The organism is Pseudalkalibacillus sp. JSM 102089 (genome assembly GCF_041366475.1).
GTDB classification, from domain to species: domain Bacteria; phylum Bacillota; class Bacilli; order Bacillales; family Guptibacillaceae; genus Guptibacillus; species Guptibacillus hwajinpoensis_B.
Genome location: NZ_JBEWYW010000002.1, coordinates 115,344 through 173,014 on the forward strand (window position 1 = coordinate 115,344; position 57,671 = coordinate 173,014).

The 57,671-nt window shown below is 41.7% G+C and carries 47 protein-coding genes, 1 pseudogene and 1 riboswitch (2 of these 49 cut by a window edge); of the genes and pseudogenes, 7 read left to right on the top strand and 41 right to left on the bottom strand.

All coding sequences use genetic code 11. The annotated features are described in order from the left end of the window. Positions 1–202: the end of a zinc ribbon domain-containing protein gene (locus ABVF21_RS05315; RefSeq protein WP_303534232.1), read on the top strand. It extends 1,358 nt beyond the left edge of the window; only the last 202 of its 1,560 coding nucleotides appear in the window; its start codon lies beyond the left edge, outside the window; it ends in the stop codon at positions 200–202. A 109-nt stretch (positions 203–311) separates the two neighbouring features. Here ABVF21_RS05315 and galE (ABVF21_RS05320) read toward each other — a convergent pair whose 3' ends face one another. The 11 genes from galE (ABVF21_RS05320) to ABVF21_RS05370 all read right to left on the bottom strand — a co-directional run bounded on the left by galE (ABVF21_RS05320) (position 312) and on the right by ABVF21_RS05370 (position 15,775). Beyond that, complete coding sequence (gene galE, locus ABVF21_RS05320) at positions 312–1,295, bottom strand: UDP-glucose 4-epimerase GalE (protein WP_371017637.1); 984 nt, start codon at positions 1,293–1,295, stop codon at positions 312–314. Positions 1,296–1,353: 58 nt separating this feature from the next. After that, a complete protein-coding gene (locus tag ABVF21_RS05325; RefSeq protein ID WP_371017638.1) occupies positions 1,354–3,366 on the bottom strand; it encodes a beta-galactosidase in 2,013 nt (670 codons plus the stop codon). A gap of 76 nt (positions 3,367–3,442) precedes the next feature. After that, the gene (gene galT / locus ABVF21_RS05330) at positions 3,443–4,975 is read right to left on the bottom strand and encodes a UDP-glucose--hexose-1-phosphate uridylyltransferase (RefSeq protein ID WP_371017639.1); all 1,533 of its coding nucleotides are present in this window, start codon (positions 4,973–4,975) and stop codon (positions 3,443–3,445) included. 25 nt (positions 4,976–5,000) lie between these two features. Next, positions 5,001–6,179: a galactokinase gene (locus tag ABVF21_RS05335; RefSeq protein ID WP_371017640.1), complete on the bottom strand. Its 1,179-nt coding sequence runs from the start codon at positions 6,177–6,179 to the stop codon at positions 5,001–5,003. A 19-nt stretch (positions 6,180–6,198) separates the two neighbouring features. Then, a complete protein-coding gene (locus tag ABVF21_RS05340; RefSeq protein WP_371017641.1) occupies positions 6,199–7,188 on the bottom strand; it encodes a LacI family DNA-binding transcriptional regulator in 990 nt (329 codons plus the stop codon). Positions 7,189–7,203: 15 nt separating this feature from the next. Beyond that, positions 7,204–9,408: an alpha-galactosidase gene (locus ABVF21_RS05345; RefSeq protein ID WP_371017642.1), complete on the bottom strand. Its 2,205-nt coding sequence runs from the start codon at positions 9,406–9,408 to the stop codon at positions 7,204–7,206. A gap of 13 nt (positions 9,409–9,421) precedes the next feature. After that, a complete protein-coding gene (locus ABVF21_RS05350) occupies positions 9,422–11,140 on the bottom strand; it encodes a glycoside hydrolase family 35 protein (protein WP_371017643.1) in 1,719 nt (572 codons plus the stop codon). Positions 11,141–11,152: 12 nt separating this feature from the next. Beyond that, a complete protein-coding gene (locus tag ABVF21_RS05355; protein WP_048312872.1) occupies positions 11,153–11,944 on the bottom strand; it encodes a carbohydrate ABC transporter permease in 792 nt (263 codons plus the stop codon). 107 nt (positions 11,945–12,051) lie between these two features. Next, the gene (locus ABVF21_RS05360; RefSeq protein WP_159785293.1) at positions 12,052–12,903 is read right to left on the bottom strand and encodes a carbohydrate ABC transporter permease; all 852 of its coding nucleotides are present in this window, start codon (positions 12,901–12,903) and stop codon (positions 12,052–12,054) included. Positions 12,904–12,964: 61 nt separating this feature from the next. Beyond that, positions 12,965–14,245 (bottom strand): ABC transporter substrate-binding protein, encoded by a 1,281-nt coding sequence (locus ABVF21_RS05365; protein ID WP_371017644.1) that lies wholly within the window; start codon positions 14,243–14,245, stop codon positions 12,965–12,967. Between the two features lie 237 nt (positions 14,246–14,482). After that, a complete protein-coding gene (locus ABVF21_RS05370; RefSeq protein WP_371017645.1) occupies positions 14,483–15,775 on the bottom strand; it encodes an ABC transporter substrate-binding protein in 1,293 nt (430 codons plus the stop codon). A 254-nt stretch (positions 15,776–16,029) separates the two neighbouring features. Here ABVF21_RS05370 and ABVF21_RS05375 point away from each other — a divergent pair, with 254 nt between their 5' ends. Together ABVF21_RS05375 and ABVF21_RS05380 are read left to right on the top strand one after the other, a co-directional pair. Then, positions 16,030–17,454, top strand: coding sequence for an MBOAT family O-acyltransferase (locus ABVF21_RS05375; protein WP_371017646.1), 1,425 nt, complete (start codon positions 16,030–16,032; stop codon positions 17,452–17,454). 21 nt (positions 17,455–17,475) lie between these two features. After that, the gene (locus ABVF21_RS05380) at positions 17,476–18,690 is read left to right on the top strand and encodes an alginate O-acetyltransferase AlgX-related protein (RefSeq protein ID WP_371017647.1); all 1,215 of its coding nucleotides are present in this window, start codon (positions 17,476–17,478) and stop codon (positions 18,688–18,690) included. 101 nt (positions 18,691–18,791) lie between these two features. Here ABVF21_RS05380 and ABVF21_RS05385 read toward each other — a convergent pair whose 3' ends face one another. From ABVF21_RS05385 to ABVF21_RS05425, 9 genes and pseudogenes are all read right to left on the bottom strand, one after another. Further along, positions 18,792–19,358, bottom strand: a complete 567-nt coding sequence (locus tag ABVF21_RS05385; RefSeq protein WP_303534265.1) for a class I SAM-dependent methyltransferase — start codon at positions 19,356–19,358, stop codon at positions 18,792–18,794. Between the two features lie 148 nt (positions 19,359–19,506). Further along, positions 19,507–20,535 (bottom strand): UDP-glucose 4-epimerase GalE, encoded by a 1,029-nt coding sequence (gene galE / locus ABVF21_RS05390; RefSeq protein WP_371017648.1) that lies wholly within the window; start codon positions 20,533–20,535, stop codon positions 19,507–19,509. 196 nt (positions 20,536–20,731) lie between these two features. Continuing rightward, positions 20,732–21,517, bottom strand: a pseudogene (tagH, locus tag ABVF21_RS05395) (teichoic acids export ABC transporter ATP-binding subunit TagH); the annotation flags it as partial. A gap of 15 nt (positions 21,518–21,532) precedes the next feature. Continuing rightward, the gene (locus ABVF21_RS05400) at positions 21,533–22,336 is read right to left on the bottom strand and encodes an ABC transporter permease (protein ID WP_303534270.1); all 804 of its coding nucleotides are present in this window, start codon (positions 22,334–22,336) and stop codon (positions 21,533–21,535) included. A gap of 2 nt (positions 22,337–22,338) precedes the next feature. Further along, positions 22,339–23,541, bottom strand: a complete 1,203-nt coding sequence (locus ABVF21_RS05405; protein ID WP_371017649.1) for a CDP-glycerol glycerophosphotransferase family protein — start codon at positions 23,539–23,541, stop codon at positions 22,339–22,341. Positions 23,542–23,668: 127 nt separating this feature from the next. Continuing rightward, positions 23,669–25,828 carry a bifunctional glycosyltransferase/CDP-glycerol:glycerophosphate glycerophosphotransferase gene (locus ABVF21_RS05410; RefSeq protein ID WP_371017650.1) on the bottom strand — a complete coding sequence of 720 codons (2,160 nt, stop codon included), beginning with the start codon at positions 25,826–25,828 and terminating at the stop codon, positions 23,669–23,671. 47 nt (positions 25,829–25,875) lie between these two features. Next, positions 25,876–26,271, bottom strand: a complete 396-nt coding sequence (tagD, locus tag ABVF21_RS05415) for a glycerol-3-phosphate cytidylyltransferase (RefSeq protein ID WP_194218652.1) — start codon at positions 26,269–26,271, stop codon at positions 25,876–25,878. Positions 26,272–26,399: 128 nt separating this feature from the next. After that, positions 26,400–27,173, bottom strand: coding sequence for a CDP-alcohol phosphatidyltransferase family protein (locus tag ABVF21_RS05420; RefSeq protein WP_303534275.1), 774 nt, complete (start codon positions 27,171–27,173; stop codon positions 26,400–26,402). Next, positions 27,133–28,188 (bottom strand): glycosyltransferase family 2 protein, encoded by a 1,056-nt coding sequence (locus tag ABVF21_RS05425; RefSeq protein WP_303534277.1) that lies wholly within the window; start codon positions 28,186–28,188, stop codon positions 27,133–27,135. The genes ABVF21_RS05420 and ABVF21_RS05425 overlap by 41 nt, the downstream gene beginning before the upstream one ends. An 852-nt stretch (positions 28,189–29,040) precedes the next feature. On the opposite strand from ABVF21_RS05425, the gene galU reads away from it, so the two are divergent. Further along, a complete protein-coding gene (galU, locus tag ABVF21_RS05430) occupies positions 29,041–29,931 on the top strand; it encodes a UTP--glucose-1-phosphate uridylyltransferase GalU (protein ID WP_303534280.1) in 891 nt (296 codons plus the stop codon). Between the two features lie 52 nt (positions 29,932–29,983). On the opposite strand, the gene ABVF21_RS05435 is transcribed toward galU, so the two are convergent. Next, complete coding sequence (locus ABVF21_RS05435) at positions 29,984–30,361, bottom strand: DUF4870 domain-containing protein (protein ID WP_371017651.1); 378 nt, start codon at positions 30,359–30,361, stop codon at positions 29,984–29,986. Between the two features lie 136 nt (positions 30,362–30,497). Between ABVF21_RS05435 and ABVF21_RS05440 the strand changes: the two genes are divergently transcribed. Together ABVF21_RS05440 and ABVF21_RS05445 are read left to right on the top strand one after the other, a co-directional pair. After that, a complete protein-coding gene (locus tag ABVF21_RS05440) occupies positions 30,498–32,471 on the top strand; it encodes a LuxR C-terminal-related transcriptional regulator (RefSeq protein WP_371017652.1) in 1,974 nt (657 codons plus the stop codon). 61 nt (positions 32,472–32,532) lie between these two features. Then, positions 32,533–33,099, top strand: coding sequence for a histidine phosphatase family protein (locus ABVF21_RS05445; protein WP_371017653.1), 567 nt, complete (start codon positions 32,533–32,535; stop codon positions 33,097–33,099). A gap of 104 nt (positions 33,100–33,203) precedes the next feature. Here the strand turns inward: ABVF21_RS05445 and ABVF21_RS05450 are convergent, their stop codons facing one another. From ABVF21_RS05450 to ABVF21_RS05480, 7 genes are all read right to left on the bottom strand, one after another. Further along, positions 33,204–33,704 (bottom strand): DUF6843 domain-containing protein, encoded by a 501-nt coding sequence (locus tag ABVF21_RS05450; RefSeq protein ID WP_371017654.1) that lies wholly within the window; start codon positions 33,702–33,704, stop codon positions 33,204–33,206. Between the two features lie 179 nt (positions 33,705–33,883). Then, a complete protein-coding gene (locus ABVF21_RS05455) occupies positions 33,884–35,278 on the bottom strand; it encodes an L-cystine transporter (protein WP_194218645.1) in 1,395 nt (464 codons plus the stop codon). Between the two features lie 529 nt (positions 35,279–35,807). After that, positions 35,808–36,902 (bottom strand): iron-containing alcohol dehydrogenase family protein, encoded by a 1,095-nt coding sequence (locus ABVF21_RS05460; RefSeq protein ID WP_303534294.1) that lies wholly within the window; start codon positions 36,900–36,902, stop codon positions 35,808–35,810. Positions 36,903–37,002: 100 nt separating this feature from the next. Next, positions 37,003–37,677, bottom strand: a complete 675-nt coding sequence (locus tag ABVF21_RS05465) for a methionine ABC transporter permease (protein ID WP_371017655.1) — start codon at positions 37,675–37,677, stop codon at positions 37,003–37,005. Beyond that, on the bottom strand, positions 37,667–38,701 hold the full coding sequence (locus tag ABVF21_RS05470; RefSeq protein ID WP_303534298.1) for a methionine ABC transporter ATP-binding protein: 1,035 nt from the start codon (positions 38,699–38,701) through the stop codon (positions 37,667–37,669). Before ABVF21_RS05470 ends, ABVF21_RS05465 begins: the two co-directional genes overlap by 11 nt. A 21-nt stretch (positions 38,702–38,722) precedes the next feature. Then, positions 38,723–39,529, bottom strand: coding sequence for a MetQ/NlpA family ABC transporter substrate-binding protein (locus tag ABVF21_RS05475; protein WP_303534300.1), 807 nt, complete (start codon positions 39,527–39,529; stop codon positions 38,723–38,725). Positions 39,530–39,699: 170 nt separating this feature from the next. Then, a riboswitch (SAM riboswitch) is annotated at positions 39,700–39,808 on the bottom strand. Between the two features lie 109 nt (positions 39,809–39,917). Then, on the bottom strand, positions 39,918–41,912 hold the full coding sequence (locus ABVF21_RS05480; protein WP_371017656.1) for a S9 family peptidase: 1,995 nt from the start codon (positions 41,910–41,912) through the stop codon (positions 39,918–39,920). A gap of 393 nt (positions 41,913–42,305) precedes the next feature. Here ABVF21_RS05480 and ABVF21_RS05485 point away from each other — a divergent pair, with 393 nt between their 5' ends. After that, a complete protein-coding gene (locus tag ABVF21_RS05485) occupies positions 42,306–42,455 on the top strand; it encodes a BH0509 family protein (RefSeq protein WP_159785356.1) in 150 nt (49 codons plus the stop codon). A 139-nt stretch (positions 42,456–42,594) separates the two neighbouring features. Here the strand turns inward: ABVF21_RS05485 and murQ (ABVF21_RS05490) are convergent, their stop codons facing one another. From murQ (ABVF21_RS05490) to ABVF21_RS05550, 13 genes are all read right to left on the bottom strand, one after another. Next, entirely contained in the window at positions 42,595–43,494 is a 900-nt protein-coding gene (murQ, locus tag ABVF21_RS05490) for an N-acetylmuramic acid 6-phosphate etherase (RefSeq protein WP_371017657.1), read from the bottom strand. Between the two features lie 12 nt (positions 43,495–43,506). Continuing rightward, positions 43,507–44,475 (bottom strand): N-acetylglucosamine kinase, encoded by a 969-nt coding sequence (locus tag ABVF21_RS05495; RefSeq protein WP_371017658.1) that lies wholly within the window; start codon positions 44,473–44,475, stop codon positions 43,507–43,509. Then, complete coding sequence (locus ABVF21_RS05500; RefSeq protein WP_226615406.1) at positions 44,462–45,286, bottom strand: carbohydrate ABC transporter permease; 825 nt, start codon at positions 45,284–45,286, stop codon at positions 44,462–44,464. Before ABVF21_RS05500 ends, ABVF21_RS05495 begins: the two co-directional genes overlap by 14 nt. Before the next feature lie 12 nt (positions 45,287–45,298). Further along, complete coding sequence (locus ABVF21_RS05505; RefSeq protein WP_226615407.1) at positions 45,299–46,249, bottom strand: carbohydrate ABC transporter permease; 951 nt, start codon at positions 46,247–46,249, stop codon at positions 45,299–45,301. Positions 46,250–46,264: 15 nt separating this feature from the next. Continuing rightward, positions 46,265–47,533, bottom strand: coding sequence for an ABC transporter substrate-binding protein (locus ABVF21_RS05510; RefSeq protein WP_371017946.1), 1,269 nt, complete (start codon positions 47,531–47,533; stop codon positions 46,265–46,267). Positions 47,534–47,558: 25 nt separating this feature from the next. Further along, positions 47,559–48,578, bottom strand: a complete 1,020-nt coding sequence (locus ABVF21_RS05515; RefSeq protein ID WP_371017659.1) for a serine hydrolase domain-containing protein — start codon at positions 48,576–48,578, stop codon at positions 47,559–47,561. Beyond that, complete coding sequence (locus ABVF21_RS05520) at positions 48,571–49,422, bottom strand: MurR/RpiR family transcriptional regulator (protein ID WP_283153521.1); 852 nt, start codon at positions 49,420–49,422, stop codon at positions 48,571–48,573. The genes ABVF21_RS05515 and ABVF21_RS05520 overlap by 8 nt, the downstream gene beginning before the upstream one ends. 72 nt (positions 49,423–49,494) lie before the next feature. Next, positions 49,495–50,400, bottom strand: a complete 906-nt coding sequence (murQ, locus tag ABVF21_RS05525) for an N-acetylmuramic acid 6-phosphate etherase (protein WP_371017660.1) — start codon at positions 50,398–50,400, stop codon at positions 49,495–49,497. 4 nt (positions 50,401–50,404) lie between these two features. Next, positions 50,405–51,472, bottom strand: coding sequence for a DUF871 domain-containing protein (locus ABVF21_RS05530; protein ID WP_371017661.1), 1,068 nt, complete (start codon positions 51,470–51,472; stop codon positions 50,405–50,407). A gap of 21 nt (positions 51,473–51,493) precedes the next feature. Next, positions 51,494–52,894 (bottom strand): PTS transporter subunit EIIC, encoded by a 1,401-nt coding sequence (locus ABVF21_RS05535; RefSeq protein ID WP_371017662.1) that lies wholly within the window; start codon positions 52,892–52,894, stop codon positions 51,494–51,496. 274 nt (positions 52,895–53,168) lie between these two features. Then, positions 53,169–54,431, bottom strand: coding sequence for an exo-beta-N-acetylmuramidase NamZ family protein (locus ABVF21_RS05540; protein ID WP_303534333.1), 1,263 nt, complete (start codon positions 54,429–54,431; stop codon positions 53,169–53,171). Positions 54,432–54,491: 60 nt separating this feature from the next. After that, the gene (locus tag ABVF21_RS05545; RefSeq protein WP_371017663.1) at positions 54,492–56,591 is read right to left on the bottom strand and encodes a glycoside hydrolase family 3 protein; all 2,100 of its coding nucleotides are present in this window, start codon (positions 56,589–56,591) and stop codon (positions 54,492–54,494) included. 17 nt (positions 56,592–56,608) lie between these two features. Further along, positions 56,609–57,671, bottom strand: the 3' portion of a protein-coding gene (locus ABVF21_RS05550; protein WP_371017664.1) for a serine hydrolase. Its footprint extends 614 nt past the window's final position; the window shows 1,063 of its 1,677 coding nt (coding positions 615–1,677); its start codon lies off the right edge, out of view; the stop codon is at positions 56,609–56,611.

Genomic DNA, 57,671 nt, shown 5'->3' on the forward strand with positions numbered 1-57,671 from the left:
TATGATGTCGTTATTAGCTGCAGGCTTGAATACAGGATTCACCTTTAATTTGGAGAGCTTCGCCGGAGAAATTAGCGACATTACAGAAGTCCCATTTCTTTTTATTGGATTCTCGGCAATTGCTACATTTTTTAAGTGTTTTATCTACTCAACTCTCCTATCCATATGTGGCGCTTATTGGAAGAGGTACCGAACACAATAAGTGAAAGGGACTTTCTTTCGTTTCTATTCAATCCTCTGAGAGTGGACATTTCCTTCTTTTTGTCTTTTTAGGGGGTCAGGCTCGCGCCTGACCCCCTTACATTTCTTCCTCACTCATATCCATTCGGATTGTTTTGATGCCAGCTCCAGGCATGAGATACAATCTGCGCGAGCTCTGGGTATACTGGCTTCCAGCCAAGTTCGCTCATTGCTTTTGACGAAGAGGCTATCAGTGTCGCTGGATCTCCGGCACGGCGTGGAGCTACTTCTGCTTCGATCTTTTTTTCTGTCACGCTTCGACACGTATCAATCACTTCTTTAACCGTAAACCCTTTTCCATTTCCAAGATTGTATACACCGCTCTCATTCGTTTCTTTCATCTTTTTCAAAGCAAGGTAGTGAGCCTGCGCAAGGTCAAGCACATGAATATAATCACGCACACACGTGCCATCCTTCGTATCATAATCATTACCGAAAATAGATACCTTTTCTCTTTGACCAAGTGCAGCTTGTAGAACGATTGGTATAAGATGAGACTCGGGTTGATGATCTTCCCCAATTCTTCCTTCTGGATCAGCACCAGCAGCATTAAAGTAACGAAGAGAGGTTGATTTAAGCCCATAAGCATCATCACACCAGTGAAGCATCTTCTCAATCGCTAGCTTAGTTTCGCCATATGGATTTGTTGGACTGGTAGCGTCACTCTCTTGAATCGGAGTACGTTCTGGATTCCCATAGGTGGCCGCTGTCGAGGAGAACACAATGTACTTTACATCGTGTTCAACTAACTTTGAAACAAGCGCCCGAGAACCCGCTACGTTATTTCGATAATATTCAAGCGGATTCGAAACACTTTCTCCAACTAGCGAGCTCGCAGCAAAGTGAATGACAGAATCGATCGAGTGATCGGCAAAAATTTGATCAATCACTTTCCCATCTGTTAAGTCCCCTTTATACAAAGGAACGTCAAGCACAGCTTGCTCGTGACCTTTTGTTAGATTATCCAGCACGACTACGTCTTCTTTTTGCTCACGCAAGTACATAACCGTATGGCTACCAATATAACCGGCTCCACCAGTAACTAAAATCGCCATGTTATTCCCTCCATTTAGTAAAACTTCGTCGAAATCTATCGTTATTTCCCGGAAAATACTAATTAAGCTTTAGTACAGACGATCCAAGCGGTTTAATAGACATTTCTCCACTAAATTCATCATGAGAAACGGCATCTACCCAGGTTCCTTTCGGCAATGTTAGCGACCCTTTTTCGTCCGTCGAATGATTCACAACACACAAGAATACCTCCCCGTCTTGTCCTGTACGCGTGACAGCTTCTACGTTTTCACTTGAAGCGATCGTTGTTACGTCTGTTTCTTGGAAAACTTCTGCATAAAGAGCATCCATTATTTCCTGCTGGAGTGCAGAGCCGATGTAATAGACCGTTCCTTTTCCATATGTGTTTTTTGTAATCGCCGCCGTTTTTTCGTAGAAGCAAGAGCGATATTCAGCAAGTACTTCCGCAGTTGTCGGTTCAACGAGATCACACCAGATGGAAGCAACGGAGCTCATGCCTTTCATTGCACCCTGAACGCCTTCAACCTCGTTGTTTTGTCCGAGCTGGAGTGATTCATATTCATTAATTTCCACTCCTGCAAGCTCACGTAGTGCGCCTGGCAACGTATCTTCTACAACAAAGTTATTCTGTTCCTTCACACCGGCGCGATAGGATAAGATCACCGTTCCACCTTGCTCAGCAAAACGTGAAATTTTGTCGTTTACAACTGGATCTGTAAGAAAATAAACCGGTACAACGAGTACTTTGTACCCATCTAGCTTGCTTTCTTTCGTCACAATGTCCGTCATGGCATTCATACGGTGCGCAGGACTATAGAAGCGGAGAAATTCTTGCTTGTATTCAAATGCATTGCTTTGCGGCTGAATGCCCCATGCCCAGGCGTTCTCGACATCATAATACACAGCCACTTCCGCCTGGTACTTAGACGCAATCCACTCATCCCCAAACACGCTAAGAGAATCGATTACTTCTTTCACTTCATTATATTTACGCTTTGGCTTACCATCATGATCGAGTACTCCATGGCAAAACTCTTCCGTCCCAAAGCGTGCCGCACGCCAGCGGAAATAAACAATTGCTTCCGCTCCACGAGCAATTGCCTGATACGTCCAAAGTTTAATATGACCTGGACGAGGTAAGTAACCGATGCGACTCCACCCTTGCGCTCCTGAAAGTTCTTCCATTACCCAGAAGCCTTTTCCACCCTTTGAAGAGCGACAAAGGTCGTGTTGATGTGCGATTGCAGCAGGCGCAATCGGTTCTGGTAAACCGCCCCATACCGGATAGTTATCAAATGAAATGAAGTCAAGATCCTTTGCCATATCCCATTGATTAATCGCTAAGTCCGTAAATACGAAGTTATGCGTAATCCACTGATCCGAGCGAATATGTTTACGAAGAATGTCAGTTTGAATCTTATTATAAGACGTATACGCATCCGCACAGAAACGATCAAAATCAAGAAGCAAGCTTGGATTATGTTCCTGTAATACTTTACGAGGCACAGGGATTTGTGACCACGCTGTATACGTTTGACTCCAAAAAACCGTACCCCAAGCTTCATTTAAGGCATCAAGCGTTTCGTATTTTTGCTGTAGCCAAATTTGGAATGCTTTTTGATCCACTTCTCCATAGCTTCGATCAGATTTTTCATGACCGTATTCATTGTCTACTTGCCAGCCAATAATTCCTTCGTGCTGACCATAGCGTTTCGCCATTTTCTCAACAATCTTTGCTGTCAATTCTTGATATACTTCACTGTTCACGGTATAGTGACGTCTCGCTCCAAATGAAATGACTGTTCCGTTAGGATCCACAGGTAAAATTTCTGGATACTTTTCAACCATCCACGCAGGCGGCGTGGCCGTTGGTGTCCCAAGAACAACCTCGATGCCGTTACTTGTCATTAGGTCGATCGCTTCATCATAAAGCGAGAAATCAAACGTTCCCTCCTCAGGCTCCATCAGCTGCCAGCCGAATTCAGCAATTCGAACGACATTCACACCGAGTTCTTTCATCAATCGTACATCTTCTGTCCAACGCTCTTTCGGCCACTGTTCCGGGTAATAATCAACACCTACATACATCATGTTAGCTCCTTTTACCGATCTATTTTTTTGAGTATTAAATCAATGAGAAAAGAAGCCCGCCAGAATCGGCAAGCTCTTATTGGTTTAAATGGTTGTTAAGCTCATGTGTAAAGCGGTCAAATGCTTCCTGACCTGAAGCCGTTCGTTTAAAAACGCCTGCATGGCTTAAAATATTGGAGAAGATCAACCCAACCTCATGACGCAATCGTCCCTGTACATTCGATGAATTCAGGTCTGAATACTTCTTAAGAAGAGAATCAGCCCATGTAACATGTTTCTGAATGCGATCATCTTGCTTAATACTTTCTAGCGGATTTTCATTTATAAGAGATTCACCAAGCAAGTGAAGCTCTTCTTGTAATCTACCAGGAAGCACAGCTAGCCCCATTACTTCAATTAAACCGATATTCTCTTTTTTTATATGATGCACTTCTGCATGGGGGTGAAAAAGTCCCATTGGATGCTGTTTCGTTGTACGATTGTTCCGGAGTACAAGATCAAGCTCATAGTGTTCGCCATTTCGACGAGCTATAGGTGTAATCGTGTTATGAGACTCATTACCTGTAACCGCGCGAACATCAACACTCTCATCACTATATCCCTTCCAGAATTGAAGAATCGCATCAGCCAGTTCGCCAAGTTCATCTCGATCGTTGCTTTGAAGTCGTAGCACAGACATCGGCCACTTCACAATGCCTGCCTTCACGTTCGGATAAGCTGATAGAACGACGTTTCGCTCCATCTCTGCTTTCGCCATCGGGAACTCATGCTTCCCTCCCTGGAAATGATCATGACTTAATATCGAACCGCCTACGATTGGTAGATCAGCATTCGAGCCGATAAAATAATGAGGAAACTTGCCAACAAACTCTAGTAGCCTGTCAAACGTACCTCGTGAAATTTTCATCGGCTCGTGTTCACCGTATAACACAATCGCATGTTCGTTGTAGTAAACGTATGGAGAGTACTGCAAATACCACTGTTTCTCTTCAAGGGTTATAGGGATCATCCTAAGATTTTGTCGCGCAGGATGATTTAATCGTCCCGCATACCCTTCGTTCTCTTTACAAAGCAGACACCTAGGATATCCGCTTGACTTCAACGTTTTGGCTGCCGCAATCGCTTTCGGATCTTTCTCTGGTTTAGAAAGGTTGATCGTGATTTTCATCTCACCATACTCTGTTTCAGTAAGCCAGTCTTCATTTTTTGCTATGCGATCGGTACGAATGTAGTGAACGTCTTTTGAATATTGATAAAAGTTAGCCGTTGCTGCTTCAGGGCCGGCATGTTCATAAGTCGCTTCAAACTTCTCAATCACTTCTGAAGGTCGCTCGGTTAAACATCCCATAATTTTTGTATCGAGCAAGTCACGATAAGTTACCGTATTTTCTATTAGTCGATCATGATCATATGCCCAATTCAGGATGCGATCTAAAATCGAAACAGGGCTATCTGGAATATTCGCAGGAACATCACTTGTATCGATCTCCTCAAGCTGAAGAACTTCTAGAATTTGATTGCGAACATATGATAAATCCCACTCACGAAAAAGATGTTTATTCAATCCGTATTGGAGGAGACGGTTAATCTCTTGATCGATGTTCGTCATGGTTTCTCTCCACTCCTCTCAAGAATTACAGTGCTTCCGAAAGCTGATTTATTTCTCTTGCTCCTGCACCTATTTCCACAACGTAAAATTCAGGTGTTAAGCCCGTTTTCTCTTTATATGTTTTCGCTACATTAGTTTGGAATGATGTTAAAAATTGATCCTCCACAATGCTGATCGTACAGCCACCAAACCCTGCCCCAGTCATCCGAGAGCCAATCACACCTTCTTCTGACCATGCAGCTTCTACTAAAGCATCAAGCTCAAAACCAGTTACTTCATAATCATCGCGCAAGGAAACGTGTGACTCATTCATTAACTGACCAAATGCTTCAATTTCTCCAGCCTTTAAACGTTTAGCCGCTTCAATCGTACGAACGTTTTCATACACTGCATGTTTCGCACGTTTCTGATCAATCGGATTTGTAATGTGGTGTTTATGCGCTTCAAACGAGTCAATTGTTAAATCACCAAGTGATTGAAACGAAACATGTTCTTGAAGCTCGGCGAGTGCCCGCTCACATTCAGAACGTCGCTCATTATATTTTGAATCAGCAAGTCCTCTTCGTTTATTCGTATTTGCAATAACGAGTGAAGCTTTTTCTAGAACTACCGGGCTGTAGCTATAAGCAAGCGTGTTGCAATCAAGAAGAACCGCTGCTTTTTCTTTCCCCATCCCAATGGCAAACTGATCCATGATGCCACAGTTTACGCCTACAAATTCATTTTCAGCACGCTGACTGATTTTCACCATTTCCACCATCTCAAGATGAAGGTGATTTAGTTCATTTAATAGAACAGCCGTCGCAAGTTCGATTGACGCTGAAGACGAAAGTCCCGCTCCATTCGGAATGTTTCCAAAGTAAAGGACATCAAATCCGCTAACGTCGTAACCTGACTCCTTAAAGATCGAAACAACGCCTTTCGGGTAATTCGCCCAATCATGTTCAGCATCATACGCAAGACTTGTTGAATCAACTGTCATCACACCTTGCGTTTTGAAGTTCAGCGAATAAAACCGAATAAGATTGTCTTTTCTTTTTCTAGCAACGGCATAGGTACCAATACTAAGCGAGCATGGAAAAACGTGTCCCCCATTATAATCCGTATGTTCGCCAATTAAATTGACGCGCCCTGGCGAGAAGAAGCTTCTTATCTCGCCACCTTCTCCATACACCTCTCGAAATGTTTCGTATAGGGTTTTCATTAATTTCACCCGGCCTCGTTTATTTACTGCTCTTCCGCAGCTTCAGTTTTGTCGACATCGTCACTTTTTTGGCTACTTTCCTTCTCAATAGACGCTCCATCAAAAGGCCAACAGCCGTTTCACCCATCAGTTCTGTGTACACTTTGACCGTACTCAAAGCAGGATAAACATACTTCGAAACGCTAATGTCATTCACTCCAATTAAGCTAACGCGATCAGGAACAGCTACGCCGTTCTCATGAAGAGCGCGGAGACATCCAATCGCCATTGTGTCATTCCCGACAAAGAAAGCAGTCGGTAGCTTCTCTCCAAGCTCTTCGATCGCACGATTCATAAGGGAATAACCATCATCTACCGTAAACGATCCTGTGTACACGTAAGATTCATGATCCTGATCACGTTCCGTCATATAGCGCTTGAACGTGATTTCGCGTTCATCAACAATTTCAGCACTAGCATCTCGAAATGTTTCTCTGCCACCAATGTAGCCAATTCTCTCATGACCTTTACTCGCAAAATAATCGAGCACTTTTTTTGTCGCCTTTTCAAAATCTACGACAACCGCGTCGTACTTTTCATTATCTGGATCATAGTCAACGAATACGATATTAGGAGTGACTTTATTTAATGAAGCTATTTCTTGACTACTAAACTTACCAACGGCAATCATGCCCTGAATGTTTTCCTTTTCTAGCTCATCATAGTTATCTTTAAAAATTTTCACAAGTTCAAGTCGGTCTTCCTGACAGCGTTGCTCAACCCCAAGTCGAATCGACATGTAATACAGGTCATTCAACTCTTCCTTTTCCGTATACCAGTGAATGATTGCGATTTTTGGTGTAAGTGACTTCTTTCCGCGCTTCTTACTGTAAGAGAGCTCTTCCGCCACTTCAAAAATCCGCTTTTTCGTATCATCTGAAACAGATAACGTTTCATCATAGTTGAGGACGCGTGAAACGGTCGATGTCGAACATTTCACTTTTTGTGCGATGTCCTTAATCGTTGCCATGGTCATCATCCTTTTTTATTCTGCTTTTAAATAAAACACTTTCGATTGAAAGTCACCACCGCGCTCAGCTTGCTCGCCATTCGCTCCATTGAACTCAACCGGAAGCGGAATGCCGTGCTGCATCAGTTCATCTCCGAAGTATGTCTCCCCATCGACGTTATAATGACGATCAGGAGCTAAACCTTTTAATTTCACAAACTGATTGGTGCGTGGATTCGGAGTGCTTGATGATTTATACCAGCCAACAAGAGCTTCATTTCGATTCGACGAAACGATCATCCAGGCCGTTTCATTGCTTTCAAACGGACTTTGTAAGCGAATGAAATCACCATCACGGACAAGATGTCGAAATGACTGGTATCGTTTAATTTGTTCTTTTACAATTTCTTTTTCTTCATCAGACAGGGTTGAAGGATCCAATTCATAACCAAAGGTTCCAAAATACGCGACATCTGCCCGCATTGACAGCGGAGTTGAACGAAGCGTTTGGTGGTTTGGAACGGCTGATACGTGAGAACCCATGCTATAGATAGGATAAGCGATAGAGGTACCATATTGGATTTTCAGTCGCTCCACCGCATCTGTATCATCACTCGCCCATGCTTGTGGGGCGTAGAAAAGGAGAGCCGGATCAAAACGACCACCGCCGCCCGCACACGATTCAAACAGTACATTTGGAAACTCTGATGTTAACCGTTCATAAAGATCATAGACACCGAGAATGTAGCGATGGAAAAACTCTCCCTGGTGCTCTAAACCTGCAGAGTAGGCCTCCGTAATGTTCCGATTCATATCCCATTTAATATAATCCAGCTTCGTCGACTCAATGATCGCTTTCATTCGTTCGAAAATATAATTCACTACTTCTGTACGTGTATAATCAAGCACTCGCTGATTGCGTCCAAGCGTAAAGTGCTCACCTGGAATTCCTACCGCCCATTCTGGATGCTCTCTGTAGAGTTCACTATCAGTACTAATCATTTCAGGCTCAAACCACAATCCAAATTGCAATCCCGTTTCCTTCACTTTTTCAGCTAGAGAGGCAATGCCATCTGGGAGTTTGTTAAGATCAACCGTCCAATCTCCTAGTGATGATCGGTCATTGTTTCTCTTACCAAACCAGCCATCATCAAGGACGAAAAGTTCAACACCAAGTTCTTTTGCCTCTTTCGCAAAATGAATAAGCTTCTCTTCATTAAAATCAAAGTAAGTAGCTTCCCAGTTATTAATTAAGACAGGGCGCTCTTTCTTTTTCCACTGTTCCCTAATCAACTGATTGCGGTAAAGATGATGGAACGTTTGGCTCATTCCGTTCAATCCTTGATCAGAGTAAACTATTATCGCTTCTGGTGATTGGAACGATTCACCAGGACGAAGATTCCACTTAAAACCAAGAGGATGAATACCAAGCTGGGCACGTGCCACGCCATAATGATCAACTTCCGTTTGCGCTAGAAAATTCCCGCTATACACGAACTGGAATCCAAACACTTCACCCGTATGTTCTGTTGCATCCATTGCTTTTAGTGCAAGAAATGGATTGTGATGATGAGAGCTTGCTCCACGAATACTCGAAACGGACTGAATGCCCTGCTCTAATTTCCTCGTTTTCATATGACGCTCACGGGCCCATGTTCCTGAGAGGTGCACCATTTCCATATCAGCATAAGGAAGATCAACTGACAGTGACATCATTCGATCAATAGATAGCTCGCTATCTGTGTTGTTAATAAGACGCGCGTTCCTCGCAATCACAGATTCATTTTCAAAAATCGTGTAGCTGAGATGAAGCTCAACCTTCTGATACTTATCCTCCAACACAATGAGTAACGTCTCCGCTTCTTGCGCATTCGCATAAGTGGCCGGCAAACCTTTCAAGCGAGGCTTCCCTTTCACTTGCTCATGTGATTTATAAACAAAGTTCGCTATAGGCTTTTGACCTGCTGACACCATAAAGGCAGGCTCTCGAAAATCTCCTTTTCCATAGGCCGGGTACTCCTGCCTAATCGTTTCAAGCGAAAAAGCCGCGTCGTTCTCATATGAATGACAGCTAGCCGGCGTTGGATTGTTCGTGTTCTGAAAATGACGATAATCACGATCAGGACGAAGCGCTTTTCCGAAATACAAATGACCGAGCTGACCATTTTTTAAAATATGAAAGATGTAACTGATCTTTCCATTCGTTAGATGAAACTGCTGTTGATTAACCAGAATGCTCATTGCCATCGATCCTTTATCCGAGTTTAGGTTCGTTCACTAGTGTTACGCTGCTTGCAGTATGTCCTTCTAATTCCAGAACGACAACTTCATTTGCACCTTCATTTAACAGTGGACCAGGCAAGTAAAGACGCTGCTGTGGTCCCATCGTTTGCCAGTAGCGACCAAGATTAAAGCCATTAATATAAACATTCCCTTTTGTAAACCCTTCCAAATCAACAAATGTATCATAGCATTGATCAGCTTGGAATATGCCTTTGAAATATTTCGGATAACGTTCTCCTAATGAATACGTCTTCGGTAAACGATCTCCTTCAATCTTGATCATTTCCCAGTCAAACCAATACTGGTTGTTTAGCCAGAGATTCTGCACAATCCCCTTCTGGTGAGATAGATGTTTTCCATAATTCACTCTTCCAAGGTTTTCAACAAGAACTTCAAAAACATTTACTTCATTCGGAAACGGGATCATAACCGATTTTGACTCATCATTTACTGAAACCGTCGCCTCATGTTTCCCATTGACGTAAAGAAAAGCTCGATCATGAATTGGCGTTGTATCAAGCTCAAACGTTCCAGTGTCGTTAATCGAAGTTCGATAAAGCGTGTAGCCGAAACTCTGATCAATCTTCTCCATGCTCCGTGGTGCAACGTGCTCTACCCTGGTTCCTACTTCTTGGAGAACATCGAAAAGGCTTGCGCTCTCCAATAGCTTCACTTCTCCATAGCTTTTCGTCTCAACTTTAGAAACGTCTTCAATGGAAACGTCTGCTACGCTTTTCAACACTTCCGCCATCGCGAGATACTTATCTGTCACGTCGCCCCATTCTGTTAAGAGCGAATCGTAGTCATAGCTAGTAATCGTCGGAGCATATTTTTCGTAATGATTCGCACCGTTATAGAAACCAAAGTTTGTTCCACCGTGGAACATGTAGAAATTCACAGATGCGCCCATATCCATTAACTTCCGGAACACTTCCGCTGCTTCCTTTGCGTCACGTGTATGATGCTCGCCGCTCCAGTGATCAAACCAGCCGATCCAGAATTCCGCGACCATTTTAGGTGAATCAGGTTTCATCGCTTCAAGTGCCGCAAAGGCTTCTTCTGGTCTGGAACCAAAATTTAGCGTCGTTACGACGTTATCCATTGAACCCTGTTTAATGAAATCTGGTCCGTCTGATGTGAAGTAAAACGTATCAATGCCATGTTTCTCGTACTGTTCTTTATGAAACTCAAGATAGTTCTGATCGTTGCCATATGCGCCATATTCATTTTCAATTTGAAAGGCAATCACCGGACCGCCGTTCTTTTGTAAGAAAGGCTTCAACCGTGGAAGAAGATCATTAAAGTATTCCTCTACATGTCTTAGAAAAGCAGGATGACTACAGCGAAGCGCCATGTCATCTTCTTTTAGTAGCCAAGAAGGAAGCCCTCCCATTTCCCACTCTGCACAAATATAAGGAGAAGGACGAAGAATAACATAAAGCCCAACGTCCTGTGCTTCAGCTATGAACCGCTCCACATCAGCCATTCCTTCAAAATGAAACTGACCCTTCTTCGGTTCATGAAAGTTCCATGGTATATATGTTTCTACCGTATTCAGTCCAAGTGCCTTCAGCTTCTGAAGGCGATCTTTCCAATACTCAGGGACAACTCTGAAGTAATGAAGGCCTCCAGAAAGAATTTGAAAAGGTTCGTCATTTAAGTAAAAGTGGTTCTTTCTCGCTTCCAGCATAACAGCCTCCTACTATTTCAAGGCGCTTCCGAGCATACCTGAAATAAATTGTTTTTGCAGTGTTAAGAAGAATGCAATGATCGGAACAGTCGCTAACGTAACGCCCATCATCACTTGACCATAGTCGATATAAGAGAGTCCCATTAAGCTAGATAGCGCAACAGGGAATGTGTACATATCGTTCGTATTCAATACAACGAGCGGCCACATAAAGTTGTTCCACTGCGTCATGAAAAGGAAGATCGAAGCAGCTGCTAAAGCTGGTCGCATTGATGGAATGACGATCGAGATAAAGATACGCGTTTCGCTTGCGCCATCAAGACGTGCTGACTCCATCAACTCTGTAGGGAATGCCAGGAAGTTCTGTCTTAATAAGAAAATCGCAAACGGGAAGCACAATTGCGGTGCAATAACCGCAAAGTATGTGTTTAATAGATTAAAATCAGACATCATTTGGAACAACGGAATCAGTGTTGCCTGGTAAGGAATCATCATGGAAAGCAAGAATGCAGTAAAGATGAACTTTTTCCCTTTGAAGTTGTACTTCGCTAGAACGTAGGCTGCGCTCGCACAAACTGCAAGGGCAATCACTACATAAAGTCCTGAGACGAAGAGAGAGTTAAACAGTACTCTGAAAATACCAATTGACTCATTTAGATTGGTTAAGTTCGTCATAAACTGATCGCCAGGTAAAAGCGTTGGCGGGTTCGTAAACATTTTACTAGAGTCGTTCGTAGCCCCGATAAACATCCAGTAGAACGGGAAGATCGAAACAACAAGGAAGATGCTTAGTAGCGTATACATCCAAACGGCTTTTAGCTTATTTTTCTTTTTCTTAGGTTTCTTTTGTTGCCTTTGAGCAAGGGTGAGTTTATTCGTCGACTGTTCAATTACCTCAAGGTTCTTAGCCATTAATCATCACCTGCTATCTTAAATTGGATAATGGAGAGAATACCAACCATCACAACAACCGCGTATGCAATTGCGGAAGCGTAGCCGAAATCAAAGTATTCAAATCCACTCTGGTAAATATAAAGTCCAAGGGTCATCGTTGAATCCGCCGGTCCACCGCCTGTTAAGTTGAATGGCTCATCGAAAAGCTGAAGCGTTCCGATTGTGGAAAGGATACCAGCAAAGAGAATAACCGGTTTAAGCTGAGGAACAGTAATATAGAAAAATTGCTTAAACTTATTCGCGCCATCAAGTGAAGCAGCTTCATATAAATCTTCTGGAATGTTTTGAAGGGCTGCAAGGAAAATAACCATGTTATACCCTGTCCATCTCCACGTCATGGCGATAATGATCGAAGCCTTTGCCCAAAACGGATCAGATAACCACGGAATCGCAGTAATCCCAATGTAGCTTAATGCCGTGTTAATAATTCCTTCTTCTTGAAGCATGATCGAAAATAATATCGAGTAAGCTACAAGCGATGTGACAGCCGGAAGAAAGAATGAGACGCGGAAAAATCCTTTTAGCTTTAACAACTGGTTGTTCAACACGTTGGCTAGTACCATTGCAAGAATGATCATAACTGGGACTTGAACAACAAAGATAATGAATGTGTTCTGCATCGCCGTCCAGAAAATATCATCGTTCCAGAGACGCGTATAATTTTTCAATCCTGCAAAAACGTATTCTCCACCAACTCGTTCCTGAAAACTGAGAACGAAGGAAGCGATAATCGGATAGACGGTAAATGCTAGGAAAAGCAGAATGGCCGGAGCTGCGAATAAATACGGAAAACGTTTCGCTCGATTCATGAATATCCCACCTTAAGATGACAGGGGTTGAAATGAATCAACCCCTGATGATTTCTTTAGCTTATTGAATACGGTTTTTCAAACGATCTTCTGATGCTTTTAATGCTTCTTCAATGCCTTTACCGTTCGCGATTTCAGATTGCGCTTTAACAGCTTCATCCTTCGCTACTGCATAGTCTCCTGTGTAGTTAACGGCTGGAATGCTATCCATTTCACCAGCAAGTAGACTCCAGATCGGCTGATTGTTAAAGAACTCAACTTCTTTTGTAAATGCCTCGTTATCATAAATCGTATTTAGTGAAGGGAATAAACCACCTTCCATTGCAGATAATTGAACATCTTCATCTGTTGAGAAAAATTCCATAAAGTCATACGCTAGGTCGCCATTGTCGCTTGCACTAGGAATCATGTAGTTACTTCCGCCCAAGTTAGATGCGCGATTGCCACCTTCTTCAAACGCCGGTAGCTCAATTAATCCCCATTTTCCTGAAGTATCCTTGCCCTGCTGGGTGATCGAACCGTACAGCCATGCACCCGATGGAGCTGTCGCAACATCTCCACTAGTCATAGCACTAATCCATGCGTCCCAACCTACTGTTTCTTTAACAAGTCCTTCTTCATTTAGATTCTTTTGTACTTCCATTGCCTTTTTTGACTCTTCTGAAGTGAGGGCTACATTTTTCTCATCGTCAAAATAGAATGTGCCTTGCTGATTGAGCATCATACGATAAAGACCATCATCACCGTTCAGATCAAGACCAATCATTGCTTTATCCGTTTTTTCTTTAATTGTTTTACCAGCTTCGATATAGTCATCCCACGTTTTAATATCTTCTGCATTTACGCCAGCTTCTTCAAAAATATCGGTGCGATAGAAGACTCCTGTTGGTCCACCGTCAAACGGGAAGCCGTACATTGCACCATCTTTTGAAACAAGCTCTGTTTTATACGATGGGAAGCTATCTTTCATTTCGTCAAACCCTTTATCGGAAACGTTTACAAAAGCGTCCGGGAAAGCACTCATATAACCTTGAACGCGATCATCTTCAACAAGGACGATATCCGGTAAACCTTTACCTCCTGCTTGAAGACCAGTTGTTAACTTCGAATAAACATCATCAGTACCCATTTCAACAACTTCTAGTTCAAAATCCGGATTTTCTTCTTTAAATTTCTCGGCTGCTTCTTCAAGCACCGGTACATTAATATTCCAAGCCCAGGCTGTTACTTTATTGCTATCGCTTGATCCTTCACTATCATCTCCACCATTCCCACACGCCGCAAGAAACAGACTTAAGACAAGCATCATACTTATACTAACTAGACCCGTTACCTTCTTCATCGACTACCCCTCCAATTAATTACTGAAAACTTTCAAAATTCGTAATGAAAGCGTCTACACTTATTAGAATAGTCGAAGAGGTAAACATAGTCAAGTAAACTTTTACTAAAAGTTTACTACTTTATTTACTTTCCAATTAATGGAGGTTGTTACAAAGAAGAAAGTGTCCATCTATGACGGACACTTTCTTCTTTTTGTCTTTATAGGGGGTCAGGTGCGTACCTGACCCCCGCACTATTATTGAATCCGATTCTTCAACCGATCTTCGGCTGCTTTATAAGCCTCTTCAATCGATTTCTGACCATTCATCACTTCGGATTGTGCTTTGATTGACTCATCACTTGCAAGCGCGTAATTACCTGTATAGTTCACAGAAGGAATATCATTCATCTCGCTTGCAAACAGCTCCCAGATTGACTGATTGCTAAAGAATTCCACATCCTTTGTGAATGCATCATTTTCATAAATCGTGTTCAGCGTAGGAAACAAACCATTGTCCATCGCCGTTAGCTGTACGTCATCACTAGTAGTAAAGAATTCCATGAAATCGTAAGCCAAACCCTGATTCTTGCTCGCGCTTGTAATCACATAGTTACTTCCACCAAGGTTCGCTGCACGGTTTCCATCTTCTTCAAACGCCGGGAGCTTAAATACTCCCCAGTTACCTTCTGTGTCTTTAGCTTGCTGAGTAATAGAACCGCTCAACCACGCGCCAGAAGGAGCCGTCGCAACATCACCTTGTGCCATTGCACTAATCCACGCGTCCCAACCCACTGTATCTTTAACTAGTCCAGCCTCTTTCATCATTTGTACTTTCTCCGCCGCCATTTTAGATTCTTCAGAAGTGAAGTTCACATTCTTCTCATCATCAAAATAGAATGTTCCTTGCTGCGTCATCATCATACGGTAAAGACCGTCATCACCATTCAAATCAAGGCCAAGCATTGCTTTTCCTGTAGCTTCTTTGATCTTTTCCCCCGCTTCAATGAAGTCATCCCACGTCTTAATATCATCGGGATTTACACCAGCTTTTTCAAAGTAATCTGTTCGATAAAAAACGCCCGTTGGACCACCATCAAATGGGAAGCCATACATTGCATTGTCTTTTGAAAGAAGGTCTATTTTATAAGTAGGAAAGCTCTCTTTGCTTTCATCAAATCCCTTATCAGATACATTTACGAACGCATCAGGGAATGTTTCCATATAACCCTGGATACGATCATCCTCGACAAGTACGATATCTGGCAACCCTTTCCCTCCAGCTTGAAGACCAGTCGTTAATTTCGAATAAACATCTTCGCGACCGAGTTCTACAACCTCTAGTTCGAAATCCGGGTTTTCTTCTTTAAACTTCTCTGCCGCTTCTTCAAGAACGGGAACATTAATGTTCCATGCCCATGCTGTCACCTTTTTACCATTACTATCTCCGTCTCCCGCCGACCCTTCACTTGAGCTATTATCACTAGAACAAGCACCGAGAACTAACATCAGAACAAGCAAGAAACTAACTCGACCGATTACCTTTCTCAAAATAACCCCTCCTGTTTGTTTACTAAAAAACATTGAACGACAAAAATGAAAGCGCATTCACGTTTATAGATTAAGGTACATTCAAAACTTAGTCAAGTAAATGTTTACTGATTAATTTACTTTTTTGACGGCTATAATCTTTTAATTCTGCCTCATGTATTTTAAGTTTTTGTAAAATATTGAAGAAAAGCAAATTTCAAAGATATAAATGCTATAGTATTAAGTGGATTATATTTAATTATTGGAGGAGCTATATGGTATTTAGTAATCTCGTTTTCTTATTTGCTTTTATGCCGATCGTTTTATTTTCTTATTTTTTTGCTAGAAAAAGTTTTCGAAACATCGTACTGCTTATTGCTAGTCTTGTTTTCTACGCATGGGGAGAACCACAGTATGTCTTTCTGATGCTCTTCTCTATTATAATGAACTATGGTTTTGGGAGAGGAATTGACCATTTTCATAATCAGCTCGCAACAAAAAAATTCCTCCTAACGTTATCCATTATCGGTAACATTGCAATTCTTGGTTACTTTAAGTACGCAGGCTTCGTATTATCTAATGTTAATGGCTCCTTTGGGACAAGTTTTGAACTTGGAGAGCTGCCTCTTCCAATTGGAATTTCGTTTTTTACATTCCAGGCGATGAGCTATGTCATTGATATTTATCGAAAAGATGCACCCGTTCAGAAAAATGTTTTCTCACTAGCTCTTTATATCTCTCTTTTCCCACAGCTCGTTGCAGGGCCAATTGTTCGATACAACACCGTTGATCAACAAATTCATTCTCGCTCTATAACTGCTGATAAGTTACACGAAGGAATTAAACGATTTATTATTGGCTTATCAAAAAAAGTACTGTTAGCTAACAGTTTCGCAGTTGTTGCGGATCAGGCATTTAACACTCCCGCAGGTGAAATGAGCGTGATGATGGCGTGGATTGGTGTTATTGCTTACACACTCCAAATTTACTTTGATTTCTCCGGGTATAGCGACATGGCCATTGGTCTAGGAAAAATGTTTGGCTTTGATTTTCTAGAGAACTTTCGATACCCCTACATATCTAAAAGCATTTCAGAATTCTGGAGAAGATGGCACATTTCTCTTGGGACATGGTTCAAAGATTACGTTTATATCCCACTAGGTGGGAATCGCCATGGAAAGCTTGTACAAGTACGTAATCTTCTAATCGTGTGGACGATTACGGGGTTCTGGCATGGCGCTAGCTGGACGTTTATGGCCTGGGGATTCTACTACGGGGCAATTATCGTAATTGAAAGCCTCGGATTTGGTAAATGGTTAAGTCGCCTATGGTCGCCTCTACAACATATCTATGTCCTACTGCTCGTCATGATCGGCTGGGTCTTTTTCCGCGCTGATAACTTTACGTATTCATTTGAATACTTACAAACGATGTTCGGCTTTAATCAGGCTGCTTTCGTAGATTCAATGTTCCTATTGCAGTGGAATGATAACTGGGTATTATTCCTAGCTGGCGTTATTTTCAGCACACCTTTCATAGCGAATATCGGCAACATTTACAATCGTATAGCGACGAAAGCAAAGGGACTACAGGTCGTCACGCTTTTCTCAGAACCAGCGATTTATATGACGCTAATGATTTTCGCTATGGTTCGATTAGTCAATTCTAGTTACAACCCATTTATTTATTTCAGGTTTTAATGCCAATAAAGGAGCTTTGCTATGATTCAGCGAATTGAAAAGGCAAGGAAATGGATGCTTATTATCTTATTCTTTGCGTTTATCTTTACCGTTTTCTTCTATCTTACAGTTTCAGCAGATATTGAAGTATCTGACGTAGAAAAAAGAGAACTAGCTCAAAACCCTGACCTTTCGATTGAGAATGTTTCGAACGGAGAATACATGAACGATTTTGAATCGTATTTTCTTGATCAGTTTCCCGGTCGAAATATCTGGTTGAAATCATATCTTCAATATCAGCAAATGACGAACAAAACCTATATTTTTGATTACTATGTATCTGACTCGAATTGGATCATCCCAAAACCGAGTTATAGTAAGCCTTCTACCCATATTGATAAGGCTGTTGATAACTTAAACAAATTTGCGGCGACGATGAAGGATGAGGGAAAGGAAGTTTATTTTGCTTCTCTTCCTCATAAAGTGAATACCATCGACATCCTGCCGTCTTATATTGAAGAGGGAACAGGAATAGAAAAGAAAGATTACTTTTTTTCAGAATTTAACCAAAAGAGCATCCCAACAGTTGATGTTGGGAAGGAATTTAAAGAAGAATATACTGATGATGAATTGAAAGAGCGTTACTTTAAGACAGACCATCACTGGAACATGTTTGGGGCGTTTGAAGGCTATCAAAAAGTAGCAGACCTTCTCTCTGAGAATTCAACTTACTATACAAACATGAACGAAGACGACAGCGACTATGAATTAAATTGTTATAACGACAAGCAATTTATTGGAAGCTATAATAATCAGCTTTATTTAACGGTTGATGCAACAGGTGAAAAGATCTGTCACATGTTACCTAAAGATAATCTATTTGATAACTATCAAATTTCCTGGAACGGCAAAGAGCGTACATTTAAACAGGTCTATGGTACAGACATATTTAGAGATAACGATCCTATCGATTTTGGTGGGCTGTACATGAACAATACAGCTGAAATTACAATCGAGAATCCTGCTGTTCAAAAGGAAAGCCGACTATTGATTCTAAAAGATTCCTACGCAAACCCAATTGCGTTCCACATTGCCCAGCATTTCTCCAATACTACTGTTTATGATATCCGTTATAACGATGATCAGGTTTTAACAGAGTATATGGCGGATAAGGATTTTGATGTAGTCCTGTTCTTGTATAATGACGCCATGCTTCAAGGCGAATCCTTCCGCTTCTCAACACCAATGGAAGACTAAATCGAACGAAATTTTAGTTGAGCAAAATAAATGAAACCAGCTCTCGATGAAGAGAGCTGGTTTTTTGGTCTTTGTTTTGAGGACAACTGTCTTCCCCCCCCTCACACTTCCGCAGTTACCCCATATACAGACTCATGAAAACGGTGAATCTCAGGTTCAAGTCCATTATCTTTAAAAATCTGCATCATCTTCTCAGAAGAAATTCGCTCATGAAGTGGTGGGCCCATATCCATTTCAATGGCTTCCCATTCAAGTACAAACAATTTACGTCCTGGCTTAATCACTCGCTTAAATTCTTGGAATGTTTTCGTAAGATCAGGCACTTCATGAATCACAAATGCCGCAATCGCTTTGTCAGCGACGTGATCTCTTAGATTAATCTGCTCCAAGCTACTGACAACGTACTCGATATGCCCTGCTAGATTTTCTTCTGAAACACGCTTTTTAAGAAGATCTAGCATCTGCCTTTCAATATCAACCGCATAAACCTTTTCAGCTGCTTCCGACAACGGCAATGTAAAATACCCATTTCCCGCTCCTAAATCAGCTACATGATCAGTTGCCTTTACATCAAGATGAGCGATAACTTGTTCAGGTGAAATAATTTCCTTTCGTTTCGGATCAAGTAGTCGACCCGCATTACCTGGTTTGAATCGTTTACCAGCCACAGCGAGAACCTCCTTAGAATTTCTTTCTAATTCTTCACAACACTACTGGCAGTTATACGAGAGAAACCTTATTTAAACACTAAAACCCGCTCATTGATGAGCGGGCTTTAGTGTCCTCTATAGAAAGACAGCTGTCCTCCGTGGGGGGTCAGGTACGCACCTGCCCCCTCTTATACCCATCAGGATTTTCCGACTGCCAGCGCCACGTGTCGCGGCACATTTCTTCAATGCCTTTTTCCGCTTTCCAGCCAAGCTCAGCTTCAGCTTTAGCCGGATCTGCATAGCATTCTCCAATATCGCCAGGACGGCGCGGAGCAATGGAGTACTTCACTTCTTTCCCAGTCGCTTCTTCAAAAGCCTTCACCATCTGAAGCACGCTATACCCATTTCCCGTCCCAAGGTTATACGCTTCTACTCCCGTTGTCCCTAAGATATGCTCTAACGCTTTCAAATGCCCGTTAGCCAGATCCTCCACATGGATATAATCACGAACGCCTGTACCATCTGCTGTATCGTAGTCATCTCCAAACACGCTAAGCTTTTCGAGTTTTCCAACCGCAACCTGACTAATATACGGCATGAGGTTATTTGGAATCCCGTTAGGATCTTCTCCAATTCTTCCGCTCACATGAGCTCCGATTGGATTGAAATAGCGAAGAAGGGCAATGCTCCAGTTTGAATCAGAAACATGTAGATCACGAAGAATCTGTTCAATCATAAGCTTCGTTTGACCATACGGATTCGTTGCGCTTAGAGGGGCTTCTTCAGTGATTGGCATAACATCAGGCATACCATAAACGGTTGCAGATGAGCTAAACACAATGTTTCGAACGTTAAATTTCTCCATCACTTCACAAAGAATGAACGTTCCTGTTAAGTTATTATGGTAATAATGAAGTGGCATGGAAACCGATTCGCCAACAGCTTTCAAGCCAGCAAAATGAATGACTGCTTCAATTTCATTTTCTTCAAACACCATTTCTAAAGAAGATCGATCAAGTAGATCCACTTCATAAATCGGAAAATCTCGCTCAGTTAACTCTTTCACACGATCAAGCGATTCCATTTTACTATTCGAAAAGTTATCCACGACAACAATATCAGAACCGTGATTAAGTAACTGAACACACGTATGACTTCCAATATATCCAGCACCGCCTGTTACTAAAATAGCCATTCTTACTCCCCCACTTCTTGTTATGTCACCAAAAAATTCCTTCTCATCATATCACATTCATTCCCATAAATTCAGCGCAAATAATGAAAAAATCGCTCTCTATGAGAGCGATTCTGCTATAGAAAGAAGCAAATCATCTAGACAAGAGTCTGGATTTCTTTCGCTTTCCTTTCTCTTCTGAATCAGCAGCTAAAAGACCTTCCTGCTTCTTCATACCTTCTTCTTTGAAGCGACGCTTTTCTTCCTTCGACCACGATTTGTACTCTTTAATAAAAGCTTCATACTTCGGCATGATATCTTTCATTGCGCCATACTCACGGATCGTGCCATGTTCAAGCCAGATTGCTTTATTACAAAACTTCTTCATCTGGCCGTTTGAATGACTAACAAAGAAAATTGTTTTTCCTCGTTCCTTAAACTCGTCCATTTTGACAAGGCACTTATCGGCAAACGTCTTATCACCTACAGAAAGGGCCTCATCGACGATCAGAACATCTGGATCGACGCTAATGGATATAGAAAAACCTAGACGTGATTTCATACCACTGGAATATTTTTTAACAGGCATATCGATAAATTTACCAATATCTGCAAAATCAATAATGTCAGGCTTCATCTTTTCAATAACGTCTTTCTTATATCCCATCATGAGCAGCTTCAATTCGATATTCTCTCGCCCTGTTAGCTCTTTATTTAAGCCAGCAGAAACGGCGATAAGGGAAACGTCACCTTTTACGTCAATTTCCCCACTAGTTGGCGGCGTAATATTAGCGACAAGGTTTGAGAACGTTGATTTCCCGGACCCGTTCACTCCGATAATACCAACGACATCACCTTCACTTGCTTCAAAGGTTAAATCACGAATGGCATAGAAATCCTCACCATAGCCACCAGGAAGAAGAATATCCTTGAGCTTATCAGAGTTCTGCCTGTGCATTTTATATTTTTTCGTAATCCCGTTTAATTTAACTGAATAACTCATAAACGACAGTCCTTATTAAATATAGTCTACGAAATGACTCTTGAACTTCATATGCAGGTAGGAACCAATCATCAGTAAGAGCACAACGACAACCCAGTAGTAAAGGGTATATTGAAGCGTCTGATGAACCCAGCCCATGCCGAGAAGTGCATCTCTGTAGCCTTCCACTATATAGTATAGCGGATTAAGTTTCATCCCAATCTGAATAAATCCAGGAAGATCATCAATTGTCCATAAAATTGGTGTTAAATAAAGAAACATCCGAATAAACGACTGAAGCATTTTGTGCACATCTCGAACGATTGTCGATAGCGTCGACGTTATGAGGGAGATGGCAAAAATGAGAATAATTAAAGCGAACATATAATACGGTAGCTGAAGCAAGTGCCAGGATACCCCCTGGCCAGTTAATAACACTGCTGCAAAGTATATACCAAGTAAAATCAAATGTTGATAAAAGACTGACATAATTACATAACTCGGAATCGTACTCATTGGAAAGTTCATTTTCGATACCATTGATATCCTAGTATATATCGACTTTGATCCTTGTATAACAGCAGGGTTAAAGAAGAACCATACAACAAGTCCAGCAGACATCCATAGAACAAATGGGACGCCATCAACAGGGTTCCCGTTTCGTATTCCAAAGCCAAATACAAACCAGTAAATACTCATTTGGAAAAGGGGATTCAGAATCTCCCAAACCATTCCAAGATAATTATTGCTATTCGTGCTCTTTACCTGATAAACCGAAAGCCGATTAATTAGGTAAAAGTTGCTAACTTGTTCTTTTAAAACTGCAATCAAAGAATTCATGCTTATTTTGCCTCACTAACAAAAATTTGGTCAACAACCTTTTTGGTAGCAGACCCTCCTTCAAGGTAACAATAAGTGTTATAGAAATCGTTATACTTTTCTTCAAATACGCCAAATCCTTCGTTTTCAAACGTTTGAATGGCGTGTAAAACTTCTTCAGATGTTGTCACGACAGGACCTGGCGCCTCTTTTTCAAGATCAAAGTAAAATCCACGCAATTTATCGCGATATGAAGCAAGATCATAAGCGAAGAAAATAATTGGTCTCCTCAAATTCGCATAATCGAAAAAGACAGACGAATAATCCGTAATTAACACATCAGAAATTAAATAGAGATCATTGACATCGACACCAAGTGATAAATCAAAAACAAATCCTTCATATGGAGAAAGATCAAACTGCTCTGCAATTAAATAATGCATCCTTAATACAATAACATATTCCTCGCCAATTTCACGTCTCAATAAATCAAGATCTAATTTCAGCTCATGCTTATATTTCCCTGGTTGATAAAATTCATCATCTCTCCAGGTTGGTGCATAAAGAACCACTTTTTTATCGGTAGGAATGCTATACTCCACTTTCAAAGCATCGATCTTTTCTTGATGATTTTCAAGATGAAGACGATCATTACGTGGATAACCCGATTCTACCATGTTTTTCTTAAAACCAAATGCTCTCTCAAAAATCTCAGATGAGTATCGATTCGGCGAGATTAAATAATCCCACTTCGCTGCTTCCTTATAGAAATTATCTTTATAGGAGAGCGTGTTTGTTCCAGGCATGAACACTTCTTCCATATCACCTGCAAGCTTCTTAAGCGGCGTTCCATGCCACGTTTGTACATAGACAGTGTGAGATGGCTTAGGAATCCAAAGCGACATCCGACTATTAGTCACCCAATAACGCGCACGCGCCATGAGATAAAACCATCTTAGCGAAAAACGCCTTACAGTAGGTATACCCCTTTTACGAAAAGACTCAGCATGAGATTCTTCAACACTCCAAATCATGTCTAAATCATAGTCGTGCTCTAACAGATATTCGTAGATCGCCCTTGGATTGCAGCTGTACTGCTTGCCAGAAAAGCTCTCAAATATAACAAGCCGCTTGTTTGCTGGAAAACGGCCCAACGCCACAAAAAGAAGTCGACTAAACGCCTTCATTAATGGATATATTTTCAACATTCTCAATAGCTTTTTCATGAAATGGACACCATACTCCCGACTAGTAGTAGATTACCTCTATTCGAAATGCGCTGTCGCTTTGAAAAAACAGGATAGTGCCATATCGCCTTCACCAGCGGCAGTACCCTGTTTCTCTAAAGTCTATCTACATTTCAGCTTTCTCGGGCTCAAACACCCTATTAATTACTTTTCTAGAAGCGTGCCCATCATCAAGATGACAATATTTATCATAGAATGCATTAAAATTGCTTTGATAGGTAGCTTCTATTTTCTCGATATGTTCAATCGCATCTATGACACCGTCCGACGTTTTAAGAAGCGGACCTGGTGCTTCATTCTCAAAATCCATATAGAATCCGCGAAGTGAATCGCGATACTTTTCAATGTCATAAGTGAAAAATAAAATGGGACGACGTAAATTTGCGAAATCAAAGAACACGGATGAATAATCAGTAATCAGAATATCTGATAGTAAATAAAGCTCCGCAATATCTCCGTAGTCAGATAAATTGTATACAAAATCGCTCATTCCAGTCGTATCAATATGCTCTGCAATTAAATAATGCATGCGTAGACCAATAACATATTCTTCACCAAGACGTTCCTGCATTTCGCTAAGGTTCAGCTTTAAATCAAACTTGTATTTCCCCTTACCGTGAAACTCGTCATCCCGCCACGTTGGGGCATAAAGAATGACTTTTTTATCAGAAGGAATACCAAGTTTAGCCTTTATTTCCTGCTGACGTCTAGCCTTTTCTTCATCCTCAAGATAGAGGATATCGTTTCTCGGATAGCCCACATCAAGAACTTCTTTCCCGAACTTAAAGGCTCTTCTGAAAATAGAAGTCGAATAATCATTTGGCGAAACGAGATAGTCCCATTTTTGGGCTTCATTGTAAAAGTTCCGCTTATATTTTTCAGTTGTCGTGCCAGGCATACGTACTTCTTTCATATCAGCTGCCAGTTTTTTGAGCGGTGTGCCATGCCATGTTTGTAAATAAACTGTCTCAGGACGTTTAATCGCAAAGTTTGGCATTCTAGCATTCGATACCCAGTACTTGGCAGTCGCAAGATGGTAATAGTAAGCGGGGCTTAAGCGTCGCACCTGCTTAGGATTCCCCGGTATATCCTTTTTCTTTTTATCATAAACCCATAAATAATCATACTTATGATCGCTTTTTAACAGTTCTTCATAAATGTAGCGAGGGCTATCTGAATACCCCTTACCACCGAAGCTCTCAAGAAGTACTTTTTTCGGTTTCATTGGCATTTTTACGAGAACCGTTCGGTAAAGCTGACGCATGAGTAAGTGTTTCTTCCTCAATGATCTACGCCACTGCCTTAAACGTACACGAAACATCATTGACTTCAGAACAGCTTCTTTTCTCCCCTTTTGCAGAAGACGATGCTCTCTTCGTTCGATGATATTCCGTCTCTTAATCCTTCCAGGTGCTACTAAAGAGAGACTGTTCTTTAAAGCAGTGAAATGATCAAATAAAACGTTAGAGTCCTTCACGGCTTTATTTGTAATGCTCTTTGAATAATAATTTAACAAGAGAAGGTCCAAATAGCGACTAATGCTTTTCGTATCAGCGTACGACATCTTCATTTTATGATACACATAAAATAAATCAGGCAACTTCTCCTCTACAGAATGTAGCATGAGAGTTGGCTGGTCGATCGGATCATAGCATTCCCCTTTTAAATAAGTGGGAACACCTGTAATCATCGGAATCTCCTCTGTATTTACTATTGCTGGAATGGAGAAGGTAAGGTCCGTGTAAAAGGTAGCTTGTTCATCAAAACGAAGCTCATGAACGTCCACAAAGTCTTTGCGTAGCAACAAGTTAGTAGCACTCCTACGACGAAGTGCTTTAATTTTTCTTCCACCACTTAATCTACGCAAATAGTAGGAATCTTCTCCAATTTCCATTGGAATAGCAATTTTTCCAGCTTTGAAAATAGAACCACCAATAAAGTTTTCTTCTCCTATGTTGTTTAGGAGAAGCTCTAGTGTGTATGGCGCCAGGTAATCGTCACCGTCAACAAAATAGATAAACTCGCTTGAAGCGTACTCGATCCCCATGTTGCGCGCTTTTGAGACACCAACATTTTTATCTAGATGATAGCAAGTCATTCTCGAATCGCTGTAACGCTCAATAATTCCCTTACTATTATCAGTTGATGCATCGTTAATCAGAATAATTTCTATATCCTGAAAAGTTTGCTGCAATAGGGAATCAAGGCATTTTTCGATATAGTCTTCTTTATTATAAACGGTTACTACTACACTAATTTGTCCCATAACAATTCCTAGCACCTCAACTATTTATTCTTTCTTTCTACAATTGCTTATCCGTTAGATACAAGTAGCTCTTTCTTGATTTTCGATGTCGAAATCCCCGCTGTGCGAGGAAGATAAATGACTTCACAATGATCTTTCAAGAAATCAAACTTCCCTTCCCAATCATCACCCATCACAAAGATGTCTACATCGTGATTTTTTACGTCATCTACTTTTTGCTCCCAATGTTCTTCTGGAATTACTTCATCAACATAGCGAATAGCTTCTAATATCATTTTGCGATTTTCATAGCTATGATATGCTTTTTTATTTTTAATTTCATTAAATTCATCTGTTGAAATAGCTACAATAAGATAATCGCCAAGATCTTTTGCTCTCTTCAATATATTAATGTGGCCCCAATGCAATAAATCAAATGTACCGTAAGTCAAAACCTTCTTCATTTCGACCCCTCCAGTTAGTAGTGTTTAATAATTTTTACGAGACGTGAATTAACATACAATTTACAATCTTTAATAACACTTAACATCACGCGAGTTCATTATGATTTATAATGGATTTATATTGAATATTAGCTTTTATCAAATGAACGTGATGTAATGAAGACCCGTAGGCCTGTCTTTAATACAAGCATGGCAAGGAAAAAGGATATATAGTAAAGTAGCAGATCTACTCCTGTTAGTTGTTCAACAATGATGATGACAACAACAGCTACAAAGAAACCAGGTAGACCGAGCAGAACAGCTACAATATCAAAGAATAATGATCCATCTCGAATTGAATTAACAGGATCTTGAGTCGTTGATTGTGACATCGTCAGCTTCGTTAATTGATAAGCAATCGGAACGAGTAATGCCATAATAATTGCAACAAACGTTGCATAAACAAGAACCATTTCGAGTATACTAACTTCTAGCATTCCAGCCTGTCTTAATACCGTTAAAACCATCGATAAAAAGACAGGTAGCGCAGCTGCTTGGATAATAATATCGATATAATAACCTTTCGACGACGTTTGCTTCGTAATGCGAGCAACTTCACCATCTACACAATCAAGTAAATAACCGATATTGTAAAAGAGCGCTGCAAGTATAATGGATAGTGGTGTAGCAATCACAAGTGATAAGCCTGATATGAGAATGAAGAATACACTCATCCAGCTTATCGTATTTGGTTTTATACGCATTTTACAAAAAAGAATTGTAAGGTAAATCGAAATTCGACGCAGTACGTACCATGACCACAGGTCTTCTTTGTAACTTAAGGTTTGAGACTGCTTACGATATGCAAGGATCGTCTCATTATCAAGAAATGTGGTCGGTAGTAATTCTTGCCCATTTTTCATGACCGGTCTTCACCTTCCAGTATTGTTTGCTAAAGTATCCGCCTACTAGTCCAAGTCCTCTCGTAAAGTGAAGCAAAAAGAACTGCATCACAGTTGGGAAATAAGCGCGGAAGCCATGTTTTTTAATAACTCCTAGCGAAGAAATGCCGATCATCATCATATAAATAGTAACGATCGTGATTAAGCTAATTAGAAACGCATTGTTAAAAAGCGCTCCAATTCCAAGACCTGTTCCAGTTAGAAATGCCATTAACGGAGCAAGCTGTCGGAATCTCATCACACCTCGAGTACTTCTTGATGCAATAATACCCCATTTTCCATCTGCATAGGATTTCTGAACAAATGCTTTCAGACTATCTCTTGCGTAGTAAGTGGAAGCAATTTCGCTTGATAAATAAAACTTGCCACCCTGATTCCGTACTCTCGCATGAAATTCAATATCTTCACTTCTTCTTAAGTTTTCGTTGAATAATCCGGCTTTCTGGAACACTTCACGTTTGTAAGCGCCATATGGCACGGTATCTACTCGCCCTTCCCATTTGCTAGAGCTTTTAGTGATGCGGAACATAGAGTTCCCAACGCCCATAGGATGCGAATAAACATAAGCATTAATCGTTCCCCAGAACCCTTTTCCTTCTGTTCGAATGACTCCACCAACGCAGTCCATATCAGGCTGACGCTGAGTTAAGTCGTAATAACTCGTAAGGAAATTAGTTGGAATCATAGTATGACCATCTACTCGTAGAATGTATTGCCCTTTCGCATTTTGAATGGCAAGATTCCATCCTGTCGGCAACGTCTCTTTCGGATTTTCAAACAACCGTATTCTTCCCGGGTTCTTACTACTAACATCTTCTATAATATCCTTCGTTCGATCGGACGACATTCCATCTACTACTAGAATTTCATATGAATCTTGAGGAAACTCCTGTTGCAAGACACCTTCCAGCAACTTTCGTATATACCTCTCTTCATTCTTCACGACGAGAAGCACGGAAAAGAACAATTCTTTCATTTCTTTTCATCCCTTCACAACTTCGCCTTATCTCTCTTTTAATCTAAGAGACTTACATAAACCTTTTCAATCTAATATTTAAGTATACATGATACAGGTTAAAGAATCATTGTAAAAATAAGGGAAAAGTAATTTATTTTCTTTCAATTGTGTGAACAATCATTGGCCATTGCTGTCGTTTTCTAAGAATAAACAAAGACTTATCGCAGAAAAGCGAGTTTAAAATGAGCGGTATTTTAATATTTCATAATGGATTCACGTTTTAATTAACATACTGACACCCTTCGTCGCTCTCATTAAGATTGTGGCCCTACGATCACTTGTAATAAATGGATGCTTAGTTAGAATCACGTACTTTAGTGACCTATGCAATCTAAATCCGACACATACTTTTTGATTGCTATGGGAATAGGAGATTCTATCATTGAAAAAATGATCCATTTTATACTTAAACAGACTTATACATAGTTAACCTTCATTACCCTTTTAGATGTCATTAAAAACAATGAAGATATGAGAAGCAAAGGGCAATAAAAGCAAACAAGACCCAATAAACACAAAAAAAGCGTTATTTCGTTATGCTTTATCATAACATTACCCAAATGAGAAGGATACCGACTATCGCTGTCGAAAAATCTGTTATGGAAGCGAACGACAATGAAGAATGGCTTCTTATTTGTAAAGCTATGTTAGCATTATTGTTGATTCTCGATTTTAGTTTAATTCGAGTGAAGTCTTCCTTTCGTCATGTCTCTTCATTATGAAAATGCAGGAAAATAGTCATGATATATGTTAATATTAGTAAGCACTTATTGGGATTTTGAAAACAATTAGTTACTGGGAGGATTCAACATGAGAGTTAGAAAGGCGATTATACCTGCCGCTGGTCTTGGAACAAGGTTCTTACCAGCAACTAAGGCACAGCCAAAAGAAATGTTACCAATCGTGGACAAGCCAACGATTCAATATATTGTAGAAGAGGCTGTCGCTGCTGGAATTGAAGACATTATCATCGTTAGCGGTCGCGGAAAGCGTGCTATTGAAGATCATTTCGATAAATCATATGAGCTTGAGGAAACACTAATCAAGAAGCAAAAAGACAAGATGTTAAAAGAAGTACAACAAATTTCTAATCTCGCTAACATTCACTACATTCGCCAAAAAGAACCTAAAGGGCTTGGTCATGCCATTAATTGTGCTAGCCGTTTTATCGGCAATGAACCTTTCGCTGTTCTCCTTGGTGATGACATTGTAAAATCAGATCAACCATGTATCGGCCAGCTAATGGATAGCTACAATCGTTATCGCACTTCAATCGTAGGTGTTCAACAAGTGGCTGACGATGCTGTTTCTAAATACGGAATCATCTCTCCTAAGGGAGAACAAATTGACAACGGCATTATTCCAATTAAGTCACTCGTTGAGAAACCATCCCTTGAAGAGGCACCTTCTAATTATGCCATTCTTGGACGCTACATCTTAACACCTGAAATCTTCTCTATTCTTGAGAACCTACCTAAAGGAGCAGGCGGAGAAATTCAGCTTACAGATGCGATCAAGGTGCTAAATGAGCAGCAAGCAGTCTTTGCTCATGAGTTCGAAGGTCAACGTTATGACGTTGGTGATAAATTTGGATTTATAAAAGCAACAGTTGATTTTGCCCTTAATCGTCCAGACCTTCAAAAAGATGTGATGAACTATTTAAAACAAGTTGTGGATCAAGAACTCACAACAAAAAAATAAATAAGTAAGATAAAAACCGCACTCCTCCCATGATAGAGGAATGCGGTTTTTATTATTTGATTTTCTCTAGCTGTGTCTCTGCAAATTCGCCAACAACCGGTAGCTTATACATCTTTCCCTGATAAGCTTTTACCATTAAGACAATCCAAACAATTAAGCTTAGGGGTGGCAATATAAGAAGAGAGACAAGCGATCCTATAATTGGAATCACATTCATAACAAGACTTGCGACAAATAATGTTCCGAACACAACGATCGACTGCATGGCATGAAAACGCACAAACTTGTTTTCCTTTTCAATCAACAAGAAAATAATACCAGTCACGAACCCCAGCACATAGGTCAACAGTCCTGCGACATTTTCCTCCATACCACTCGATGTTTTGCGAGGGGTTTGGCCAATTTTTTCAGGGTTATTCCCTGTTTCCACTGCGGCACCTCCCTTATTTTGTAAATTCTGAATATTGTATAAATTAATTTTATCAAAAGCAGGAATTGGAGGGTAGTATACGAAAGTATACTACTTAGACAAAAATCGAGTACTTTTTCAGTGGAGTGTGATAAGGATGAACCTTCCAGATAACCCCAATCAAGAACAAATTCAGTCGAAGGCTTTTCCGTTTAATATTACGAGAGAAAAAGAGTTAACCGTATTTTCTCGTTTGCTAGATGAAAACGGGAGCAGCATTCTATCCGTATATGGACAGCCCGGGACAGGAAAAAGTGAGCTAATGACGCATTATCAAAAGGAAGCGTCAGACAGAGATATTGTTTTCTACCTTGTAAACGCTCAGTATTCAAAGGCTGAACCATCCGCTTTTCTTCAATTACTATTGGCGCAAATGGGAGCATCTAACCTATACATTTCGCCTCTTGAAGCAATTAATATGCACATCCAACATCTTGAACAACAAGGAATTCGTTTCGTCATAGCCATTGACTCATATGAACGCTTTGAAAAATTAGACGAATGGTTCAGGCAATCTTTCCTTCCATCTCTTCCCTCTTCAAGCATTCTCATTTTTTGCGGGCGCAAAAAGCTCAGGGAATCCTGGAGGGCATCGATCTGGTATCCTTTCATTACTTCCATTGAATTAAAAGGTTTCAGCATCGGACAGTATGATTCTGCCTTTCGCACTTTAAAACCAGAGCTCACTAAGTTAGCCTGGCAATTTTCAAGTGGTAATCCCTATGCATTATCACTTTGCGTTCAGAAACTAAACGAGACGCAGGAATGGAATGAGAAGGATGAGCAGAAAATTTATAGAACCGTCGTCCAAGAATGGCTAAGTGAACTTGAAGATGATCGCCTCCTTCCCTACATAGAAGTGGCGTCGATTGGTCACTACATTCAACAGGAAAAACTTGAAGTAATGCTGGATCAAACGATCTCGCGAAAAGATTTTGAAGCACTCGTATCCCTTTCCTTTTTTGAAGAAACAGAGTCAGGATGGCAGCTCAACACTCTTTTTCAACGGGCAATGAGAGACGATCTACGTAGAAGAAAACCCACGTATTATTATCAATTATGGAAACGTGCCCTGCTCTATTGTCGATCCTTTTTTAAGCACGACCGTGTCATGGATTCCACCGAAATCAGCGAATTCTTCTACTTACTTGGTGAACCAATGATGCGTGCTTCTTTATTTGATCACGACACGCTCTCTACCTATAGCATGACTTCTGCTAGCTCAGACGATTGGGACGAGGTCCTTCCTTATTTGAAAAGCCATTCCACGATGAATGACGCCGGGGAAGCCTCGTTCGTTAATGATCGAAGTACCAAGGTTTTTTATCAACGTGCTCCAAAGAGCGGTGATAAAGATTCCGCTTATATAACGAAGGAAATGATTGAGTCTGTAGGGATTCAGCATGTGAAACTGCTACGTCACCGTGGTGGAAAAGTTATTGGAATTGCTTTTCTTATTCCAATCCAGTCCAGCACGCTTAAGAAGCTACAGCAAAGCCCTGTTACAAGAAGTTATTTTAAGAGGCTGTCTTCTGCAGATGAAAAACGTATTTTGTCTCAAGATAAGCCAGCAGGATGGGTCATTCGATACCTCGGTGTAAAAAATGTGAACCAAATGGAAGATCGCCAGGCACTTTTGTATCATCTTCTGCCTCTTGTTCTAACTGAAGGAATTCTCGTTGCATCGACACCACTTCCTTTTTATCAAGATTTATTAGAACAGTTCCGTTTCAGCGAAGTACACGAAGCAATGCATTTTGACTATGGTCCTGGCCGACCTTCCAAGACTTATGAACTTGATTTAAGAAACGCTCGTCTTTCCCAGTACCTTGAAACATTCGCACAGGCGCTCGGCGTAAATCTAACGGAAACACCGCACCATCCATTTCAATTTACCCCGCGTGAAGAAGAGGTTGTTACACTCGTCATCCAAGGATACTCAAATGCTAATCTTGCTGCTGAACTCTCCTTAAGCGAAGTGACTATCAAAAAGCATTTAAGTCGAATTTATGAGAAAACTGGTGTAAAGAACCGCACGCAGCTAACGCGTATTATGCTTGAGAGGAAATAATGGAAGAGCGGGGGTCAGGTGCGGACCTGACCCCCGCTCCTTTAAAGAGGTGAAGCACTAAATGAATGAAACGAAAATTTATCTTGTACGTCATGCTCATTCTTCTTATACACCTGATGAATACGGACGAGGATTATCACCGAAGGGCAACAGGGATGAAAAGAGCCTTACACATCTAATGAAAGAAAAACAAATTGATGTTGTGCTTTCTAGCCCTTATAATCGAGCGATTCATACAGTTGAAGGCATCGCAAAACATCACTCAATAGACATTCAAGTTATAGAAGCATTTAAAGAGCGAACACTTGCTGGACAACCTGTTGATGATTTTCAATCCGCGATCGACGCTGTTTGGCAAGATGAAACGTTTAGCTACCCTGGTGGTGAATCCAACGAACTCGCTCGTAGCCGAGGAGTGAGCGCTCTTCAAAACGTACTTAAAACCTACAAAGGAAAAAGCGTAGTGATGGGTACTCATGGGAATTTAATGGTTCTCATGATGAGTCATTTCGATGATCAGTACGATAGACACTTTTGGGAAAATCTCGATATGCCTGATGTCTATTGCCTCACCTTTCAAGGAGAAAAGTTAATGAAGGTGGAGCGTATTTGGGAAAGAACAGCATAAAAAATGACACCCCTTATGCGCCGTCATCTTTTATGCTGTTCAAGTGTGTGGTTTACTTTCTTGCGAAGAACTTGAACCCTCGATATGTCTCAATTTAAAGAACCTTACTCTAAAATCCCCTCTTTCTTTAACTTCTCCTCTACGCTAGCGAGAATGTTTCGATTCCCTTCATTTTCAGGACCTTTACCATGAAAATCTTCACTACAGTGTGACTCTGTTAAATAAAAAGCATTATAAAGGAGGCGGCGATCTTCTATAGTGATTCCGCTATTTGGGAACAAATACGTACAGCTTGTATCAATTTCAGTACGCTTGTCTTTTTGATCCACATAATAGAATTCATCCGTTACTGCCCCGTATTTCATATCTTCCGTTGAAGTTAAATACATACCGTCTTCGCTATAGGGAATAACTGTAAAACCTTTTTCTTGTTTTAATTTTGGAGCGCCTTCCACGTTGTAAATCACGATCAATTTCCCTTCAAACCCTTCAGGAACTAAATGAACGGTATCTGTTTTTTCATGATGAATGGTTGTAGCCTTAGACGAACATGAAGCGGCCATCAACATTATCAAAACCACGACGAGTAATCTGATCGCATACATACGCTTCTCCCCCTGACCGTTTGTACCTTTATCTTTTTCGACGGTGGTGGTTGCACTTCCTTCACATGGAAAAATTCCTAACAACAAACTGACCGGGTTATGACGATGCACTATGTCAATCGAGTTATTCTTCTCATAAAAAAGCCCGCCTTCTATGGGAAGCGGGCTTTATCCGTTAGTTAAACGGCAATATCTTTTTCAACAGCATTTGAATCATTGAACTTATCGTGGTTCAACTTGCCAAGAATTCGTGATGTTAGTGTACCTGAAGTCATCGCACCATTCACATTTAACGCCGTCCGCCCCATATCAATGAGTGGCTCAACAGAAATGAGAAGACCGGCTAAGTAAACGGGTAGGTTCATAGAAGAAAGAACGATTAACGCAGCAAATGTCGCTCCGCCTCCGACTCCAGCCACACCAAACGAACTAATACCAACGATTAAGACAAGTTGGATTAAAAATCCAGGACTGAGCGGATCAATACCTACCGTTGGCGCAATCATAACTGCGAGCATCGCTGGATAAATACCAGCGCAACCATTTTGGCCAATCGTTGCACCAAAGGATGCAGACATGTTCGCTGTTCCTTCATCAACACCAAGGCTATTTTTCTGAGCGGAAATATTCAAAGGAATTGTCCCTGCACTTGAACGAGAAGTGAAGGCAAACGTAAGAACAGGTAATACCTTCTTCAAATATGTTAGTGGATTTAATCCACCTGTCGCAACCAAAATCAAATGAATGATAAACATCACAAGCAGTGCTAAATAGGATGCAAGAACGAATTTCCCGAGTTCGAGAATACCGCCTACGTTCGTTTGAGCGACGGTAGTTGCCATCAAGCCCATAATCCCGAATGGAGTTAACCGAAGAACTAGTGTGACGATTCTCATAACGATCGCATAGACAGCATTCACACCTTTCGTGAAGACGGCTGCTTGCTCTGGATTTTTACGACGTACACCTAGTGCCGCGATTCCGACAATAGCTGAGAATATAACAACGGCAATCGTTGAGGTCGGGCGAGCTCCTGTCATATCTTCAAACGGATTTGCAGGAATAAACGCAAGAATTTTATCTGGCGTACTCATATCTTTCACACTACCAAGCGTTTCTTCTAGATAGCTTCCACGATCCTGTTCCGCTTGCCCTGCCTCAATTTGCTCTGCATTTAAATCAAAGACGAGCGAGCTACCTACACCAACGATCGCTGCAACCATTGCGGTTGATACAAGAATTCCAATAATCCACCCTGACATTTTGCCAAGCTCTGAAGTCTTCTCAAGATTCGTAATCGATTGAATGATCGAAACCATAACAAGTGGTATCACGATCATCATTAGAAGGCGTACATATCCGCTCCCTACAATGCTATACCAATCTGATGTTTGACTCACAATCTCTGAGCTAGCTCCGAAGACAGCTTGCAAGTAAACACCTAACACAACCCCAAACCCTAAACCAGCAAACACACGCTTACTAAAAGACACATGCTTCTGCTGCATCTTAATTAAAACACCAATAAGAACAAGTAAAATGGCAATATTCACAATGACTAAAAATGTATCCACGCTATTTCCCCCTTTTATTTTCTCTATAAAACCAAAACTTTATAATCCTTATAAGTTTAGTCGGCATTAATCTAAAATACTACCAATTTGTGGCACTGTCAAGCGCTGGTGCCTGTCACTTCCCGCTATTTGTCGAATGGAGGAAAAGGCTTATGAAATCTCCATCTTAAGGATGAGTTGAAAACCGAACTGGTGACTGGTTTATTTGATACGCATACGGCGTAGACTGTAATTAACAAAGAAAGAGAGACACAAGGAGGTGCTGGACATGGAGAACATTTACGTTCTTGAACAGGAAATTATTAATAGGCGCTAAATAATACATTCGTTGAATCAGAGGGGGAACATTTCAATGATTTTATTACTGATCAAGAACTATTTTCAGCCTGGTGCTGGCCAACAATGTCAATGGAAGGAACATCGCAACCGCCATCTTGATCTGCTCGCAAAATCCATCTATCATATTTAGCCCCCTGGACGTTGAATCGTAACTTCCAGGGGACTTTTTTCTCGCTAGATATGCCTCTAATCAGCTTAATGTAACTTGTAATGCTTCTAAACCAAGAATCGCTTCAACTACATCATTTTTCGTCACATGACCTGAAGGGAAATGAATAGACTCCCCATCTCTCGTAGCGTATTCTGCGATGACTTGACCTATGCTCTCCACATTTGTTGGTTCAATGCCAATTGACTCTAACGAGAGGGGCAAACCAATTTCTTTATAATAGGCAAATAAACCTCTCACCTCTTCCCACTCACCTTCTAGTACAAGTTGCACAAGTATGCCATAAGCTACTTTCTCACCGTGAAGAAACGAATGAGCTTCAGATACATGTGTTAATCCGTTATGAATGGAGTGTGCCGCTGCAATCCGACCATAGCGATCTCCAAGACCTCCTACCATCCCTCCTGATAAAAGATTTGTTTCAATCACCCGAATAAACGCATCACTCAAACGACCCTTCTGTTGATCCTTAACCGCTTTTTCACCATCTGCCACAAGGACATCACGGCAGCTTCTTGCTACTTCATACGCTAGTTTTACTGGGATTGGCGTCGAAGGCAGTTCCTCAATGAGTGCTCTCGCTTCATACCATTTGGCCAGCGTATCACCAATCCCCGCTTTCAAATAAGCGATTGGTGCCTGCACAAGAATTTCAGGTTCTACAAGAACAAGATATGTACTTCTTGGAAAAATAGTATACGTAATAAATTCTCCCTCATCTGAATACTTCACACTAAGCGGCGTCGTTGCAGCACAAGTAGACGCAAGAGTTGGCACAAGAGCCACATCTTTGTTCACTTCATTACCAACCGCTTTCGCTACATCCAGAACTTTTCCGCCGCCTACCCCAAGTATCAAATCGGCACCGTGAATTTTGGCTAATTCTGATTGCCTTGCAATTTCAGTTTCTGAACATTCACCACTGTACGTAGAATAAGCTACATGAAAGGCAGATAGATCCGGGAAATAATCTTGAGCCGCTGCCCACGATTGATGGCCAGAAATCACAAATACTTTTTGGAACTGCCCTTCTTGAAGTAACCGTGGTAATTCTTGAAGGATACCTGATCGACACTCATAATGTCCTGGCGTTGCTCTTACCTGAATTGATTCCATCTTTTCTTCCTCCTAAATCTGATGAACAAACTGATCATGAAGTTCATTTATTGAAGACACACCTGCTATAAACAATTGCACAATGAGATATCCTTTTAACTTAATCCTTCTTCAAACGAGCGGAGAGAACATTCCCGAACGATTGGAGTCCCTGAACAAGGACAATAAGGAGAAATACCGTAACGTACATCACATCGACTTCATATCGCAAATGACCGTATCGATAAGCGAGATCACCAAGTCCACCTGCTCCAACGAGCCCAGCCATTGCCGTTGCCCCAATCAGTCCAATTGTCGCAATCGTTAATCCAAGAACGATCGATGAACGAGACTCCCTTACAAGAACATGCCAGATAATGTGTCTCGTTTTTACCCCCATTGCTTCATAGGCTTCTACTACTCCACGATCGACCTCAAGAAGAGCAGACTCCATCAACCTTGCGATATAAGGCGCCGTAAAGACAACGAGCGGCACAATCACACCTTTTACTCCAATAGTTGTACCTGCAATCATTTTTGTAAAAGGTAAAATGAAAAACAGTAAAATGATAAATGGAATCGACCTGATCACGTTTATAGCCGCATTTAATATACGGAAAAGAACTTTATTTTCTAATGCTTTTTCAGCTCTAGTTAAAACAAGTAGCACACCAAGCGGGAGGCCAATCAACACTGAAATCAGTAGTGAGATCCCAACCATTTGAAATGTTTCAATAATCGCGTTCCAAATGTCTGCACCCCAAAGATCAATAAACTCCGATACCTTAGCTGACATGAGCTTCCACCTCCTGAACATAGCCTTCTACTACGACGCCACTTTCCTCTAAAAAGGCAACGGCCCGAGCCGTCTCTTCCGCTTCCCCATCTAAATGAACGACTAGCCTACCAAAAGGCTGATCCTTCAGTTGTGTAATGTTCCCTGCTAAAATGGACGGATACACGTCGAACTTCTTACTAACAAGCGCAAGAGCGGGACTACCTGATTTCTCCCCAATAAATGAAAGATTCACGATCTGACCACGCTCTTTCAATCGCGACACAAGCGACTCTGGAAGCTCATCCTGGAATAACGACTGAACAAATCGTTTGGCCGTCGTTGTAGTAGGCTTACTAAAGATATCGATCACTCGCCCCTGTTCAATCACCTTCCCGTTCTCCATCACAGCCACTTCATGACATATTTTCTGGACAACGTGCATTTCATGCGTAATGAGTAAAATCGTGATTCCAAAATCACGATTGATTTGTTCCAATAAAGATAGGATTGATTCTGTCGTATCTGGGTCAAGGGCACTCGTTGCCTCATCGCATAGTAGTACTTCAGGTTCATGAGCAAGCGCACGGGCAATCGCCACACGCTGCTTCTGACCGCCTGATAGCTGGGAAGGATAAGCATCCCGCTTATCCGATAACCCAACGATACCTAAATATTTATCAACTCGCGCTTCAATCTCTTTTTTACGAAGACCCGTAAGCTTCAGCGGGATGGCAATGTTTTGATACACAGTGCCTGTTTTCAACAAATTAAAAGACTGAAAAATCATCCCAATACGCTGTCTTGTTTTTTGAAGCTTTCCAGTAGACAAAGAAGTGAGCTCAATGTCATTGATAAATACCTTTCCATCTGTCGGTCGCTCCAGAAGATTCACCATTCGGACAAGCGTGCTCTTTCCTGCACCACTATAACCGATGACGCCATAGATGCTTCCTTTCTCAACTTCTATGGAAACATCATCAACCGCCTTCGTAATCCTCTCACCGCTTTTATACGTTTTCGTTATATTTTCTAATCGAATCATCGTGCTCACTCCTCTTTCGAATTACCAGGATGCAACTACAGAACCGTTAAATTCGTCCTGGATAAATTGCTTCACTTCATCTGATTGATAGTAGTTCACTAGCTTTTGAATACGTTCATCATCTTTGTTCTCTGTTTGTGTTGCAATCACGTTCACCCACGGGGAATCTTCTGGTTCCATTTCAAGCGAATCTTCTTTCGGTACGCGTCCACTTTCCATTGCAAAGTTCGTATTAATTGCTGCAATCGCAAGCTCACCGAGCTGTCTTGGAATTTGTGAAGCTTCTAATGGAACAAACTCGAGATTGTAAGGATTCTTCTCAATGTCTTTGATCGTTGCTTTAACACCAACGCCATCTTTCAACTCAATAATGCCAGCTTGCTCAAACAACATTAGCGCTCTCGGTTCGCCTGTTGAATGGTTAGGTAAGCCAACTTTGTCGCCTTCTTGCAATTCATCAAGACTCTTATATTTGTCAGAATAAATTCCCATTGGAAAAGTAATCGTAGTTGCTACCTTGGAAAGATCGAGTCCTCTTTCTTTTACATAATCATTCAAATAAGGTTCGTGCTGAAATACGTTCGCATCCAATTCTCCTTCATCAAGGGCTGTATTTGGCATCACATAATCATTAAACGCAATCACTTCAATCTCAAACCCGTCTTCCGCTGCGAGTTCCTTCACCTTATTCATCACATCTTCATGCGGACCAGCCGTTACCCCTACCTTCAGTGGGTCATCTTCTGAACCCCCAGAAGCCTCATTCCCTGAACAACCTGCCAAAAAGACTAAAATAAGTGCACCAAATAGATACAATGATTTCTTCATTTCTCAATCTCCTTTAAAATTCATATAGTAATATAAAGCGTTTCAGCACTAAAACATAAAAGCGAAAAAGTACTTCGACCTGCTAAAATCCCCTCCCAATAAAAAAAACTCCCTCTGTAAAGTACAGAGAGAGTAGTATCATTTCATCATTATCAGCAGTGCTGAACTCTCTCTCATCTTTCAAACGATTGCTCGTTTGCTGGAATTAGCACCTTTCTCACGAACTGAGATGGTTGCTGGGCGTCACAGGGCCAGTCCCTCTGCCACTCTTGATAAGAGTTTTCAATATTATTTAACTATTTTCAATAGTATAGTATCTTTCTCGAAGGGCGTCAAGGGAAGATCTCAAAAAGTGCCTGTCACCGCCCGATATTTGTCGAAAGATTTCTTATTGCCTTCCTTCTAGGTAATTGTCGAACCAGTTTCCTAGATGCTTAAGTCGTTCCACTCGTAGTTCTGGATGACCGCTTCTTGATAAATTATGATCAGAATCTGGGAATCTTACAAACATCGTTTCCTTCCCACGATGCTTTAAAGCCACATATAACTGCTCTCCTTGCTCAATAGGGCACCTATAATCATTTTCGCTATGAAGAATTAAAAGTGGGGTTTCGATTTGGTCCACATACTTAAGCGGTGAATGATGCCATAGCTTAGCAGGGTTTTCATCTAAATCACTTCCAACTTCCCACTTTGTGAAAAAGTATCCGATGTCACTAACACCATAGAAACTTTGCCAATTCGAAATGGAGCGCTGGGTAACCGCTGCTTTAAATCGATCGGTTTTCCCAACAATCCAGTTCGTCATAAAGCCACCGTAGCTGCCTCCCGTCACGAAAAGTTGAGCTTCATCAATAAAGGAATACTTGTCCAACGCGACATCAACACCCGCCATCAAATCCTCATAATCACCTCCACCATAATCTCCTCGGCAGCCATTTACAAACTCTTGTCCATAACCCTGACTACCACGTGGATTCGTATAAAGGACAACATATCCTTTTGCTGCAAGAAGCTGAAATTCGTGCATAAATGAATTACCATACATCATATGCGGTCCACCGTGAATTTCAAGAATAAGAGGATATCCCTCACCTTCCTGATAATCATTTGGTTTCATGAGCCAGGCCTGAATCTCCAAACCGTCTTTCCCAGCGTATGTAAACATTTCTGGTGTCGAGAGCTCCAAGCTTTCGAGAACGTCAGCATTTGATTGAGACAAACACTGTTCATTTACTCGATCGCCATGAAACGAAAGCGTATAAATATCGCCAATGTTAAGTGGATCGCTAATTGCAACAGCCGCTTCATTCGCGCCTGGCAAGTAGTGAAACGCGTAATGGTGCCTGTCACCACCCGTTATTTGTCGAACCGTGCAATCTTCTCCGACAAAATAAACACCAGTGTTTCCTTCTTTACTAGCAAGAAAATAGAGTCCATCTCCATTTTGGCTCCACATCGCACCAGGAGAAGCGCCGCCCCAGTGCATATCTGAAATCAATACATCCGAACACTCTAAATCCACATCCTCTGTTAAACAAGTAAACTCTTTTTTCGCTATATCAACAGTCCAGATTTTATTTAACGTAGCTCCTTCATGCTCAAAGTTATGCCCAATGAATGAGAGCTTCTTCCCATCTGGTGACCAGTTCGGCGTGCTAAAGCTCCCACCTTCACGATTTAACTGCTCAGGCTCTGATCCTTCATTCAGACCCTGAATAAAGATGTCGGCTCGCATGTAGGACCCCTGTTCTTCACATCGATCTCTCACATATACAATGGATTGTCCATCCGGTGACCAGTTAGGGCTAGAATGATTAAATGGTGCATCTGTAAGCCATTCTATTCTCTTTTCACCTGAGGTTACCTCGATCAAGACAACTTGCAAAAAGTTATTGTCAAGAAAACCACTCCCGTCTGCTTTATACTGTAAGTCAGTCACAACGAGAGGCTTACGTCCTTCTTCTTTCTCTTTTGTATCCTTACTTAAAACAAGTAGCGAAGAACCATCGGGTTTCCAAACAGGAGCGGAAACACCACTTTTTAAATCAGATAGTTGTCGCGCTTCGCCACCATCAGTTGAGATAAGCCATATTTGATTTTCTCCTGATCGATTCGAAACGAAAGCAATCGTCTTCCCATCAGACGACCAGCGCGGAGAGTGATCTTTTTTCTCCCCAGAAGCATATGTCCAATCATGCTCAATTCCAGTATCGCGATTTACTATGACTAAATTTGAAGTATATTCTTTGTCCTCATTTATCACTTTCTTTACATAAACAACGTAGCTCCCATCAGGTGAAAGTTGGGGATCACCAACAAAAGTGAAATCATAAAGGCTTTCTTCCAAATTCTTTTGTTTCTTGTCACTTCCAATTTCCATCATCCACACTCCCTTTCTACATCTTCTCTACTTCCATTGAATAGGAAAAAACTCCTGCAGAGCGGGCAAATCTCCCTCTAAATCCATCTCTAATTCTGATTCTAACCATCCCTTCTAAAGTAAAGATCACTTCATCAAGTTTGTTAAAAAGGAGGAAACAACCAAAATACACATTTTTTTCAATTAAAACCAACAAAACAAGAACATACATTCCCTTCATAACTCTTATTCATTGAACTTCCGCTCACTTTCATAGCAATTTCACATCGGTTCCCTGCAATATATCTCATTTTGGTATTTGAATCATCTCATTGTGAGATGTATAATAAAATTAACAAATTGAAAGCGGTTACGAAACAGGGAATGCCGCTTAAAATACAGGGAGGATTTACAATGAGCCAGCAAGCACGAAACCAATTTATTGATCTTTTGTGCGACAAAACGACAATGAACAGAGAAGAAGTTCTGAGAATGTCTGATGCGGAAGTAGAATATTTTCACTGGCTCTACTTTGATGACTCACCAGCGGACTTAATGATGTAATAAATATTTACAGCCCCTGCGGTAACTCCGCAGGGGCTGTTTTAATAGAAAGAATGCGATGTGTCTTTGTTGAGAAAACAGATGTATTTAATAGGGGTCAGGTACGTCACCGGTAACGCACCTGCCCCCTTACCTATCTTCATCCCTCCATCGCAGCCACAAAATCCCCATCCTTCTCCTCAAGCAGTCGCCTCGCTCGATCCGCATCAACTCTCCGCAAAATCATCAGCACCGCTACCCGCGCATCACCTTCTGCCTGTTCACTGTAGCGTGCAGCTTCTTCTTCACTCACTCTCGTTAACTCCTGAATAATCGAAACTGTTCGCTTCCGTAGCTTTTCATTCGATGCTTGAACGTTCACCATTAAATTACGATAGACCTTCCCAAGCTTGATCATCGATGCTGTCGTAATCATATTTAATACCATCTTCTGTGCTGTTCCTGCTTTTAGTCGAGTTGAACCTGTCACCACTTCGGGACCTACTGGTAATTCAATCGGGTATGTAACCATTTTTGAAAGCGACGCACCTGTATTACACGAGATCCCTGCTGTCACTACACCCATTTTATTCGCTTCTTCGATAGCACCAAGCACATAAGGGGTTCTTCCGCTTGAAGCAATACCAATGACTAAATCGTGTGCACATACATGCTTCCGTACATCCTCTCCCCCCGCTTCCCGACTATCTTCGGCCCCCTCGATTGGATACCTGAGCGCTCGGTCTCCTCCAGCAATTATGCCATTCACTAGGTCAGCCGCAACACCAAATGTCGGCGGGCACTCAGAAGCATCTAACACGCCGAGACGCCCGCTCGTACCAGCTCCAAAATAAAAGAGCTTTCCTCCTTTTTTCATCACAGCAACAGCATGATCAACCACTTTCTCAATCTCGGGAAGGGCGGTTTTCACAATTCCAGCTACGCTCCCATCCTCTTCGTTCATCAGCTCGATTATTTCAAGCGTTGAAAATTGGTGCAGATGTTCCGATTTTGCATTACGCATTTCTGTCTTCATCTCATTCACGTCTGTCAACGTCATCTCTCCCCTAGTTTAGCCGTCCATTACGTGATGAGACGACATCAGATTTGCTTTCCGTTCCTCTGTGAGCGGTACACCACAACAAAGTAGCGCACAAATACATGCCCCTACAGCTGGAGATAAGTTAGGATAATACACATCGCTTACCCCTCTTGTTTTCAATTCTTCAAGAAACCCATTTCGAAAGAAGGAGGATTGCATTAGCCCTCCGCAAATCACTAGTTGACTGCCCCTAATCTCGATGGCACGAACTAATTCACTCAAACTCTCAAAAGCTCTCTGAACGATCTTCAACGCCGTTTGATTTTGTCGCTCTGCAAGCTTGATGACCTTCTCAGCAACAGAAGCGATTTTCATACGCGCATAGGAATCCTCATAAATCGCCGTAATTATTTCAGGCGCACCGTTTACCTGTAAGAAGGAAAGGATGTTACTACAAAAAGCTTCGTCCAACATCATTCTTCCATCATGCATCATCGCAACTGTCCGGAGCGCCTTCCGCCCAATATCGTAGCCGCTTCCTTCATCACCAAACAAATAGCCCCAGCCTCCCACACGACGGGAACCATTTGCATCGATCGAATAGGAAATCGAACCAGTACCCGCAATAAGAACGGTCCCTTCCATCGAAAATGTACCGCTTGCAAGCGCACCGTAAGCATCGTTCTTAACTTTGAGAATCCCTTCAAAACTCGGAAGCCTCTCCCTCAGCCATCTTTCCCATCGCTTCTGATCCTCTTCTCGGTCACCCCCCGCCGTTGAAACAAAGATTCCTGCAAGCTTTCCATCTTTTAATCCCGACGTTAATTCCGTGATCACGTGATGAATGGCAGATCGCACCTCTTGTTCTGCGCGAGATTTTAGATTTGTCGAACCAGCCGTACTTTTAGCTAAAATCACTCCGTTTTGATTGCACAATAATCCTAGAGTTTTCGTTCCTCCGCCGTCTATGCCAATGTAGAATCGCTTATTTGATTGCACCTTGAGTAAGTCCTTCCATAAATTGTTTTGATGCGATGAAGAAGAGGACAATCATCGGAAGTGACGCAAGGGTCAAACCGGCAAAAAGGGCTCCCCAATCTGCAGAGTATTCGCCAAATAAGGAAAGCATGCCCACTGGGATTGTCTTTTTCATGTCATCGGTAATAAAAATAAGTGGGAAGAAAAAATCGTTCCAGGCCTGGATAAATTGGATGATCATCACAGTTCCAAGCGCCGGTCGCATCAGTGGTAGCACAACACTCCATAAAATACGAAGGTTTCCCGCTCCATCAATACGGGCCGCTTCTTCTAGTTCACGAGGCATTGTTCGGAAGAATCCTGTCAAAATCAAAATCGACAGTGGAATTCCCGTGGCAACATACATAAAGATCAGTGACCAGAGCGAGTTTAGTAAATTGAGATCTTTCATTAAAATAAACAGCGGCACGATGCCTAGTTTGATCGGAAGCATCATTCCCATCAGAAAGAAAAAGAAGATGATGTTATTCCATACAAACGTGAAGCGTGCGATATAGAAGGCGGCAAGTGACGAGGTAATCAAAATTAATAGAACAGAAACAACGCTCACAAACACGCTATTCATGAAATACGTTGTAAACGGTATGATCTCTAGTAAGTTCCGATACGTATCAAGCGTGAACGTCTTCGGGAATGAGAGTGGACTTGTGAAAATCTCCGCGCTTGTTTTAAAGGAAGAAAGGATCATTAATAGAATCGGATAGATGCTAATGGATGCGATGAGAAAAGCAAATACATAGTAAAACGGTCTCGTCCAAATCGTATGGTTCATAGTATCGCCTCCTTACATGTCCACTTGTTTTTTCTGCATATAGCGTAAATAGAGTGCGGTAAAGAATGAGATAAAGAGAAATAGCACAACCGCAAGTGCTGATCCTAATCCGACTGCCGTTGTCGATCCTCCTGCAGAACCTCCGAATGCGAGACGATAAAAGTAAATCGCAAGCGTATCAGTAGAATGGTAAGGTTCTCCCTGCGATCCCTGCATCGCGTAGACGAGTTCAAACGCTTCAAATGACTGAATAAATGTGAGGACCGTCATAATCATGAACGAAGGAACCATTAACGGAAGCACGATTTTACGTATCATCGACAAACCATCTGCGCCATCAAGCTTACCTGCTTCGAACAGTTCCTTCGGGATCGACTGAAGACCGGCAAGAAAAATAAGGACACCGAACCCAATACCATACCAGCAGTTAACGAGAATAATAGAAATCAAAGCTGTATCTGGATCACCAAGCCACGCTTTTTGAAACTGTTCCAAACCGAGCTTTTCAAGTATCACATTCAGTGCACCGTAGTTTGGATTTAGAATCAGCTTCCAGAGAAAACCGACAACGATGACGGATAGAAGTCGCGGCAGGAAATAAGCAATTTTAAGAAATTCCGATCCCTTCACTTTTTTATAAATAATATAGGCAAGTACAAAAGCAAGGCCGTTCTGGAAAATCATCTGTAGTACAAAATAAAGAATGTTATGGCCAAACGCACCCCAAAATAGTCCCGAAAAAGGCTCCAGCGTAAACAGATCTTTAAAATTTTTCAGCCCAACGAACTCCCCACGTACAATTCCTTTCCAATCAAAAAAGCTGTAGGTTAAGGCGGCAAACAAAGGATAAACGATGAAAAGCCCATATATAATCAGGGCAGGAATCGGGAAAAGGTGGATGGTCCACCTTTTCCAGTTCCTTTCTTTTTTGATTTTCACGATTGAATTTGTAGCTAGTTTCATATTTTCCGCCCCTTATTACTGTAGTGGCTCATACCAGGACTGTGCGCTTTCTTGAATAGTCTTTGCTACTTCCTCCGGTGTACGTTCACCAAGATACATCCCCTGAAGCTCTGTTTCGATCGTCGCTTTTGTGGAAGGATTTCCACCAGCGAAATGAACGAGCATCATGTACGGTGTTGACTGTTCTTCTGCTGCTTTTCCAAGCGCATTGACAAGTTCATCTTCCGACTCAATACCAGGGATTGCGCTGATCATTTTAAATTCTTCTGTGAACATCGTGCCAAACTCTTCTGTTGTCATAAACTGAAGAAATTTCTTCGCGGCATCTTTATGCTCCGAGCTTGCATTGATTGCATACGATCCATCTACCCAAGTTGTAATCGTAGGTTCTTTTCCTACAGCAGACGGCATCGGGAAGAAACCAAGTTCAAGATCAGGATTCATTTCACGTAGCACTTCAATTTCCCAGCTTCCAAGTGGGAACATCGCTGCATCACCTGTAAAGAACATCGTACGAATATCTTCCATTCCAAGACCTTCGTAATTTTCAGGGAAAAATTCTTTCAGTTCATCCATCGCGTCAATCGAACTTTGAAATTCATCACTTGTAAAATCCGTCTCACCAGCTGTAATTTGATCAACAAATTCATTACCACCATAGTGAGCTGGACCAATAATTCCATGCGATAATGATAAGAGCCACCCTTCCTTTGTTCCAAGAGCGATCGGTGTAGTACCTTCCTTCATTATTTTTTCATTTAGCGTCATGAACTCTTCCCATGTTTGCGGTTCTTCAAGACCCATTTCTTCAAACATTTTCTTGTTGTAGAACATTTGCGTCGTGCTCATATTTAGCGGCACACCGTACTGCTTATCATCAGATCCTTTCGAAGCGGCAAGGGTTTCCTCTGGATATTGATCTAGTCCTTCCAGATCATCCAGCGGCTCAAGATATCCAGCATCCGCAAGCTCGATGCCCGGTGTATAAGGGCGAAGGTGAATGATATCAGGACCTTCCCCACTTTGAAGGGCCGTATTTAAGATCGTGTTATACTCCGTATTCTTTGAAGGCTTGAATTCCACGTTAATGTCCGGATTTTCTTCATTAAAAGCATCAATCATTTTTTGATAGCTTGCTTTGTCTTCTGTTCTCCAGCTTCCGATCGTTATCGTAACGCTATCTTCACTTGCTTCAGAGTCTCCCGAATTCCCACCACTTTCTGAGCTACACGCAGATAGAACAAGAATCAACGCTAGAAAACCAGAAAAAGTAAACGCTTTCATTTTATCCAAAATATTTCCCCCTCATTTAATTAGTAAAAGATTCACGAATCAAAGAATGAAGATGAGGTCTAATCTGTCTCATGTTGTGGTTTCTTCCGTAATGCACGATATTCGTTAGAAAAGTGACGATCAGCTCTTTTTTAGGATCAATCCATAAACTAGTACCAGTAAACCCTGTGTGGCCGAAGCTTCCTTCTGACCACCTCCTTCCACATGATAATGTCTTTCCTTCTCCGTCCCACACCTCAAAGCCAAGCCCACGATTTTGTATCACATGCTTTCTAGCATTCCTAATCGTTTCCGGTGACAGCACCTGCTGCGTTTCTGGATACAAGAAATATCCACCGAATTTTCCGACATCTTGAGCTATAGAAAATACACCTGCACTTCCGCTTGCTCCGCCGAGGTGGAGCGCTTTCTCGTCATGCACCTCCCCCTGAACGTAATGATCGTTATGCCATTCTGTTGAAGCGATTTCTCGGTGTTGCGGAGGATTGAACATCGTTTTCGTTAACCCCCATGGCTTGAAGAGTTTAGTATTCGTGAAGGTAGGTAAATCCACGCCGCTCACACGCTCTATTACTTCTCCAAGTAAAATCATGCCTAGATCACTATACTGCACAACTCTCCCTGGTTGATGGATAAGATCTGCGTTGACAACTTCTTGCAAAATCAACCGATTATCGGCTCGTTGAAAAGGCGGATCGATGTCTGCAGGTAAGCCTGTTGTATGTGTAAGTGCTTGGTAAATCGTGATATCTGAATGGTTCAATTCTGGGATGTAGGTTTGAATGGTGTGATTTAATTCAACTGACGTGTTTTCGATCAGCCATAAGATAGAAGGAAGGGTTGCCACCACTTTTGTTAGGGAGGCTATATCAAAAAGCGTTGTGGTATTCATGGTGTGAGAAAGTTGTATCTTGTCTTGAAAACGACCGTAAGCTTGATGAAAAACAGTGCTCCCTTTATGTTGAACATGAAGAACAGCGCCAGGGAGCTCCTTTTCGTCAATTAATGTTTTTAAGTAAGCATCAAAGTCATACATGCTTCTTCACAACCTCAACTGCTTTTCGCGTTCGCTCAAGTGCAGCAACGCTCTCATCGTAGTTTCGACTGGTCATGCCAACATACAAAATATCAATGACGTTCAGTTGAGAAATACGTGAGCTCATCGCACCACTTCGAATGCTCTTTTCAAGAGAGCTTGTGAAAAGCTTAATATCAGCGAGGTCAGAAACTGGATTTGTACCGTATTTGGTTAAAGTAATCACAGTGGCACCATTGTCTTTTGCGATTTTCAGAGATTCAATAATGTCTCTTGTTTGGCCAGAATAAGAAATGCCGAAAACAACGTCAGCTTCTCCTAGGTTTGCGCTAATCGTCCCTTGTGTATCATAATCGACTGCAGCTTCACACCAGCGATTAATACGAGAAAGTTTTTGTTTGAAATCCTGGGCAATTAATCCTGATGCTCCAATACCATACAGCGCAATTTTCCTCGCACGACTTAAAACAGTGATTGCTTTCTCTACTTCCTCTTTTGATAGAACAGAAATTGTATCATTAATCGATTGAATATTATTGTTTGATACATTTTCAATAAACGAATCCACCGTCCCATCAATCGATATTTCTTGATAAGATTTGCTCGTCTGCTTCGTTGCAAGATCACCCGCGATTCGAAGCTTCAATTCTTGAAACCCTTTGTAGTTCAACGTTCGAGCAAGGCGGATAATTGTCGCTTCACTCACTTCTGTTCGTTTCGAGAGTTTCTGAATGGAAAGGTTGATTACTTCTTCCGGATAATGAATGATGTATTCCGCTACTTTTCGTTCTGAAGGTTTTAATGAAGTGATTGATTCCTGAATACTGATCAGGCCTCCGTTCATTCCTAGCCCACCTTTACCTGAATAGATTTTCAATCATTTCATTTTAGCATATCTTATTTAGCGATTCTTACCTTAGCTTGTCACAAAAGCAGATTCAATCGCTTTTCGCAAATGCCCATCATACCTTTCTAATGTCGAATGAACGATTTCTCCTTTTAATCCTGTTAGTAACGAAAGAATCGCTCCTTTCGTTGATCCGTATTCTTCAAGAGCTTTCTCCGCCTCCTCAGCAGATACACCTGAAATTTCTGCAACAATGTTCTTACCACGCTGCACGAGTTTACTATTTGTTGGTACAACATCAACCATCAAATTGCTATAAACTTTTCCAATTTTAATCATCGAAGCAGTCGTTAGCATATTTAATACAAGCTTCTGGGCTGTCCCCGCTTTCATCCGCGTCGATCCAGTGACAACTTCTGGTCCAACATTCGCAACGATGCTGTGGTGAGCCACTTCTTCCATCTTTGTATTTTTACTACACGTAACCGCCCCAACCGTTGCACCAATTTCTTTGGCATAAGCCATTGCAGCTACCGTATAAGGTGTGCGTCCACTAGCTGCAATCCCTACGATCACGTCTTCCTTCGTAAGCGACAGCTCTTTCATATCTAAGACAGCCTGCTCTTCATCATCCTCAGCACCTTCAAGCGCATATTGAAGAGCTTTATCGCCACCCGCGATCACACCAATCACCTGATTTGACGGCGTTCCGAACGTTGGAGGGCATTCAGAGGCATCAAGAACGCCAAGTCTCCCACTCGTCCCTGCCCCCACATAAATTAAGCGACCATTATGTTGAAAGGCATCTACAATTCGATCAACAAGACGTTCAATAACTGGTAGGCTTTCTTTAATAGCGTCTGGTATAACATGATCTTCCTCGTTTATGATGGTAAGAACTTCATGTGTTGTCATTTGATCAATGTTCAGTGTGTTTTGATTTCTACGCTCGGTCTGGATGTTATTTAAATTCATTGTGTTAATTCCTTTCATGAGTAGCATCAATTTTCAAAAGTAATTCAAACGGTTGAGATGCCCCAATGTAATTTAATAGAGGCAAATCTTCTCTAATCACATTTCCAATAACATTCACACGATCATCCTCCGGAAGATCGTGCTTTACAAGCTGAATTTCACCAGCATAGCGGCCATAGTTCATATTATCAATCGTGATGGCGCCGCGTTTTCTTTTTAATGAAGGTATTGGTTCAGGACGATGTTGTAACTGTCTCGACTCTACTGAACGGATCACATCCCGCGCTGGATCCGGACGGTTCTTATGTTTTCCCTTCACATGAAAACTATCAAACTGATCATCCACTTTCGAAACCTCAAGCGGAATCACTCCTTTTGCAAGGAGTGAAAGCTTTTCTAATTGGTTATCACTGACTGAAATATCTCCTATCAGAACTTTATCAACTTGATAATGATAAAGTAGCTCAGCACAGGCCATATGAGGAGACATAGAACGATGTTTCTCAAGCGTTGGAAGGCCAGAGTAAATCGGTCCTCGAAGGTTTTGATCGCCTGGAATAAACGCCATTGTTTGAATGCCATATTCTTTAAATAAGCGATTTCGTTCTGAAAAAAAATTAACGTCTAATCCAGTTTCTGGTCTTGGGTAGTAATTATGCCAGGCCTCGAGGTTAGAAACGTTTGCACCCATTTGAAGCCACGTCTCAATTTCCTCTCTCGAAATAGTACTTGCATTTAAGCCCACTTTCATCAACTGAGATAGAGAAACAATTAGATCATCGGTATAACCATAGTCCGGACGAACGCCATTCACTCCCCAGTCCAATAACTCTTCATAATGTTGAATATTTAAATGGGTAATGGATTCTGGCGAAATATCTGCGACAAGCTCCATCTCAAATTTCCTTGCTAATTGACCAAGCTCTTTCAAACGAGTTTGATAGAGCGAATGATCATCTTCAGGAATATGGAGGGATGTAAAGATAGCATCGAACCCAATTGATTTAGCTCTTTCTAAGCGTTGCTCAACATCTCCTCCATCACTTCCAAGATAAACAGATATTCCAAGCATGACATCTGACCCTCCATTTTCTTATGCAGCTGTGTTCTTTGAAGCTCCTTTATCAATCGCAACGGTCATTTCTTCTTTAAACCCGAAGAGATACGTGAAGACAAAACCAAAGAAATAAGCAACAACGAGAGAAATAATATAATATAAAATTTGATTCGAATTCACGAGGAAGATTAGCGGTAAGCCAGATACTCCGATCGCAATTGTCGCCACTTTAAAGAATGCAGCAAACGCGCCTCCAATGGCTGCGCCAAGACATGCCGTAATAAATGGACGACCAAGTGGTAGCGTCACACCGAAAATCAGTGGTTCTCCGATACCTAAAATGCCGACTGGCAACCCAGCTTTGATCACTTTTCTTAGTTTCTTATTTTTCGTTTTGAAATATATCGCGAAGGCAGCCCCTACTTGACCAGCGCCTCCCATAGCAAGGATCGGAAGCAATGGATCATCACCAATCGTGTTAATTAATTCCATGTGAACAGGCGTAAGCCCTTGATGAAGCCCAGTAACAACTAGAGGAAGGAACGTTCCTGCTAGAATCAATCCGGAGAAAATACCTCCTGCGTCAATTAATCCTAGTAGCCCTTTTGTGATAAGGTCTGATACAAATCCACCAATTGGCTGTAGGACAATTAATGTCGCGAATCCCGTAATCAAAACAGAGATCGTTGGCGTCACGATAATATCAAGAGACGATGGAACAAAACGACGCACGCGGCGCTCGGTCCATGCCATGAAAAACGCTGCAAGCATGACGCCTACTAAGCCGCCTCGACCAGGTACAAGCTGTTCACCAAAAAGCGTAATATCAGCAAGTGCTGGGTTAATGATTAAAATACCAGCGATACCGCCGAGTGCAGGGGTTCCACCAAATTCCTTGGCTGCGTTTATCCCAACGAAAATGCCAAGGTAGCTAAACAAGCCCCAACCAATAAAGTTTAGAATAGAAACAAGTGACGTTTCCGGATCAACACCTGATCGAATCACAATATTCGTTATTCCAGCAATTAATCCTGACGCAACGATAGCTGGAATAAGTGGAATGAATATACTAGCTATTTTTCGTAAAAATAACTTAAATGGCGTTGTATTCTTTTGCTTAAGATCTGATTTTGTTTGATCTGCGAGTCCTTCAAAAATGTTCTCATCATCTTCCAAATCCTCCGCATCAACACCACTCAGCTTTGAAACTTCTTCTGCTACCTTTGTCACAATGCCAGGACCTAAAATAATTTGGATTGTTTCAGCTTCCACAACGCCAAGCACGCCGTCAATTTCTTTCAATCGATCAAGATCTACTTTTGTTTCATCAATCGGTGTTACCCTGAGCCTTGTCATACAACTTGTTAACGAGTTAATGTTCGATGGTCCACCTAAATGTGGTAGAATCTCCCCTGCTAAGCGTTCTTCTTTTCTCACAAGCTTTCCCCATTTCTTCTTATGATTTCGTGATGTATTCCGTTTCCTCATATTGATGGAGCCTCTGGCTATGTAATAATTGCCTACTAATGCGCCCTACTCAACCCTGGTTATTTCGTTCGTGATCCCCCCTCCTTTATATCTGTACATCGAATTGAATTTTCTAATAATTTCAGTTTAACAAGTTTTATTTAATAATGTAAGTGTTTTTGTGAAGTTTTATTACATAAAATAAAAAAAGCACTCGACGCTATGCGAGTGCTTAACAATCTATCTAGTATAGTAAATAGTCTTCTCTTACTTCTTTAAAATCTTTTAAATCATCTTCCCACTGCTTCTCCATCTTTTTCACGCTGTCTCCATTTTCAATGCCTTCTCGAATCCATCCGTTTCCAACGAGAAGGTCAAAGAATGAGACGCCTGCGCTATTTTCTGCGCGAAACTCAAAGTCTTCAGGATAGAGATCGTGAATGGTTTTCACGAGACTTAATCCTGTTTTGACTGGCTTGAACGCTTCTTTATCAGTCACATGAATTTGAACGCCATGTGTTAACTCTCCCGCATGCTTCGAAAACGAAGGAGTAAAGGAAGCTGCCCTAAAATCAACGCCTGGAAGTTTCAATTCGTTCAGTTCACTGGCAAGTTCTGTTGCGTTAATAAATGGTGCACCGATTAATTCAAATGGCTTTGTGGTGCCTCGACCTTCGGATACATTTGTTCCTTCGATCAAGGCAGCTCCAGGATAAGCGAGCGCTGTATCGAGCGTTGGCATATTAGGCGAGGGCAATACCCATTCAAGTGGCGTATCATCGTAATACATATCCCTCTTCCACTTATCCATTTCGATGACTGTTAAATCAGCACCGATTTCAAATTCTTCATTGAAAAGTGAAGCGAGCTCACCTACTGTCATGCCATGACGAAGTGGAATTTCATATTTTCCGACGAACGAAGCGTATTCATCATCAAGAACGGGACCTTCCACCGCTTCCCCACCGAGAGGGTTAGGACGATCAAGCACGATAAATTCAATGTCATTCTCGCTGGCAGCTTCCATAGCATAGGCCATCGTATAAATGTACGTATAGAAACGCGTGCCTACATCCTGAATATCGAAAAGTAGAACATCAATGCCTTCTAGCATTTCTGGCGTCGGCTTTTTAGTAGATCCATAGAGACTGTAAACGGGTAGACCCGTTTCTTCATCCGTATAATACTCGACATATTCTCCTGCCTGTGCGCTTCCACGCACGCCATGTTCCGGTCCATAAAGTGCCTTTAAATCAACATCGGAATCATTGTGAAGCAAGTCAACAATGCTATTAAGCTCCTGATCTACCCCTGTAGGATTTGTAATCAGGCCAACGCTTTTTCCTTCGATAAGCTCTTTTTGATCTTCGAGTAGAACTTCCACACCAAGCTTGAACTTCTTACGTTTATCATGACCGTGTCCTTTCCCATTGTTATCAGCGAATGCCACAGATAATGATGATAAGACAAGCATCGTAGTTAACACCATCACAAGCCACTTTTTCATGTTTAAAACGCCTCCCCATTTTTTAAGAATCGGGAAGAACGAGTCTTCCCGATCACAATTTTAGTACGTTAACCCATGACCAAAGTTATAAAGCACGCCGCCCGTTTCCCCCGGGATCGTTATTGGTAGCTTACCTGACGGTGCATTTTCACCAAAAATGGTAGCTGCTGTTGCTTCAAAGCTAGCTGTTCTAAAACCATACTGAGCAATGTAACTGTCAACATTCGGATAAGCCATAATGTCATATGGATTACGAATCCCAATCCCAATCACATCCGCATCCGTTTCACTCATAATCGTATCAACCATCATCATCTGTGGATGCTCAGGCGAACGCGTACTCACACTGTACGTATACGTGCCAATGATGATTTGATCAGCAGACGCAAGAGTTTCACGCTGTTCGTCTGTTAGTGTGTAGCTTGCATCTACTTCAATAACCGTCGTATTGTCATGCACTGCTCTTACCGCGTTACCGAGTGATTCAACAAAACTTCGTCCGATAACGACAACGTGATCATCACTATTCCCGTCAAGAGGAAGGACATTGTCATTCTTTACAAGCGTAATGGATTTATCCGCCGCTTCTTTCTCAACGGCTTTATGCTCGTCTGACCCTACTGTCTCGAGCGCTTCTTGAATTTGTTCATTTACGTCACTCGGTTTCTCCGACTTGATGATTCCGCGATTCACTTTTAATGTTAGAATTCGTTTCACTGATGCTTCGATCCGTTCTTCAGATATGTCACCTGATTCAACTGCTCCATATAATCCTTCTGCCACTTCTTGAAGTCCAACTGGCATCAGGACGATATCGGTTCCTGCTTTCACTGCGCGAACCGCTGCGTCAACAGATCCGAAGTGATCCTGGATGGCACCCATGTTCATGGCATCCGTTGTAATGACGCCTTCATACCCCATCTCATCACGCATTAATTCTGTTAAAACTTTGTGCGAGAGTGTGGCCGGAAGAGAAATTTCTGTACCATCTTTTTTGGAAATCACTTTCGTATCGTCGATTTTAGGGAACGTCACGTGCGCTGTCATAATCGCGTCAATCCCCGCTTCCATTGCCTTCTGAAATGGATAAAGTTCGACTTCCATGAGACGTTCTTTATCATAAGGCACTTCTGGAAGACCTAGATGTGAATCAACTGCTGTGTCTCCGTGTCCTGGAAAGTGCTTAGCCGTTGCTGCAACGCCAGTTTCCTGAAGTCCTTTTGTATACGCAATACCAAGGTCCGCAACAAGCTCTGGATCTTCTCCAAATGAACGAACACCAATAACAGGATTATCCGGATTGTTGTTCACGTCCATATCAGGTGCGAAGTTCATGTTAATACCAAGGGAGGCAAGCTCTTCCCCAATCGCATGTCCAACTTCCTTCGTCAGATCTTTAGAACGCGTAGCACCGAGCGCCATGTTCCCTGGCATATCTGTGCCCGACTGCAGACGCGTTACAATGCCTCCCTCCTGATCAATCGTCATGAGCAGACCGTACTTCTCAGATGCTTCCTGATAATCAGCAACAAGTTTCGTCGTTTGCTCGGTTGTAACCACGTTTTCTCTGAATAAAATCACGCCTCCGAGATGATATTCTTCAATTTGCGCTTCAATTTCCGGAAGCATCTCTGTTACATTTTCACCGTTCCAATTTCGATAGTCCGGCATCAGCATTTGACCGACTTTTTCTTCCATCGTCATACCGTCAATCGCATTTTCGATAATGTCGTATTGCTGCCCTTTCTGTTTAATCAAAGACGGAGCGGATGATTTTTTATTTGATTTATCCACTTTATAATCAAGGGCAATCCGATCTTTGTTCTTACCATCTGAAACCGTAATGAACGTCCGGCCACGCTTACCTGTCAGTGCTACGTTTCCTTCACGATCTACTTTTGCCACCTTTTTATTGGATGACTTCCACTTCAGATTTTGATCTGTTTTCATAAAGTGACCATCATCGTAAATGTGAAGCGCATGCAATGTAATGCTTTTCCCATCAAATTCTGAACTCACTTCCGGAACATTTTCCATTAAAATCAACTCGGGTGAACCTGCTTTTTTTGCGGAAGCTTTCCCCGGTAACATAACTGCCTGTGAAAAGATCATTAACAATGCAAGAAAAGTAACAATCATCCGTTTCTGTCTCGTTCGCATGCTATCCCTCCTGGTTTTTAATATGATCGCTTCATCCATTCATCACTCGTAAGCGTGACTGTTGAGCCATTCACCTTCAAATCATCAACATACCAACCACGTTTGTTCGTAGAGCCATCTGTCTTATATGTGAAGCGAACGTACTTTGTGTTTGCAGGTAGAGCGACTTCTTTCGCCTCCCATTTCTTACTGCTTCCTGTTAGCTGAAGTTCTTCGGTCCATTCATTTCCATTCTCTGAAACCTCTACTGTTCCCATGTCGTAGCCTTCCTCAATTTGGTACCACGTATCAAAAGTAATAATAGATTCTTTGTGCACGTTAACTTTAGCAGTCAGATACTTCGATTCGTTATCTCCATAACCGGCAAACCAGGGATCAGATTTCTTGTTCATCGCAACTGGAATCGCATCCGCTACCTTTCTTGCAAACTTCCGTCTCGTTGGAGAAGTAGATACGGTTTCACGCGTCGGATGAACCCGATTCGTTAATAAGATCGCAATTGTCTGATTCGTTGGACTGACAACGATTGACGTCCCTGTATAACCTGTATGACCGAGCGTTGTGCTTTCAGATAAAGCATCCATGAACCAACCTTGTTGGAGCTCCCAGCCGAGGCCGTGATCGTCACCCGGAAACTCTGGAATCCGATTTTCTGTTAAAAGTTTCACCGTCTCCGGTTGAAGAATACGTGTTCCACCATAGCGTCCTTCCATCAGAAACATATGAGCAAATTTAGCGAGATCCGATGCTGTCGAGAAAACACCTGCATGACCAGCGACTCCGTCCAATGACCAGGCACTCTCATCATGAACTCCCCCCCAGACAAGCCCTCTGTTCGTCCATGGCTGGTATTCCGTAGCCGCAATTCGTTCCTTTAATTCAGCAGGAGGATTGTACATCGTATCCTTCATATCAAGCGGATTGGTGATTTCTTTTTTTACATATTCATCTAGACGCATCCCAGACAATCGTTCAATAAGAGCACCAAGTGTAATCATGTTAAGATCGCTGTATGTATACTCACTCCCCGGCTCTGATTGAAGTGGATAGTTAAAAACATACTCCAGGCGATCTTCTCGA

Excerpts from the sequence above, each read along its gene's own strand:
- ABVF21_RS05450 (WP_371017654.1), bottom strand. The coding sequence starts at position 33,704 with ATGTATGCGATCAGATTACTCGTCGTGGTTTTGATAATGTTGATGGCC.
- ABVF21_RS05475 (WP_303534300.1), bottom strand. The coding sequence starts at position 39,529 with ATGAAGAAATCATTGTATCTATTTGGTGCACTTATTTTAGTCTTTTTG.
- ABVF21_RS05350 (WP_371017643.1), bottom strand. The coding sequence starts at position 11,140 with ATGCTGGAAGCGAGAAAGAACCACTTTTACTTAAATGACGAACCTTTT.
- ABVF21_RS05440 (WP_371017652.1), top strand. The coding sequence starts at position 30,498 with ATGAACCTTCCAGATAACCCCAATCAAGAACAAATTCAGTCGAAGGCT.
- ABVF21_RS05375 (WP_371017646.1), top strand. The coding sequence starts at position 16,030 with ATGGTATTTAGTAATCTCGTTTTCTTATTTGCTTTTATGCCGATCGTT.
- ABVF21_RS05465 (WP_371017655.1), bottom strand. The coding sequence starts at position 37,677 with ATGTCAGCTAAGGTATCGGAGTTTATTGATCTTTGGGGTGCAGACATT.
- ABVF21_RS05425 (WP_303534277.1), bottom strand. The coding sequence starts at position 28,188 with ATGAAAGAATTGTTCTTTTCCGTGCTTCTCGTCGTGAAGAATGAAGAG.
- ABVF21_RS05325 (WP_371017638.1), bottom strand. The coding sequence starts at position 3,366 with ATGATGTATGTAGGTGTTGATTATTACCCGGAACAGTGGCCGAAAGAG.
- ABVF21_RS05460 (WP_303534294.1), bottom strand. The coding sequence starts at position 36,902 with ATGGAATCAATTCAGGTAAGAGCAACGCCAGGACATTATGAGTGTCGA.
- ABVF21_RS05365 (WP_371017644.1), bottom strand. The coding sequence starts at position 14,245 with ATGAAGAAGGTAACGGGTCTAGTTAGTATAAGTATGATGCTTGTCTTA.
- ABVF21_RS05485 (WP_159785356.1), top strand. The coding sequence starts at position 42,306 with ATGAGCCAGCAAGCACGAAACCAATTTATTGATCTTTTGTGCGACAAA.
- ABVF21_RS05480 (WP_371017656.1), bottom strand. The coding sequence starts at position 41,912 with ATGGAAATTGGAAGTGACAAGAAACAAAAGAATTTGGAAGAAAGCCTT.
- ABVF21_RS05360 (WP_159785293.1), bottom strand. The coding sequence starts at position 12,903 with ATGAATCGAGCGAAACGTTTTCCGTATTTATTCGCAGCTCCGGCCATT.
- galU (WP_303534280.1), top strand. The coding sequence starts at position 29,041 with ATGAGAGTTAGAAAGGCGATTATACCTGCCGCTGGTCTTGGAACAAGG.
- ABVF21_RS05510 (WP_371017946.1), bottom strand. The coding sequence starts at position 47,533 with ATGAAAGCGTTTACTTTTTCTGGTTTTCTAGCGTTGATTCTTGTTCTA.
- ABVF21_RS05405 (WP_371017649.1), bottom strand. The coding sequence starts at position 23,541 with ATGAAAAAGCTATTGAGAATGTTGAAAATATATCCATTAATGAAGGCG.
- murQ (WP_371017660.1), bottom strand. The coding sequence starts at position 50,400 with ATGAATTTAAATAACATCCAGACCGAGCGTAGAAATCAAAACACACTG.
- ABVF21_RS05410 (WP_371017650.1), bottom strand. The coding sequence starts at position 25,828 with ATGGGACAAATTAGTGTAGTAGTAACCGTTTATAATAAAGAAGACTAT.
- galE (WP_371017648.1), bottom strand. The coding sequence starts at position 20,535 with ATGGCTATTTTAGTAACAGGCGGTGCTGGATATATTGGAAGTCATACG.
- murQ (WP_371017657.1), bottom strand. The coding sequence starts at position 43,494 with ATGACGTTGACAGACGTGAATGAGATGAAGACAGAAATGCGTAATGCA.
- galE (WP_371017637.1), bottom strand. The coding sequence starts at position 1,295 with ATGGCGATTTTAGTTACTGGTGGAGCCGGTTATATTGGTAGCCATACG.
- tagD (WP_194218652.1), bottom strand. The coding sequence starts at position 26,271 with ATGAAGAAGGTTTTGACTTACGGTACATTTGATTTATTGCATTGGGGC.
- ABVF21_RS05540 (WP_303534333.1), bottom strand. The coding sequence starts at position 54,431 with ATGAAAAAGTGGCTTGTGATGGTGTTAACTACGATGCTTGTCTTATCA.
- ABVF21_RS05345 (WP_371017642.1), bottom strand. The coding sequence starts at position 9,408 with ATGAGCATTCTGGTTAATCAACAGCAGTTTCATCTAACGAATGGAAAG.
- ABVF21_RS05445 (WP_371017653.1), top strand. The coding sequence starts at position 32,533 with ATGAATGAAACGAAAATTTATCTTGTACGTCATGCTCATTCTTCTTAT.
- ABVF21_RS05420 (WP_303534275.1), bottom strand. The coding sequence starts at position 27,173 with ATGAAAAATGGGCAAGAATTACTACCGACCACATTTCTTGATAATGAG.
- ABVF21_RS05515 (WP_371017659.1), bottom strand. The coding sequence starts at position 48,578 with ATGTATGACTTTGATGCTTACTTAAAAACATTAATTGACGAAAAGGAG.
- galT (WP_371017639.1), bottom strand. The coding sequence starts at position 4,975 with ATGACGAACATCGATCAAGAGATTAACCGTCTCCTCCAATACGGATTG.
- ABVF21_RS05400 (WP_303534270.1), bottom strand. The coding sequence starts at position 22,336 with ATGAATTCTTTGATTGCAGTTTTAAAAGAACAAGTTAGCAACTTTTAC.
- ABVF21_RS05355 (WP_048312872.1), bottom strand. The coding sequence starts at position 11,944 with ATGTATACGCTACTAAGCATCTTCCTTGTTGTTTCGATCTTCCCGTTC.
- ABVF21_RS05380 (WP_371017647.1), top strand. The coding sequence starts at position 17,476 with ATGATTCAGCGAATTGAAAAGGCAAGGAAATGGATGCTTATTATCTTA.
- ABVF21_RS05520 (WP_283153521.1), bottom strand. The coding sequence starts at position 49,422 with ATGAACGGAGGCCTGATCAGTATTCAGGAATCAATCACTTCATTAAAA.
- ABVF21_RS05335 (WP_371017640.1), bottom strand. The coding sequence starts at position 6,179 with ATGAAAACCCTATACGAAACATTTCGAGAGGTGTATGGAGAAGGTGGC.
- ABVF21_RS05505 (WP_226615407.1), bottom strand. The coding sequence starts at position 46,249 with ATGAAACTAGCTACAAATTCAATCGTGAAAATCAAAAAAGAAAGGAAC.
- ABVF21_RS05470 (WP_303534298.1), bottom strand. The coding sequence starts at position 38,701 with ATGATTCGATTAGAAAATATAACGAAAACGTATAAAAGCGGTGAGAGG.
- ABVF21_RS05340 (WP_371017641.1), bottom strand. The coding sequence starts at position 7,188 with ATGGCAACGATTAAGGACATCGCACAAAAAGTGAAATGTTCGACATCG.
- ABVF21_RS05500 (WP_226615406.1), bottom strand. The coding sequence starts at position 45,286 with ATGAACCATACGATTTGGACGAGACCGTTTTACTATGTATTTGCTTTT.
- ABVF21_RS05545 (WP_371017663.1), bottom strand. The coding sequence starts at position 56,591 with ATGCGAACGAGACAGAAACGGATGATTGTTACTTTTCTTGCATTGTTA.
- ABVF21_RS05530 (WP_371017661.1), bottom strand. The coding sequence starts at position 51,472 with ATGCTTGGAATATCTGTTTATCTTGGAAGTGATGGAGGAGATGTTGAG.